General features: G+C 70.8%; 51 protein-coding genes, 1 tRNA gene and 1 pseudogene (2 of these 53 only partly in view). 26 read left to right on the plus strand and 27 right to left on the minus strand.

All coding sequences use genetic code 11. The features are described 5' to 3' along the window. Positions 1-2,021 carry the 5' portion of a YhgE/Pip domain-containing protein gene (locus tag H4W81_RS42655; protein ID WP_192779992.1) on the minus strand. It extends 370 nt beyond the left edge of the window, so only the first 2,021 of its 2,391 coding nucleotides appear in the window; the start codon lies at positions 2,019-2,021; the stop codon falls past the left edge of the window. A gap of 1 nt (position 2,022) precedes the next feature. After that, positions 2,023-2,580, minus strand: a complete 558-nt coding sequence (locus tag H4W81_RS42660) for an ATP-binding cassette domain-containing protein (protein ID WP_192779993.1) — start codon at positions 2,578-2,580, stop codon at positions 2,023-2,025. A gap of 144 nt (positions 2,581-2,724) precedes the next feature. Here H4W81_RS42660 and H4W81_RS42665 point away from each other — a divergent pair, with 144 nt between their 5' ends. Continuing rightward, on the plus strand, positions 2,725-3,201 hold the full coding sequence (locus H4W81_RS42665) for a PPOX class F420-dependent oxidoreductase (RefSeq protein ID WP_192779994.1): 477 nt from the start codon (positions 2,725-2,727) through the stop codon (positions 3,199-3,201). Here the strand turns inward: H4W81_RS42665 and H4W81_RS42670 are convergent. From H4W81_RS42670 to H4W81_RS42680, 3 genes are all read right to left on the minus strand, one after another. Further along, complete coding sequence (locus H4W81_RS42670; RefSeq protein WP_192779995.1) at positions 3,176-3,619, minus strand: GNAT family N-acetyltransferase; 444 nt, start codon at positions 3,617-3,619, stop codon at positions 3,176-3,178. The genes H4W81_RS42665 and H4W81_RS42670 overlap by 26 nt on opposite strands. Positions 3,620-3,817: 198 nt before the next feature. Continuing rightward, positions 3,818-4,726, minus strand: coding sequence for an aminoglycoside phosphotransferase family protein (locus H4W81_RS42675; protein ID WP_192779996.1), 909 nt, complete (start codon positions 4,724-4,726; stop codon positions 3,818-3,820). Positions 4,727-4,909: 183 nt separating this feature from the next. Continuing rightward, a complete protein-coding gene (locus H4W81_RS42680) occupies positions 4,910-6,304 on the minus strand; it encodes a dipeptidase (protein WP_225959057.1) in 1,395 nt (464 codons plus the stop codon). Positions 6,305-6,484: 180 nt separating this feature from the next. On the opposite strand from H4W81_RS42680, the gene H4W81_RS42685 reads away from it, so the two are divergent. Together H4W81_RS42685 and ald are read left to right on the plus strand one after the other, a co-directional pair. Next, on the plus strand, positions 6,485-7,867 hold the full coding sequence (locus H4W81_RS42685; protein WP_192779998.1) for an aspartate aminotransferase family protein: 1,383 nt from the start codon (positions 6,485-6,487) through the stop codon (positions 7,865-7,867). Positions 7,868-7,888: 21 nt separating this feature from the next. Continuing rightward, the gene (ald, locus tag H4W81_RS42690) at positions 7,889-9,004 is read left to right on the plus strand and encodes an alanine dehydrogenase (RefSeq protein WP_192779999.1); all 1,116 of its coding nucleotides are present in this window, start codon (positions 7,889-7,891) and stop codon (positions 9,002-9,004) included. A 205-nt stretch (positions 9,005-9,209) separates the two neighbouring features. On the opposite strand, the gene H4W81_RS42695 is transcribed toward ald, so the two are convergent. The 5 genes from H4W81_RS42695 to H4W81_RS42715 all read right to left on the minus strand — a co-directional run bounded on the left by H4W81_RS42695 (position 9,210) and on the right by H4W81_RS42715 (position 13,635). Then, positions 9,210-10,604: a tetratricopeptide repeat protein gene (locus H4W81_RS42695; RefSeq protein ID WP_192780000.1), complete on the minus strand. Its 1,395-nt coding sequence runs from the start codon at positions 10,602-10,604 to the stop codon at positions 9,210-9,212. A 67-nt stretch (positions 10,605-10,671) separates the two neighbouring features. Continuing rightward, a complete protein-coding gene (locus H4W81_RS42700) occupies positions 10,672-11,550 on the minus strand; it encodes a sulfite exporter TauE/SafE family protein (protein WP_192780001.1) in 879 nt (292 codons plus the stop codon). 2 nt (positions 11,551-11,552) lie between these two features. Continuing rightward, positions 11,553-11,753, minus strand: a complete 201-nt coding sequence (locus H4W81_RS42705) for a hypothetical protein (protein ID WP_192780002.1) — start codon at positions 11,751-11,753, stop codon at positions 11,553-11,555. A 137-nt stretch (positions 11,754-11,890) separates the two neighbouring features. Continuing rightward, positions 11,891-12,538 carry a response regulator transcription factor gene (locus H4W81_RS42710; protein ID WP_192780003.1) on the minus strand — a complete coding sequence of 216 codons (648 nt, stop codon included), beginning with the start codon at positions 12,536-12,538 and terminating at the stop codon, positions 11,891-11,893. Beyond that, positions 12,535-13,635: a sensor histidine kinase gene (locus H4W81_RS42715; protein ID WP_192780004.1), complete on the minus strand. Its 1,101-nt coding sequence runs from the start codon at positions 13,633-13,635 to the stop codon at positions 12,535-12,537. The genes H4W81_RS42710 and H4W81_RS42715 overlap by 4 nt, the downstream gene beginning before the upstream one ends. 95 nt (positions 13,636-13,730) lie before the next feature. On the opposite strand from H4W81_RS42715, the gene H4W81_RS42720 reads away from it, so the two are divergent. Then, entirely contained in the window at positions 13,731-15,476 is a 1,746-nt protein-coding gene (locus tag H4W81_RS42720; RefSeq protein WP_192780005.1) for a gamma-glutamyltransferase family protein, read from the plus strand. 15 nt (positions 15,477-15,491) lie between these two features. Here the strand turns inward: H4W81_RS42720 and H4W81_RS42725 are convergent, their stop codons facing one another. From H4W81_RS42725 to H4W81_RS42740, 4 genes are all read right to left on the minus strand, one after another. Further along, a complete protein-coding gene (locus tag H4W81_RS42725; protein WP_318782427.1) occupies positions 15,492-16,943 on the minus strand; it encodes a flavin-containing monooxygenase in 1,452 nt (483 codons plus the stop codon). Continuing rightward, positions 16,930-17,799, minus strand: coding sequence for a metal-dependent hydrolase (locus H4W81_RS42730; RefSeq protein ID WP_318782428.1), 870 nt, complete (start codon positions 17,797-17,799; stop codon positions 16,930-16,932). The genes H4W81_RS42725 and H4W81_RS42730 overlap by 14 nt, the downstream gene beginning before the upstream one ends. After that, positions 17,796-18,611 carry a M24 family metallopeptidase gene (locus H4W81_RS42735; protein WP_192780006.1) on the minus strand — a complete coding sequence of 272 codons (816 nt, stop codon included), beginning with the start codon at positions 18,609-18,611 and terminating at the stop codon, positions 17,796-17,798. Before H4W81_RS42735 ends, H4W81_RS42730 begins: the two co-directional genes overlap by 4 nt. A gap of 349 nt (positions 18,612-18,960) precedes the next feature. Beyond that, positions 18,961-19,134, minus strand: coding sequence for a flagellar basal body-associated FliL family protein (locus H4W81_RS42740; RefSeq protein ID WP_192780007.1), 174 nt, complete (start codon positions 19,132-19,134; stop codon positions 18,961-18,963). A 105-nt stretch (positions 19,135-19,239) separates the two neighbouring features. Between H4W81_RS42740 and H4W81_RS42745 the strand changes: the two genes are divergently transcribed. Together H4W81_RS42745 and H4W81_RS42750 are read left to right on the plus strand one after the other, a co-directional pair. Further along, positions 19,240-20,010, plus strand: a complete 771-nt coding sequence (locus H4W81_RS42745) for an SURF1 family protein (RefSeq protein ID WP_192780008.1) — start codon at positions 19,240-19,242, stop codon at positions 20,008-20,010. A 5-nt stretch (positions 20,011-20,015) separates the two neighbouring features. After that, positions 20,016-20,318 (plus strand): DUF3817 domain-containing protein, encoded by a 303-nt coding sequence (locus tag H4W81_RS42750; RefSeq protein WP_318782429.1) that lies wholly within the window; start codon positions 20,016-20,018, stop codon positions 20,316-20,318. A gap of 23 nt (positions 20,319-20,341) precedes the next feature. On the opposite strand, the gene H4W81_RS42755 is transcribed toward H4W81_RS42750, so the two are convergent. From H4W81_RS42755 to H4W81_RS42765, 3 genes are all read right to left on the minus strand, one after another. Next, a complete protein-coding gene (locus H4W81_RS42755; protein ID WP_192780010.1) occupies positions 20,342-20,533 on the minus strand; it encodes a hypothetical protein in 192 nt (63 codons plus the stop codon). Positions 20,534-20,765: 232 nt separating this feature from the next. Next, a complete protein-coding gene (locus H4W81_RS42760) occupies positions 20,766-21,434 on the minus strand; it encodes a response regulator (RefSeq protein WP_192780011.1) in 669 nt (222 codons plus the stop codon). Then, the gene (locus tag H4W81_RS42765; RefSeq protein WP_192780012.1) at positions 21,431-22,732 is read right to left on the minus strand and encodes a sensor histidine kinase; all 1,302 of its coding nucleotides are present in this window, start codon (positions 22,730-22,732) and stop codon (positions 21,431-21,433) included. The genes H4W81_RS42760 and H4W81_RS42765 overlap by 4 nt, the downstream gene beginning before the upstream one ends. A 145-nt stretch (positions 22,733-22,877) precedes the next feature. Here H4W81_RS42765 and H4W81_RS42770 point away from each other — a divergent pair, with 145 nt between their 5' ends. Genes H4W81_RS42770 through H4W81_RS42790 form a run of 5 tightly spaced genes read left to right on the plus strand, consistent with a single transcriptional unit; the run spans position 22,878 to position 28,054 of the window. Then, positions 22,878-24,467 carry an alpha/beta fold hydrolase gene (locus H4W81_RS42770; protein WP_192780013.1) on the plus strand — a complete coding sequence of 530 codons (1,590 nt, stop codon included), beginning with the start codon at positions 22,878-22,880 and terminating at the stop codon, positions 24,465-24,467. A gap of 41 nt (positions 24,468-24,508) precedes the next feature. Beyond that, entirely contained in the window at positions 24,509-25,087 is a 579-nt protein-coding gene (locus H4W81_RS42775; RefSeq protein ID WP_192780014.1) for a hypothetical protein, read from the plus strand. Then, positions 25,084-26,163 (plus strand): peptidoglycan-binding protein, encoded by a 1,080-nt coding sequence (locus tag H4W81_RS42780; protein ID WP_192780015.1) that lies wholly within the window; start codon positions 25,084-25,086, stop codon positions 26,161-26,163. The genes H4W81_RS42775 and H4W81_RS42780 overlap by 4 nt, the downstream gene beginning before the upstream one ends. Then, a complete protein-coding gene (locus H4W81_RS42785) occupies positions 26,160-26,861 on the plus strand; it encodes an ABC transporter ATP-binding protein (protein ID WP_192780016.1) in 702 nt (233 codons plus the stop codon). The genes H4W81_RS42780 and H4W81_RS42785 overlap by 4 nt, the downstream gene beginning before the upstream one ends. After that, positions 26,858-28,054, plus strand: a complete 1,197-nt coding sequence (locus tag H4W81_RS42790; protein ID WP_192780017.1) for an ABC transporter permease — start codon at positions 26,858-26,860, stop codon at positions 28,052-28,054. Before H4W81_RS42785 ends, H4W81_RS42790 begins: the two co-directional genes overlap by 4 nt. Before the next feature lie 172 nt (positions 28,055-28,226). Here the strand turns inward: H4W81_RS42790 and H4W81_RS48100 are convergent, their stop codons facing one another. Next, positions 28,227-28,880, minus strand: a complete 654-nt coding sequence (locus H4W81_RS48100; protein WP_225960925.1) for a protein kinase family protein — start codon at positions 28,878-28,880, stop codon at positions 28,227-28,229. A 2,137-nt stretch (positions 28,881-31,017) separates the two neighbouring features. Here H4W81_RS48100 and H4W81_RS48105 point away from each other — a divergent pair. Then, the gene (locus H4W81_RS48105) at positions 31,018-31,482 is read left to right on the plus strand and encodes a hypothetical protein (protein WP_225960926.1); all 465 of its coding nucleotides are present in this window, start codon (positions 31,018-31,020) and stop codon (positions 31,480-31,482) included. Positions 31,483-31,856: 374 nt separating this feature from the next. On the opposite strand, the pseudogene H4W81_RS50275 reads toward H4W81_RS48105, so the two are convergent. Both H4W81_RS50275 and H4W81_RS42800 read right to left on the minus strand, forming a co-directional pair. Further along, positions 31,857-32,276, minus strand: a pseudogene (locus tag H4W81_RS50275) (protein kinase domain-containing protein); the annotation flags it as partial. A gap of 67 nt (positions 32,277-32,343) precedes the next feature. Beyond that, positions 32,344-33,270, minus strand: coding sequence for a GlxA family transcriptional regulator (locus H4W81_RS42800; RefSeq protein ID WP_192780019.1), 927 nt, complete (start codon positions 33,268-33,270; stop codon positions 32,344-32,346). 70 nt (positions 33,271-33,340) lie between these two features. Here H4W81_RS42800 and H4W81_RS42805 point away from each other — a divergent pair, with 70 nt between their 5' ends. After that, on the plus strand, positions 33,341-34,243 hold the full coding sequence (locus H4W81_RS42805) for a Rossmann-fold NAD(P)-binding domain-containing protein (RefSeq protein ID WP_225959058.1): 903 nt from the start codon (positions 33,341-33,343) through the stop codon (positions 34,241-34,243). On the opposite strand, the gene H4W81_RS42810 is transcribed toward H4W81_RS42805, so the two are convergent. Next, positions 34,162-35,028 (minus strand): arylamine N-acetyltransferase family protein, encoded by an 867-nt coding sequence (locus H4W81_RS42810; protein WP_192780020.1) that lies wholly within the window; start codon positions 35,026-35,028, stop codon positions 34,162-34,164. The genes H4W81_RS42805 and H4W81_RS42810 overlap by 82 nt on opposite strands. Positions 35,029-35,091: 63 nt before the next feature. Between H4W81_RS42810 and H4W81_RS42815 the strand changes: the two genes are divergently transcribed. From H4W81_RS42815 to H4W81_RS42840, 6 genes are all read left to right on the plus strand, one after another. Then, positions 35,092-35,775 carry a response regulator transcription factor gene (locus H4W81_RS42815; RefSeq protein WP_192780021.1) on the plus strand — a complete coding sequence of 228 codons (684 nt, stop codon included), beginning with the start codon at positions 35,092-35,094 and terminating at the stop codon, positions 35,773-35,775. Beyond that, positions 35,772-38,840: a DUF4153 domain-containing protein gene (locus H4W81_RS42820; RefSeq protein ID WP_192780022.1), complete on the plus strand. Its 3,069-nt coding sequence runs from the start codon at positions 35,772-35,774 to the stop codon at positions 38,838-38,840. Before H4W81_RS42815 ends, H4W81_RS42820 begins: the two co-directional genes overlap by 4 nt. A gap of 178 nt (positions 38,841-39,018) precedes the next feature. After that, a complete protein-coding gene (locus H4W81_RS42825) occupies positions 39,019-40,557 on the plus strand; it encodes an N-acyl-D-amino-acid deacylase family protein (protein ID WP_192780023.1) in 1,539 nt (512 codons plus the stop codon). 97 nt (positions 40,558-40,654) lie between these two features. Beyond that, on the plus strand, positions 40,655-41,668 hold the full coding sequence (locus H4W81_RS42830; protein WP_192780024.1) for an alanine racemase: 1,014 nt from the start codon (positions 40,655-40,657) through the stop codon (positions 41,666-41,668). An 8-nt stretch (positions 41,669-41,676) separates the two neighbouring features. Next, positions 41,677-42,057, plus strand: a complete 381-nt coding sequence (locus tag H4W81_RS42835; RefSeq protein ID WP_192780025.1) for a RidA family protein — start codon at positions 41,677-41,679, stop codon at positions 42,055-42,057. A gap of 9 nt (positions 42,058-42,066) precedes the next feature. After that, the gene (locus tag H4W81_RS42840; RefSeq protein ID WP_192780026.1) at positions 42,067-43,254 is read left to right on the plus strand and encodes a hypothetical protein; all 1,188 of its coding nucleotides are present in this window, start codon (positions 42,067-42,069) and stop codon (positions 43,252-43,254) included. 93 nt (positions 43,255-43,347) lie between these two features. On the opposite strand, the gene H4W81_RS42845 is transcribed toward H4W81_RS42840, so the two are convergent. The 3 genes from H4W81_RS42845 to H4W81_RS42855 all read right to left on the minus strand — a co-directional run bounded on the left by H4W81_RS42845 (position 43,348) and on the right by H4W81_RS42855 (position 45,499). Next, positions 43,348-44,202, minus strand: coding sequence for an alpha/beta hydrolase (locus H4W81_RS42845; protein ID WP_192780027.1), 855 nt, complete (start codon positions 44,200-44,202; stop codon positions 43,348-43,350). Positions 44,203-44,214: 12 nt separating this feature from the next. Continuing rightward, positions 44,215-44,772 (minus strand): TetR/AcrR family transcriptional regulator, encoded by a 558-nt coding sequence (locus H4W81_RS42850; RefSeq protein WP_192780028.1) that lies wholly within the window; start codon positions 44,770-44,772, stop codon positions 44,215-44,217. A gap of 121 nt (positions 44,773-44,893) precedes the next feature. Beyond that, positions 44,894-45,499 carry a LysE family translocator gene (locus H4W81_RS42855; RefSeq protein WP_192781378.1) on the minus strand — a complete coding sequence of 202 codons (606 nt, stop codon included), beginning with the start codon at positions 45,497-45,499 and terminating at the stop codon, positions 44,894-44,896. 102 nt (positions 45,500-45,601) lie between these two features. Between H4W81_RS42855 and H4W81_RS49655 the strand changes: the two genes are divergently transcribed. After that, complete coding sequence (locus H4W81_RS49655; RefSeq protein WP_318782430.1) at positions 45,602-48,337, plus strand: helix-turn-helix transcriptional regulator; 2,736 nt, start codon at positions 45,602-45,604, stop codon at positions 48,335-48,337. Between the two features lie 46 nt (positions 48,338-48,383). Here H4W81_RS49655 and H4W81_RS42865 read toward each other — a convergent pair whose 3' ends face one another. Continuing rightward, the gene (locus H4W81_RS42865) at positions 48,384-48,770 is read right to left on the minus strand and encodes a response regulator transcription factor (RefSeq protein WP_318782431.1); all 387 of its coding nucleotides are present in this window, start codon (positions 48,768-48,770) and stop codon (positions 48,384-48,386) included. Between the two features lie 117 nt (positions 48,771-48,887). On the opposite strand from H4W81_RS42865, the gene H4W81_RS42870 reads away from it, so the two are divergent. Together H4W81_RS42870 and H4W81_RS42875 are read left to right on the plus strand one after the other, a co-directional pair. Further along, positions 48,888-48,959 (plus strand) — tRNA-Arg (locus tag H4W81_RS42870). Positions 48,960-49,401: 442 nt separating this feature from the next. After that, positions 49,402-50,202, plus strand: a complete 801-nt coding sequence (locus tag H4W81_RS42875; protein ID WP_192780030.1) for a hypothetical protein — start codon at positions 49,402-49,404, stop codon at positions 50,200-50,202. A 159-nt stretch (positions 50,203-50,361) separates the two neighbouring features. On the opposite strand, the gene H4W81_RS49660 is transcribed toward H4W81_RS42875, so the two are convergent. Next, positions 50,362-50,841 (minus strand): DUF6461 domain-containing protein, encoded by a 480-nt coding sequence (locus H4W81_RS49660; protein ID WP_318782432.1) that lies wholly within the window; start codon positions 50,839-50,841, stop codon positions 50,362-50,364. A gap of 427 nt (positions 50,842-51,268) precedes the next feature. Next, positions 51,269-51,928 (minus strand): GbsR/MarR family transcriptional regulator, encoded by a 660-nt coding sequence (locus H4W81_RS48125; protein WP_420538733.1) that lies wholly within the window; start codon positions 51,926-51,928, stop codon positions 51,269-51,271. A gap of 198 nt (positions 51,929-52,126) precedes the next feature. Between H4W81_RS48125 and H4W81_RS42890 the strand changes: the two genes are divergently transcribed. The 4 genes from H4W81_RS42890 to H4W81_RS42905 all read left to right on the plus strand — a co-directional run. Then, a complete protein-coding gene (locus H4W81_RS42890; RefSeq protein ID WP_192780032.1) occupies positions 52,127-53,377 on the plus strand; it encodes a serine hydrolase domain-containing protein in 1,251 nt (416 codons plus the stop codon). A gap of 317 nt (positions 53,378-53,694) precedes the next feature. After that, positions 53,695-55,587, plus strand: a complete 1,893-nt coding sequence (locus tag H4W81_RS42895; protein ID WP_192780033.1) for a CocE/NonD family hydrolase — start codon at positions 53,695-53,697, stop codon at positions 55,585-55,587. Positions 55,588-56,004: 417 nt separating this feature from the next. Next, positions 56,005-56,250 carry a hypothetical protein gene (locus H4W81_RS42900; protein WP_192780034.1) on the plus strand — a complete coding sequence of 82 codons (246 nt, stop codon included), beginning with the start codon at positions 56,005-56,007 and terminating at the stop codon, positions 56,248-56,250. A gap of 95 nt (positions 56,251-56,345) precedes the next feature. Further along, positions 56,346-56,631: the beginning of a helix-turn-helix transcriptional regulator gene (locus tag H4W81_RS42905; RefSeq protein ID WP_192780035.1), read on the plus strand. It continues 2,453 nt past the right edge of the window; the window shows 286 of its 2,739 coding nt (coding positions 1-286); it begins with the start codon at positions 56,346-56,348; the stop codon falls past the right edge of the window.

A 56,631-nucleotide genomic window follows, 5' to 3' on the forward strand; every position in this document is an offset into this window, starting at 1 on the left:
CCGGCCCAGTGCGCGGCCTCCAGCCCCAGAGCGAACCTGAGGACGGCGAGCAGCACGCCGACCTGCGCCGCGCCCAGCGCCATGGCGGGGATCCAGCCGGAGAACGCGATCCGCAGGGCGCCCGCCGTACCGGCGAGAAGGCGCGGGTTGAGCGGGCGCAGCACCATGTAGACGATCATCGCGCCGACCCAGAGCGCCAGCGGCACGAAGAACGGGGCGAAGCCGGTGCCGTAGTTGGGCACCTCGTTGTCCACGGATGTGGCCAGCCGGACCGGGTCGCTCATCATGTCCGTGCGCCCGTCGCGCTCGGACCGGCTGTAGTCGGGGATCTGCTCGGCGCCGTCGGACAGCCCGTCCGCCAGCTCCTTCGAGCCGTCGCTGATCTTGCCCGAACCGTCGTGCAGCTTGCCGACGCCGGTGTGCAGCTGGTCGGCGCCGTCGCTCAGCCTGCCGACGCCGGTGCGCAGCCGAGTCGCGCCGTCGGTGAGCTTCACCAGGCCGCCGCCCAGCTTGCCGAGCCCGTCGGTGACCTGCTGGGAGCCGTCGGCCAGCTTGCCGACGCCGTTCTCCAGCCTGCCCACGGCCGTCCCCGACTTGGTGACGCCCGCGTGGACCTGGGCCGCGCCGTCGGCCAGCTGGGCCAGACCCGCGTCCAGCGCGTTGTACTGGTCGCGCAGGGCCGCGACCTGCGGCCCGACCTTGGGCGCCGCCTCGGCCACCTTGCGCGCGTTCGCGGCCAGCTGCCTGGCCTCGCGCTGCAGCTCCGCGATGGACTGCCTGGTCTGCGGGCTGGTGCCGGAACCTCCCTCGCCCAGCGCGCCCGCCTCGTCGGCGGCCGACTGCGCGGACGAGGCCGCCGACTGCGCGGAGGAGACGGCGGCGCGCGCCATCCTGCGCAGCTCGGGGTCGGCGTCGGGGTTGCTCTCCAGATAGTCCTGGACGGCCTGCGCCCGGTCGGCCGCCTCGGTGGCCGCTCCGCTCACCCTGTCCAGCTTCGCGCCGATCCTCGCGGCGGCCCCCGAACCAGGCCCCTGGCCCGTCTCCGCGCCGAGCCCGTCGGCGATCGCGTCCAGGCCGTCGGCGAGGTGGTCGGCGGCCTCGCCCACCTTCGGTCCCCACTCCTCCAGCACGGGGACGTAGGTGTCGGCCGCGGCGTTGACCCTGCCCGTGTTGGCGTGCACCTGGTCGTAGACCTGCTTGTTGCCCGCCGCGACCTTCGCCGACCCCTCGCCCAGCTTGGCCAGGCCCGTGCTGAGCTGGACGAGGCCGTCCTGCGCGGTGATGAGCCCGTTGGTCACCTTGGCCGAGCCGGCGGCGAGCTTGCCCGTCGCGGTGTTCGCGCTGCCCAGGCCCACGGTGAGCTGCTGGGCGCCGTTCCTGGTCTGCCCGAGGCCCGCCGACAGCTGCTGGGTGGCGTCCTCGGTCCGGCCCAGGCCCTTGTCGATCTTGTTGGCGCCCTTGTGCAGCTCATCCGCGCCGTCGGCCGCCTCGGTGGTCTTGTCGTGCATGTCGCCGATCGAGACGAAGACCTGGTCGAGGTAGTCGCGCACGGCCGTCTGCGCGGCGGCCGCCCTGACCTCGTTGAAGACCGCGTCGGAGATCGAGCTCATGATGTAGGAACGGCCGGTGTCCACCTCCACGCCGAGCTCGGCGGGGGAGGGCGTGCCGTCCTTCGAGGGCGAGGCCAGCCGCGAGCTGAAGTCGGAGGGGATGGTCAGCGACAGGTAGTAGCTGCCGTCACGCACGCCGTCGGCGGCCTGCTCGGGGGTGGCCGCGTGCCAGTCGAAGACCTCGCGCTCCCTCAGCTCCTCGGCGAGGTCCTGGCCCGCGTGCAGTTTCTTGCCGTCGGCCGTGGCCGGGCGGTCCTCCATGACCAGGGCGACGGGCACCCTGTCGAGGTGCCCCTGCGGATCCCAGAACGACCAGAGGTACAGGCCCGCGTACAGCAGCGGCAACATCACCACGGCCGCGATCGCCGCTCTGGTCAGCCGCGACCGCGAGAACCGGCGCAACTCCTTCATCTCACAGCTCCACGAGGTGGTCGTAGCGGGCGGGAGGCGTCACGCAGGAGGCGACGACGGTCGTGTCCAGGCTCCTGAGCAGGTCCCAGAGCGCGAGGCGGTGCTCGGGCGGCAGCCCCGCGTCGATGTTGTCGGCGACGATCAGGGCGGGGGAGTCGAGCAGCGCCAGGGCGACGCCGAGCCGTACCTGCCGCTCCCTGTCGAGCTCCCGCACGAGCGTGCGCTGGTCCACGTCGAGGCCCGCCCCCTCGAGGGCCTCGGCGTGCCGCCCCCTGCGGCGCCGCTCGTGCAGGTGCTCCTTGACGGTCAGTGCTCTGTCGAGGTCGGTCACCCCGTCCACCAGCGCCAGGGCGGCGACCTTGCGGATCGCCCTCGGCTTGCTGTGGCCGGCGACCTGCAGCGTGCCCTTCGTCGGCTTCATCCGGCCGGAGAGGGTGAGCAGCAGGCTCGTCCGGCCGCTGCCGGTCGGGCCCGCGACCACGGTGAGCGTGTTCTGCGCGGCGTCGATCGTGACGTCGCCGAACACCCCCTCCACCGAGAGACCTTTCGCGACGATCACCACGACTCCTCTTTAGAACTGACCAGTCAGTACAAAAGCTAGCGCATGAGGAGTTCCGGCGTGTGACCGGACGGGGTGACCCTCACCACGGTCGGTACTGGAGGGGTTTTCTGGACGGCGGTGGGCTTCTGGAAGGCTGGGGGCATGTCGCCAACGATCGCCACCGCCCGTCGGGTGTCGCTGCCCGAACTGCTCGAGTTCCTGCGTACGAGGCACCGCGGCCTGCTGAGCACCACCCGCTCGACAGGGCGCCCGCAGCTCTCACCCGTCACGTGCGGTGTTGACGGCGAGGGCCGGATCGTCGTCTCCACCTACCCCTCGCGTGCCAAGTCCCGCAACGCCCGACGCGACGAGCGGGTGTCCATCTGCGTGCTGTCCGAGGAGTGGAACGGACCCTACGTCCAGGTCGACGGCAGGGCCGAGGTCCTGGACATGCCCGAGGCGCTGGAACCGCTGGTGGAGTACTACCGGTGCATCTCGGGCGAGCATCCCGACTGGGAGGAGTACCGCGAGGCGATGCGCCGCCAGGACAAGTCGCTGATCCGCATCCACATCGACACCTGGGGACCCATCGCCACGGGCGGCTTCCCTCCGTCTATGGCAGCTCGATCTGATACCTGATGAAGCCCTTGTTCTGGGCCACCCGGTCGTAGAGCCGGCGCGCGGTCGCGTTGGACTCGTGCGTGTTCCAGTACACGCGACCGCACCCGCGCCGCCCCGCCTCCTCGGTCACGGCCTCGATCAGCGCACGGGCGACGCCGCGGCCGCGCGCCTCCTCGGCGGTGAAGAGGTCCTGCAGGTAGCAGACGTCCCGGTCGGGGGCGGAGGTGCTGGGGTGGAAGAGGAAGTGGGTGATCCCGACCAGCTTGCCGTCCACCTTCGCGCCGAGCGCGTGCATCCTGTCGTCCTTCTCGAACTCCCGCCAGGCCGCCACGTACATCTCGTCGGGCTCGGTGCGCTGGTAGAAGTCGATGTAGGCGCGGAAGAGCTCCTCCCACGCGGGACGGTCGGAGGGGAGGAGCCTGTCGATGGAGATCATGCGCGCCAATCTAGAGAGAAGTGGCCCCCTCCACCACGGCCACTCTTCCGGAAAACCACCAGACCACTTGCTGTCCCTGTCGCGGTCGTGCCCACTGGCCCGCTTTCGACGCCCGTCCGCACGGGGAGAGGAAGCCCCGAGAGTGGCGCTCCGCCTTCGCGGTCACCCTGCCTTCGTCGTCCTCATGGGTCCGGTGGCTCAGTCCAGGTCGGCGATGAGGGCGTCGAGGTGGCGGAGGGCGGTGGTCACGCGGGCCGGGTCGGCGTAGAAGGGGTCGTCGGGGACGGGCAGGGACGCCGCCAGCCCCCACCCGCGCCCACGCGCCCACGTCGCGTCGTCGACGCCGAGCTCCGCACGGAAGACGTCCCGCGCCCCCGAGGGCAGGAACTTCCACGCCGGCAGCAGATCGCACGCGGGGTCGCCCACGGCCAGCGTCCCGAAGTCGATGACGGCGCTCAGCCGGCCGTCGACGGACAGGAGGTTCCCCGTCGCGAGGTCGCCGTGAACCCACACCGGCGGCCCCTCCCACGCGGGCGCCGCCAGCGCCGCCTCCCACACGGCCGTCACCGCGTCGGTGTCGACCAGCCCCTTCAACGCCGCGATCTTCGGACGGACACGCGCCTCGGAGGCCAGCGAGTCGCGCTCGTCTCCCATGGGCACGCCGCGGAAGGCGTTGCTCCACTCGGGACCAGGCCCGCCCGTGGGGTCGATCGCCTGCAGGGCGGCGACGAACCCGGCGAGCTCGATCGCCGTCCGGACCGGATCGGCGAGGCCCTCGGTCGTCGCGGTCTCGCCCTCGAGCCAGCGGTAGACCGACCACGGATAGGGATAGCCCTCGCCCGGCCGGCCCATGGCGAGCGGCTCGGAGACGGGCAGCGGCAGGTGCGGGGCCAGCTTGGGCAGCCACCGGTGCTCCCTCTCCACCTGCCCGACCCAGCGCGCGTAGCGGGGCAGCCGTACGGACATGTCCTCGCCGAGCCTGAACGTCGCGTTGTCCATCCCGGAGAGCGGGACCGGCGCGAGGGGGAGCTCCGCCCACTCGGGGAACTGAGCGGCGAGCAACCGGCGCACGAGGGCGTCATCGATGGTGGGATCGGGTGTGGACATGCGCGCTCCTCGCCTGGACGACGAGCCCTCATCCCACCGGCCCCAGCACCACCTGTCCACCGAATTTCCGCACTAACCATTCCGCCGGCGAGGGGGATGGGGGGAGCTCGGCTCCCCCATGAGGGGAGCCCGAGCCCCTACGCGCGAAGCGCGCCCCCGGTGCGGCCCATGCGGTCGAAGTGATTAGACGCCCAGGGCGGAGGGGGCGCCGTACTCGGCCAGGAAGAGGGCCTCGGTGGTGGCCACGCGGCGCAGCTCCTCCAGGTTCACCCGCTCGTTCGGAGCGTGGATCGCCGCGTCCTCGTCCTCCGCGCCGAACAGCAGGATCTCCGCCAGGGGGAACTGCTTCAGCAGCGTGTTCACCAGCGGGATCGAGCCGCCCGCGCCCACGTCGCGCGGTGCGCGGCCGAAGGCGCGCTCCATCGCCCTGTTGAGCGCCGAACGGCCGCGGCCGCCCGAGTCGGCCTGGAAGCCGGAGCCGACGACGAAGTCGCCGAAGGAGACCTGGACGCCCCAGGGCGCGACCTGGCGGAGGAAGTCGATGATGGCGTCGAGCGTCGTCTTGGGGTCGCCCGCCGGCGGGATCCTGACGGTCACCCTGGCCCTGGCCACCGCCTGGACGGCGTTGATCGCGCCCGACACCGTGGGCACGTCGAGGCCCGTCACGGTGATCGCGTAGGAGGACCAGAGGCGGTCGGCGAGGGAGCCGGAGCCGACGAGGGAGACGCCGTCGAGGACGCCCGCCGTATTCCTGAACTCCTCCTCGGAGGGACCGGTGCCGAGGAAGCTGCCGCGCGGCAGCCCCGGGACCCTGATGTCGCCGTTGTCGTCGTGCAGCGAGGTGAGCATGCGCATGAGCGCGGCCAGCGCGTCGGGGGCGGCGCCGCCGAAGGAGCCGCTGTGCACGGAGTCGCGCAGGGTGCGGATCTCGATGGTGAAGCCGGCCATGCCGCGCAGCGAGGTGGTGACGGCGGGGTCGCCCAGCTTCGGATTGCCCGTGTCGGCCACGATGATCGCGTCGGCGCGGAGCAGTTCGGGGTTGCGCTCGACGAAGGCCTCCAGGCGCTCGCCCGCGTACTCCTCCTGGCCCTCGATGAGCACCTTGATGCCCACGGGGAAGCGGCCCTGGAAGGCGCGCAGCGCGGCGATGTGGGAGATGATGCCCGACTTGTCGTCCGCGGTGCCCCTGCCGTACAGGTTGCCGTCGATCAGGGTGGGGTCGAAGGGCGGGGTGCGCCAGGCCGCGGGGTCACCCGCGGGCTGGACGTCGTAGTGCGCGTACAGGAGCACGGTGGGCGCGCCGGGCGGCGCGGGGGCGTCGCCGAAGACGGCGGGGAAGCTGCCCTCCACCGGGATCTGCTGCACGCGCGCCAGGCCTGCGCTGCGCAGGAGCTCCTCCGTCACGGCCGCGGCGGCCATGACGGGTTCCTCAGGGTGGCCGGGGAAGGCCACGGAGGGAATGGAGGCGAGCCGCTTCAGGTCCTCGATCGCCTGGGGCATCCCCGCTGCAACGGCGCTCTCTAGCTGGTCAGGAGTCACGGGTCTTCCCCCGGGTCGTTCTCGACAGTAACGCCTCATTGCATCACAGAAGGTTCCGCAGGGTGGAAACGAGGATGACAGGCGCTGCGGATTTCGTCGAGATTACATAGGGGTTCTGCGGATCCCGGATTTCTTGCATAGTGCTGCCACGCTTTCGCTTGGCAAGTTCCCATGTGAGCATGCACACTGTGAGGAGTTCAGACACGAGGGAAGATAGCGATGACGCAGCCCGAAAACGACGTGCTGAAGGCCGCTCAGGACAACCTGTGGTTGCACTTCACCAGACACAGCTCGTACAAGGACAACGAGATCCCCACCATCGTCAGAGGTGAGGGTGCCTACATCTACGACATCCACGGCAAGCGATACCTAGACGGCCTCGCTGGTCTGTTCGTCGTCCAGGTGGGCCACGGGCGTCAGGAGCTGGCCGAGGCGGCCGCCAAGCAGGCCCAGGAGCTGGCCTTCTTCCCACTGTGGTCCTACGCCCACCCCAAGGCGGCCGAGCTCGCGCACCGGCTCGCCCAGGAGGCCCCCGGCGACCTGAACCGCGTCTTCTTCACCACCGGTGGAGGCGAGGCGGTCGAGACCGCGTGGAAGCTGGCCAAGCAGTACTACAAGGTCACGGGCAAGCCGCTCAAGCACAAGGTCATCAGCCGCCAGATCGCCTACCACGGTACCCCGCAGGGCGCCCTGTCGATCACCGGTATCCCGGCGTTCAAGCAGATGTTCGAGCCGCTCGTGCCCGGCTCCATCCGCGTGCCGAACACCAACCACTACCGCGCCGACGAGATCTCCGGTGTGAAGGGCATGACGCCCGAGCAGTTCGGCCTGTGGGCCGCCGACCGCGTCGCCCAGGCCATCGAGATGGAGGGCCCCGACACCGTCGCGGCCGTCTTCGTCGAGCCGGTGCAGAACGCCGGTGGCTGTTTCCCGCCGCCGCCCGGATACTTCCAGCGGCTACGCGAGATCTGCGACGAGTACGACGTGCTCCTCGTCTCCGACGAGGTCATCTGCGCGTACGGCAGGCTCGGCACGATGTTCGGCGGACAGAAGTTCGACTACACGCCCGACATCATCACCTCGGCCAAGGGCCTCACCTCCGGTTACTCGCCGCTCGGCGCGATGATCGCGCACGACCGGCTGTTCGAGCCGTTCAAGGACGGCGCGGAGATGTTCGCCCACGGCTACACCTTCGGCGGGCACCCCGTCTCCGCCGCGGTCGCGCTGGCCAACCTCGACATCTTCGAGCGTGAGGACCTGCTCGGCCACGTCTCCCGCAACGAGGGCGCGTTCAAGAGCACACTGGAGAGGCTGAAGGACCTGCCGATCGTCGGCGACGTCCGCGGCTCCGGCTACTTCTGGGGCATCGAGCTGGTCAAGGACAAGGCGACGAAGGAGACCTTCAGCGCCGAGGAGTCCGAGCGGCTCATCCGCGGATACCTGTCCAACGCGCTCTACTCCAACGGTCTGTACTGCCGTGCAGACGACCGCGGCGACCCGGTCATCCAGCTCGCGCCGCCGCTCATCGCAGGACAGAAGGAGTTCGACGAGATCGAGTCGATCATCCGGAACGTCCTGGTCGAAGGCCTGAACCTCCTTTAACTCCACGAAAGGATCACCCCCATGAAGATCGGCGTTCCCGCCGAGGTGAAGAACCACGAGTACCGCGTCGCCGCCACCCCGGCCGGCGTTCACGAGCTGGTTCGAGGCGGCCACGACGTCCACGTGCAGCGGGGCGCCGGTCTCGGGTCGCACATCCCCGACGAGGAGTACCTGGCCGCCGGCGCCAAGATCCTCGACACCGCCGACGCGGTGTGGGGCGAGTCGGAGATGGTGCTCAAGGTCAAGGAGCCCATCGCCGAGGAGTACCACCGCATGCGCGAGGACCTGGTGCTCTTCACCTACCTGCACCTGGCCGCGGGCAAGGAGTGCGCGAACGCGCTGCTCTCCGCGGGCACCACCGGCATCGCCTACGAGACGGTCCAGGTCGGCAACACGCTGCCGCTGCTGGCTCCGATGTCGGAGGTCGCGGGCCGCCTGGCCCCGCAGGTCGGCGCCTACAACCTCATGCGCTTCAACGGCGGGCGCGGCGTGCTGCCCGGCGGCGTCCCCGGCGTCGCCCCCGCGAAGGTCGTCGTCATCGGCGGCGGCGTCTCGGGCCTGAACGCGGCGCAGATCGCGGTCGGCATGGGCGCGGACGTCACCGTCCTCGACACCAACATCGACCGCCTGCGCTTCATCGACGCGATCTACCAGGGCCGCCTCAAGACCCTCGTCTCGACGTCCTACGCCATCGAGCAGGAGGTCCTGAAGGCCGACCTGGTCATCGGCGCGGTGCTGATCCCCGGCGCCAAGGCCCCGACGCTGGTCTCCAACGACCTGGTCTCCCGCATGAAGCCGGGCTCCGTGCTCGTCGACATCGCCATCGACCAGGGCGGCTGCTTCGAGGACTCCCGTCCGACCACGCACGCCGAGCCCACCTACCAGGTGCACAACTCGATCTTCTACTGCGTGGCGAACATGCCGGGGTCGGTGGCCAACACCTCGACCTACGCGCTGACCAACGCGACGCTGCCGTACGCGGTCAAGCTCGCCAACCTCGGGTGGAAGGAGGCGCTGAAGGCGGACAACGCGCTCGCCCTCGGCCTCAACACCCACGCGGGCCAGCTCACCAACGAGCCGGTCGCGCAGGCGCTCGGCCTGCCGTACGTGCCGGTGGCCGACGTCCTGGCCGCCTGACGGTCCCCCTGAGAACGCCCGCCGGCGATCACCGGCGGGCGTTCTCACCTTTCGTACGGCACAGCGGAGAAACGCCCACCCAGGTCACCGGCGCGCCCCCGTCCAGGGAGACGCCCCTCCAGCTCACCGGCTGACCGTCGTGACGCGAAGGTGTGCCCGGCCTTCCAGCCCCCGCGCTGCGGGAATCCGTCTTCCGCCGGATCTGTCAGCGGGCGCCCAGCCGCTGACGGAGCTCCCGAGCCGTGGCCAGCACGTGCTCCACCTCCGACGGCGTCGGCCACGGTGACGTGCCGGGCCGCAGGATCGTCGTCCGCACCGCGGCCAGGTGCTCCACCGCCGACGCGTGCAGCCCGCTGCGCTCCACCAGCCACACCACCACGTCCGCGTGGTCGCGCAAGGGCCTGGTGAGCAGGTCCCACGTGCCGAGGATCTCCGTGAGATCCCGTACCCTCAGCGTCACCCCGCCCCTGCGTCCCGTGGCCGCGGCGGCCAGCTCGGCCCGCGCCGACAGCTCCGGCTCGGCCAGCCGATCCCAGGTGGGCGGCGGCGGATCGGCCAGCCACTTCTCCGCCTCGTGGGGCTGCCCCGTGGCCGACAGCAGCCCGCCCAGCTCCATCGCCGCCCGGTGATGCCCGGCCAGCGCCGCCTGCCTGAACCAGTGCTGCCCACCCTGCAGGTCGCCCAGCTCCGCGATGAGCAGCAGCCCGAAGTTGAAGGCCGACTCGGCGTCGCCGCTGGCCGCCGCCCTGCCGAACCAGTGGCTGGCCCCCTGCGAGTCGGACAGCTCGACGCAGACGAAGCCCGCCATCCGCTGGTCGTCGAGACGCCCGGCCACCGCCGCCCGCTCGAACCAGGCCCGTGCCGTTCGTAGATCTCGGCGGGAGAGCGCGATGCCGCCGAGCTGGGAGGCCGCGCCAGGATGCTCGCTCTTGGCGGCGAGCCGGTAGTAGGCCTCGGCGCCCTCGGGATCGCGACCGGCCTGCAGGAACAGGCCCAGATGGTAGGCGGCCTCGGCGTGGCCGCCGCGCGCGGCGTACTCCCAGCAGCGGACCGTCTCCTCCTCCTCGCCCATCTGGTAGGACAGGAATCCCAGATCGTGGGCGGAGGCGACGTCGCCGTCGGCGGCGGCCCTGCGGTGCCACTCGCGCGCGAAGGGCAGCTCGCCCGCGTCCTCGCAGATCAGCGCCAGGCGCCTGGCGGCCGACCTGGACCCCGCGTGGGCCGCGCTCTCGAACCACCGGCGGGCCGCCTCGATGTCGCCGCGCTGCTCCAGCAGCAGGGTCGCGAGGTTGACCGCGGCCTCGGCGTCACCGGTGCCCGCCGCCAGCTCGTACCAGCGGACGGCCTCCTCCAGCGTGCCGTGCTTCTCGTGCCAGACGCCCAGGTTGTAGGCGCTGTCGATGTTGCCGCCCGACGCGGCCCGCTCCCACCAGTGCCTGGCGGCCGAACGGTCGCCGCGCTGGGCGTAGAGCTTGCCCAGCCGGTGCGCGGCCTGGGCGTCGCCGTGCTGGGCGGCGACGAGAAGCTCCGGCTCGTCTCCTGAGCGGGGCGCCGGAACGGCTGGCGCCGCCACTTCCTGCTCGTTCTGCCACCACGTCATTGCGACAGGGTGACATGTGATCGGACGATTGCGGAACGTAATCGCGGCAGTAATGGGGGCGACCTGTTCAGCGGAATGTGATGAATCCGGTGAACATCCCCATAGCGCAGACATACCTCAGCTGACCGGGAGGCTGGGCGGGGAGGCGGACGGTGGCGGGGAGATCCACATCTCGGCCGTCGATCGTGAGGTGGGTGGCGCAGGTGGCGTCCCGCCCCGCGCGGAAGTCCACCTCGACCGGGATCCCGGCCTTGGCCTGCGAGATCCCGGGCCGGTAGCCGCGCTCGGTCGCCCAGATCGTCAGCAGCTGCACCCCTCCTGGGCCGGCCCTGGCCGTCGCGGCGGCGGGCGTCGTCACCTGCGGCCACCAGCCGCCCAGGGTCAGCCCTGCGGCGATCGTCCACAGACCCACCGCCACTGCCGCGACCCCGGCGAAAGCGGCCAGCCTGCTCTGGGAAACCCGCCGCAGGACGAACCCCAGCAGGGCGAACGCGGGGGCGGTGCCCACCACGAACCCGCCCATCACGGCGGCGCCGCCGGGCGCCGACGCCGAGGTGACTGCCAGCATCTCCATGCTCAGCGTCACCCCGCAGGGCAGCAGAATGGTCGCGGCGCCGAGGAGTGGGGCCTTCAGGCGGCGCGAGGGCGGTCGCGGCTCGCAGTGTCGGTGGCGGAACATCCGCCGGGCGAAGAAGATCACCATGATCCCCGCCGCGACCAGCATCCCGGCCCTGACGGGTGCGGGGAGCCTGACCATCGAGCCGAGCGTGCCGAGCACCGCTCCCGCCGTGATGTAGGAGGCCAGGCGGCCGGCCAGGAACTGCGCCACCACCCGTGGCGTTCCGGACAGGCCGAACAGCAGGCTGCCCTGCACCGCCGTACACGAAGCGGTTCCCGCCACCAGGCCGGCGGCGATCCCGCTGGCGAACAGGGCGACCGGCTCCACGCTCAGTGAACGAGCGCCAGATCGTCCAGTGAACCGTTCTTGGCCGCCTCGACGATCGAGCCGAACTGGTCGAGGCTCATCTCGACCCGCTGACCGAAGTCGTCGGTGATGACCACCTGGCGTTCTTCGGGCGCCGACCGGTCGACGAAGAGCTCAGGGCAGCCGCAGCTGCAGTTGCCGCAGAAACGGGCGATCGACTGCATTCGATTCCCCACTCTCGAAGTAGTCTTTACCTGCACGGTATTCTCACGCTCCGAAAGCGGCCAGTAACAGTTCTTTCACCGGTGGGCGGGTTTAGGACTTGAGCACCGACGACCTACACCCCGCCCGCCGGGTGGGTTCAGAGCCAGCCGGGCTTGACCAGGCCCGACTCGTAGGCGATGACCACGAGCTGGGCGCGGTCCCGTGCGTGCAGCTTCATCATCGCCCTGCTCACGTGCGTCTTGGCCGTGGCGGGTGACATGAAGAGCCTGGCCGCGATCTCGTCGTTGGTCATCCCGGTGCCGACCAGGGCCAGCACCTCGCGCTCGCGCTCGGTCAGCAGCTCGAGACCGTCGCTCGACATCGGCTCCTTGGCCCTGGTGGCGTACTCTGCGATCAGCCGCCTGGTCACCGAAGGGGACAGCAGCGCCTCGCCAGCGGCCACCACGCGCACCGCCTGGATCAGCTCGGCCGGCTCGGTGTCCTTCACCAGGAACCCGCTGGCGCCGCCGCGCAGCGCCTCGAAGACGTATTCGTCCAGCTCGAAGGTGGTCAGGATGATGATCCGCGGCCCCGCGGGCATCTGCCTGGTCGCGGTGAGACCGTCGGTGCCGGGCATGCGGATGTCCATCAGCACGACGTCGGGCGCGGTCGTGCCCGCCAGCCGTACGGCCTGCGCCCCGTCGGCGGCCTCGGCCACGACGGTCATGTCGGGCTGCGCGTCGAGCAGCGCCCTGAAGCCCGCCCGCACCAGCGCCTGGTCGTCCGCCAGCAGCACCTTGATCATTCCGTCTCCTCCGGTAGTGGCAGCCTGGCCTCGACCTTGAACCCGGCCCCAGACGGGCCTGCGACCAGCGTGCCGCCCAGCGCGGCGGCCCGCTCGCGCATGCCGGGGATCCCGTTGCCGCTGCCCTCCTCGGACAGGACGGCAGGCGTGGCGGGCCCGGTGTCGCCGACCGTGATGACCAGTTCGCCCGGCAGGTACTCCAGCCGCACGCTGACGCGGGATCCGGGCGCGTGCCGGGCGGCGTTGGTGAGCGACTCCTGCACGATGCGGTAGGCCGCCCGCTCGACCTGCGCAGGCAGCGGCCTCGAGCCGACCTGCTTGAGCGACACGTCCAGGCCGGACCGCTCGACCAGGTCGCCGAGGCGGTCGAGGCCCGCGGTGGGCGAGCGGGGCGCGCCCTCGCGCAGCACGTTCAGCACCGAGCGCAGCTCGCCGAGCACCTCCTTGGAGGCGGCCTTGATCGTGGTGAGCGCGCTGCGGGCCTGCGAGGGGTCGTCGTCGATGAGGTGCAGCGCCGTGGAGGCCTGCACGTGGATCAGTGAGATGTTGTGCGCCAGCACGTCGTGCAGCTCCTGCGCCATGGTCAGGCGCTCCTCGCTGGCCTGGCGGCGCGACTCCTCCTCGGCCACCCGTGCGTGCTCGGCCCGCCCTTCGCGCCGGTATCGCGCCATCTCCCCGGCGGCGAGGATCAGCAGCATGACGGCGACGATCGCCAGGATGTGCCAGGAGCCGGGCGACGGCGAGGCCACCAGCCAAGTGGAGTAGACGAGGAAGTACGCGGCGGTGAGCGCCGAGGCGATCCACGCCACCTTCCTGCGACCCTGGGAGACGGTCTGGAAGAGCAGGATGATCGGGCTCAGGAAGACAGGTCCGTACGGGTAGCCGACGGCCACGTAGGCGCAGGTCGCCATGAGTGTGGCGGCCAGCGAGGTGATCGGGAAGCGGCGCGTCGTCAGCATCGCCACCGGCCCGACGAGCAGCAGCACGACACCGAGGGCGTCGACCGGAAGGCGGTCCGGCTGGTTGTAGCCCGCCCCCTGTGAGGCGATCACCTGGAACACGGCGACCACCAGGGCGAGGTAAGGGGTCTTGCGCACGCGTCCACGCTAGACGACCCCACCAGACCCGCACATCCTTCCCGTGTCGCAGGGGGCCCTACCGCGACAGGCGTATCGGGTTCATTCTTGGGATCATGCGCCGACACATCCTCGCTCTCGTCGCCGTCACACCGCTGCTCGTCATGGCGCCCCTCGCGCCCGTGGCAGCCGAGCACAAGCCACCGCCCGCGCAGAAGCAGCCCGTCGCCGAGGGGTACGGCGGCGCGGTGGCGACCGTCGACCTCGACGCCAGCAAGGCCGCGCTGGCCGTACTCCAGAAGGGCGGCAACGCCATGGACGCCGCCGTGGCGGCGGGCGCGGTGCTGGGCGTCACCGAGCCGTACTCCGCGGGCCTGGCCGGAGGCGGCTTCATGGTCTACTACGACGCCAGACGCGGCAAGGTCCACTCCATCGACGGTCGTGAGACCGCGCCCTCCGCGATGACGCCGACCTCCCTCGAGGGGATCCCGTTCGCGGAGGCCGTCACCAGCGGCCTGTCGGCGGGGGTGCCGGGTGCGGTCGCCCAGTGGGAGCTCGCGCTGCGCACATTCGGCACGATCAGCCTGCGTGAGGCGCTGAAGCCCGCGATCGAGGTCGCGCGGAAGGGCTTCGTGGTCGACCAGACCTTCCACGACCAGACCGCGGCGAACGCCGCCAGGTTCAAGGACATCGCCTCCACCGCCAAGCTCTACCTGCCGAACGGCGCGCCGCCGCCGGTCGGCTCGGTGTTCAAGAATCCGGAGCTCGCCGACACCTACCACGAGCTGGGCAGGCGCGGCGGCGAGTGGCTCTACGGCGGGCGGCTCGGCCAGGAGATCGTCAGGACGGTCAAGAACCCGCCGATCACGCCGGGCGCGACGCGCAACGTGCGTCCCGGCCTGATGGAGCTCTCCGACCTGACCGCCTACCGGGCGTTGCTGCGCGAGCCGACCCGCGTCGACTACAAGGGCATGCAGGTGTACGGCATGCCGATCCCCTCCTCCGGCGGCTCCACGGTCGGCGAGGCGCTCAACATCCTCGAGGCGCTGCCGAACGTCGGCATGCACGAGTACCTGGAAGCCTCCCGCCTGGCCTTCGCCGACAGGGGCAAGTACGTCGGCGACATCCCCAACGTGCCGATGGCCGAGCTGCTCAGCGACGGCTTCGCCAAGGAGCGGGCCTGCCTGGTGGGAGAGCGGGCGATGGCGCACCCGGCGGCGCCGGGCGAGCCCGACGGCAGCTACTCCGACTGCGGGCAACCCTTGGGCGAGCCCGCCCCCTCGCCCGCCGAGGAGGGCCCGGAGACCACCCACCTGGTCGTCGCCGACCGCTGGGGCAACGTCCTCGCCTACAACCTGACGATCGAGTCGACGGGCGGCAACGGCATCGTGGTGCCCGGCAGGGGCGTCCTGCTCAACAACGAGCTGACCGACTTCACCTTCGGGCCGGCTCCCGGCGACCCGAACCTGCCGGCTCCCGGCAAGCGTCCCCGCTCGTCCATGGCCCCGACCATCGTGCTCGAGCACGGCAGGCCGGTGCTGGCCGTGGGGTCACCCGGCGGCTCCACGATCATCACGACCGTGCTGCAGATCATGGTCAACCGCTACGAGCTCGGCATGCCGCTGCCGGAGGCGCTGGCCGCCCCGAGGGCGACGCAGCGCAACACCGAGCAGACCCAGGCCGAGCCGGGCTTCATCCAGACCTACGGGGCCGAGCTGGGAGCCAGGGGTCACCTCTTCGCGCCGAACCCCGAGATCGGCGCAGCGACCGCTCTGGAGTTCGTCGGCAGAGGCCGGATCCAGGCCGTGGCCGAGCCGGTACGGCGCGGCGGCGGCAGCGCCTTGGTGGTGAGACCTCGCTAACTCGTCGCCCTGCCGCTAGTAGATCAGCTCGAACGCGTCGGGCTTCATCTTCCTGGTACGCGCCCAGTACTCGAAGGTGAAGCCCGGCCAGGTCGTCCTGTTGACGCCGTGCTCGTCCAGATACCAGGAACGGCAGCCGCCCTCCGTCCAGACCAGCCGGTTCAGCCGCTCCTGCAGCCGCTCGTTGAAGGCCCGCTGCCGCTCGGGCCTGACGTCGATCGCCCTCGCGCCCGTCCTCGAGAGCAGGCGCAGGCAGTCCATCACGTAGCGGACCTGCGACTCGATCATGAAGACGACCGAGTTGTGACCGAGCCCCGTGTTGGGGCCCAGCAGGAAGAACAGGTTCGGGAAGCCCGCGGTGGCGATGCCGTAGTAGGCCTCGATGCCGTCCTGCCAGGCGTCCTGGATCTTCAGCCCTTCCCTGCCGACGATCCGCTGCTCCTGCAGGGCATCGGTCACCTTGAAGCCGGTTCCGTAGATCACCACGTCGGCGGGGTGTTCCCGGGCCGTCGCGTCGACGACGGCGTGCTCGCGCAGCTCGGCGATCCCGTCGGTGACGAGCGAGACGTTCTCCCTGGTCAGGGCCGGATAGTAGTCGCTGGAGATGAGGATGCGCTTGCAGCCGATCGTGTAGTCGGGGGTGAGCTTTCGGCGCAGTTCCGGGTCGGGGACCTGGCGTTCGAGATGCCGCAGGGCCACGAGTTCGTGCACCTTCATCAGCCGCGGGTCGACCGCGAAGCCCAGCGCCCTGGTCTCCAAAGCCCAGTAGATGCCGTTGCGCAGCGTCCGGGAGGCTCCGGGCAGCCTGAGCGCCTGGCGCATGACCGGGGGGACGGCGAAGTCGGGCTTGGGGTGGATCCACGGCGGCGTGCGCTGGAAGAGCGTGAGGTGGGCGGCCTCGGTGGCGATCCGGGGGACGAACTGGATGGCCGAGGCGCCGGTGCCGATGACCGCGACACGCTTGCCCTTGAGGTCGACCGTGTGGTCCCACTCGGCGGAGTGGAACGAGGGCCCGGCAAACCGCCCCTCGATCTCCGGAAATTTCGGGATGTGGAGGGCGCCGATGGCGGAGATCACCGCGTTGGCCCGCATGGTCTCGCCGTCCGCCGTGGTGATCTCCCATTCGCGGCCGAGGTATTCGAGGCTCACGACGTGCCTGCCGTATCGAATATGGGAGTCGATGCCGTACTTCCACCCGCACGCTCGCAGGTACTCCCAGATCTCCTCCTGAGGGGAGAACATCCGTGACCAGCCGGGGTTGAGCTCGAAGGAGTAGGAGTACATGTGCGAGGGGACGTCGCAGGCGCACCCGGGGTAGGTGTTGTCGCGCCAGGTGCCGCCCAGGTCCTCGGCCTTCTCCAGGATGACGAAGTCGTGGTAGCCGGCCTCCTTCAGCTTGATCGCCATGCCGATCCCGGCGAAGCCAGAACCGATGATGACAATTCCCGGCTTGTCACTGGTTTCCACGGGCCCTCCTGTAGGACTCGAACTCGGCGTGCGCGGGGGAGATCGCGATGTAGTCGAGGGCGGCCTCGAGGTCGCCCTCGTGGCTGGGGTGGAAACCGGGGCGCAGGTAGCGGGGCACGGCCATGGCCAGGCTGCGCATGGTCGGCACCCTGCCCTGGCGCGACCGGCGGAAGAAGTGGGTCCACTTGGCCGTGAGGCGACCCGCCACGACCGGGTCGTTGGCCAGCAGGAACCCCGCCCCCCGCTTGAGCAGGAAGATCATGGCGGGGCCGGCCATCAGCATCGTGCGCGCCCTGCGCGCGTAGGAGCCGTCGAGGTGGTCGTACAGGTCGAAGGCGACGCTGCGGTGCTCGACCTCCTCGGCGCCGTGCCAGCGCAGCAGGTCCATCATCACCGGGTCGGCGCCCGCCTCGTCCAGCGGCTTCGCGTGCAGGATCCAGTCGCCGAGGACCGCGGTGTAGTGCTCGATCGCCGCGATGATCGCCAGCCGCTCGTTGAGCCAGTACCGCCTGGCCATCGGCGGCATCGTGTGGTCGCCGAGCATGCGCTCGAAGAGCCACTCGACGTTCTCGACGTAGGGCGTGGGGTCGAGGCCCTGCTCCTTCATGTGCTCGAGGACGCGCTGGTGGGCCACGGCGTGCGTGCCCTCCTGCCCCATGAACCCCTTGACCTCGGCCTTCAGTTTCTCGTCCGTGACGTACGGCAGCGCCTGCTTGAAGACGTGCACGAACCAGCGCTCGCCCGCGGGTAACAGCAGGTGCAGCACGTTGATCAGGTGGGTGGTGAAGGGGTCGCCCGGCACCCAGTGGAGCGGCGTCTCCTCCCACGAGAAGCGCACCCTGCGCGGCTGGATCACGCCGACCTCCAGCGGTGGACATGGGGCAGGTCGTCGTCGAGCCAGAACGCGTCGTTCTCGGTGACGACCAGGATCTCCTCGAACTTGGCTCCCACGCGGTCGCCGTCCGTGCCGAGGTGGGGCTCGACCGCCCACAGCCCGGGAGTGGGCGGATGGGCCGAGGCCGCGCCGCCCGCCCAGAGCGGCGAGCGGCCCTCGAGCCGCTCCTTGATCAGCTCCCTGCCGACGGTCCTGAGCGTCCGGACGCCGAAGGAGTCGAAGACGACGAAGCGAGGGCCGCCCAGGCGGATCCGCGCCACCTGGTGGCCGATCACCCTGCCGGGGTAGACCTGGTGCCTGTTGGTGTGACCCTGACGCCTGATCAGGTCGTCGACCTCGCGGTAGATGTCGCTGAACGTGCGCCGCTGCCGTACCAGGTCGAGGATCGTCGCGCGGTGGACGGACAGATCCCTGTCCAGCCGGTCCCAGGTGGGGTTCGGGCCCAGGCGGCCCGCGTAACCGATGTCGGCGACGTAGCCGTCCATCACGGGCGCGGCGTCCAGCACGTACGGCATGCCGTCCGCGAGGCGGGTGTTGGTCGGCAGGAACTGCGTGGGGAAGCGGAAACGGCGGAAGGCGGTGCGGTTGCCGAACCAGGCGAACGGGACGTGGAACCAGTCGTCGACGCCGTGGCGCTCCAGCCACCTGCGCAGCGCGGCGGCCGCCATGCGCTCGGTCACGCCGGGTTCGAGCCGGGAGGCGACGTGCTCGGCGCCGCGGTAGGCGAGTCGCTGCAACTCGCGGAACCTGTCCAGGTCGACTTTATTGGACACAAAGTCCAATGTAGCTAGCACTCCCTGGTGAGGTCCAGGGGTCAGCCGCCGCGGCTCTCGAAGTCAGGCATGGCGAGGCAGCCCCACGGCGCTCTTTGGGGGCATGCCGTACTCGATGTGGTGGCTCGCGCTCGCGCGTCTGGCTCGCGAGGGGGGCGAGGGCCCGTGCCGCGTAGCGGGGGATAGCGGGGCGGCGGAGATCGGCGCGGGGCGCGTTTTCAGGTACGACGAACACCCAGCGCGGGGCGCGTCTCCGGGTACGACGGACACCCGGCGCGGGGCGCGTCTTCGGGTACGACGAACACCCGCCGCGACCTCGTCGAGCGGCGGGTGGGGGAGCTCCTGGGCGCTAGACCAGGAGCAGGTAGGCGACCACGCCGACGATCGCGATCGCGAGGACCACGGCGATGATCGGTAGGGCGGCCGAGCGCTTCGGCGGGGCCGCGGACTCCTGCTCGGACCGCTCGGCGAACGCGCGGAACTGCTGAGTGTTCCCCGCGGGATCGATGTGCTGGTCAGACATGCGTTGCACTCTAGCCGGATCAGCTGGTGGATTTGCACCATTTGGCATGACTCGGCGAGGCCACTCGATTATCGGACCGGCGGGGTGGCCGGATACCGTGAATCCATGCTCAGAACCCTGCTCGCCCCTCGCATGTTGGGGATGCACCTGCTCGCGATCGGGGTTCTGGTGTCCTTCATCCTGCTCGGCCGCTGGCAGCTCGGCGTGTTCGAGGAGTCGGGCAAGCCGCAGAGCGCCGTCGATCCCGCGCCGGTCGCCGTGGAGACGCTCAGCAGGGTCGGCGCCCAGATCGAGGGTCCCTCGGTCGGACGGCAGGTCACCGCGACAGGCACCTACGACTCGGCCAGGCAGCTGCTCGTCGCCGACCGCAGGCCCGACGTGGCCGCTCCCGGGGGCAACGTCTCCAGAGGCCAGGGCTACTGGGTGCTCACTCCGCTCGTGCTGCCCGACGACACGGTGATGCCGGTCGTGCGGGGCTGGGTGGCCGAGGCCGACGACCCCGGCACCGCCGTACCACCTGGGCAGGTGACGGTGAGCGGACGGCTGCGGGCGCCCGAGGGCACCGACAGCGTCCAGCGCAGGGCGGGGGGCGTGCCCGCCGGGCAGGTGCAGACGGTCTCCACCGCCGAGCTGATCAACCTGTGGCGAGGGGAGAAGGTGCGCAACGGGTTCGTGGTCGCGCGGACCCCCGGCCTGACCCCCGTCAAGGTGGCGCCACCCGTCACGGGCGGCACGCTCACCTGGCGCAACCTGGCCTACGCGGCCAACTGGTGGATCTTCGCGGGGTTCGCCGTGTTCATGTGGTTCCACTTCGTCCGCGACGCCGTACGTTCCTCGTCCGCCAGCAAGTCCCCCGAAGTCCTTCTAGAAGGTTGATGATCGTGGAGTCCGCTCTCAAGCCCTTCCGGGTCCTCGCGTACATCGTCGGCACCATGCTGCTCATCCTGTGCGCGGCCATCGTGCTCAGGTACGGTTTCGACATCCCGGAGCCCTCCAAGATCGTCTCGCCGATCCACGGGTTCCTCTACATGCTTTACCTGATCGCGGTGCTGAACCTCGGCATGAAGGCGCGCTGGACCTGGGGCTACATGCTCGGCGTCATGCTGGCCGGCACGGTGCCGCTGCTGTCGTTCGTCATCGAGCGCAAGGTGACGGCCAGGGTGCAGGAGACCATCGCGGCCTGACGGCCTCCCGCGCCCCCTGACGTCTAGCTGCCGATCCCGCGGCGGCGGGCCCTCTTGAGGCGCTCACGCTGCGAGGGGTCGAGCATCATGTAGCCGACCACCGGGGCGGCGACCACGCCGAGCACCACCAGCAGGGTGAGCCAGCCGGGCAGGAAGATCCACGACAGCAGCACGGCCACGCCGGCGCCTATGGCGTACTTCTGGACGGGCGACATCCTCAACATCCCTCCGAACGCGGAGCCCGTGCCCCGCCTCTCCACATTCTGCGTCGTCCGTTCAACGATCGGCAGCCCCCGCGCGGTTCCATCCGCGATATATCTCATTTCGCCTGCCGTACGGCTGTCGCGGGGTAGGGCGCCTCCGTGGTCACCGGTCACCGCCCGCCCAGGGGACGCTCCTCGTGCGCCCACCGTCCCGCCGTCACGGCGCCCCTTCGAGACAGGCGCCTCACTCGACGGTTCCCGGTCGGACCAGGCCGCACTCGTAGGCCTGTACGACGGCCTGCACCCGATCGCGTACGCCGAGTTTGGACAGCACCCGGCTGACGTGGGTCTTGACGGTGCCTTCCGACAGGTGGAGGCGGGCGGCGATCTCGGTGTTGGACAGGCCGCGCGCGATGAGCGCCAGCACTTCGCGTTCGCGTTCGGTCAAGACGTCCAGGTCCGCGGTGGGGGTGGGTTGAGCGGACGCGGTGCCGACGTGGCGTTCAAGGAGTCGGCGGGTCACGCTGGGCGCCACGACGGCGTCGCCGCGGGCCACCACGCGGATGGCCGAGAGCAGGTCGGCGGCGAGGGTGTCCTTGAGCAGGAACCCGCCGGCCCCGGCCTGCAGGGCGGCGTAGACGTACTCGTCGAGGTCGAAGGTGGTCAGGATGAGGACCCTGGTGCGGCCGGCAGTGTCGCCGGCGCAGATGCGGCGGGTGGCCTCGACGCCGTCGACGTCGGGCATGCGGACGTCCATCAGCACGACGTCGGGTCGCAGTTGGAGGGCCATCGCCGCGGCCTGGGCGCCGTCGTTCGCCTCGCCGATCACCTGCATGTCCGGCGCGTTCTCCAGGATCATCCGGAAGCCGGTGCGGACCAGGGCCTGGTCGTCGGCGAGGAGGATGCGAATCATGTGTCGTGTCGGATGGGCAGCGCCGCCCGCACGGTGAATCCGCCGTGGGGTCTGGGGCCGGCGGTGAGGCTGCCGCCGAGGAGCTTGGCGCGTTCGCGCATGCCGCGCAGGCCGTTGCCGCCGTCGGGGGTGGTGGTCGTGCTGTGCCCGTTGTCGCTGACCTCGATCCTGACCTCTGTCGGGTGGTAGGAGAGGGTGACTTCGGCTTTCGCGCCGGTGCCGGCGTGTTTGATGGTGTTGGTGAGCGCTTCTTGCACGATGCGGTAGGCCGACAGGTCAGCGGTGGACGGCAGCGCCATGGGGGCGCCTTCGATTTGTAGCCGCACTGCCGTACCTGCCTTTCTGACCTCGGTGAGCAGGGCGGACAGTTGCCCGAGCCCGGGCTGCGGGTGCCAGGCGTCGTCGACTTCGCCGACCGCGGTGAGCACACTGCGCATGTCGGCCAGAGAGCTGCGTCCGGTTTTGATGATCGTCTCCAGGGCGGCCCGGGTGTCGGCGGGGCGATGATCCAGCGCGGCGTCGCCGCCCTGTGCCTGGATCACCATAATGGAGAGGCCGTGTGCCACGACGTCGTGGAGTTCCCGGCTGATGCGGCCGCGTTCGGCGGCCACCGCCAATGCCGCCTGTTGATCGCGTTCGCGTTCAAGGTCTTGGGCGCGGGCGTGCAGCTGGTCGAGATAGGCGCGCCGGTTGCGGGTGCTGGAGCCGATCGCCCAGGCGGCGGCCAGGATGGAGCCGAGCACGGGCAGGCCGCTCCATGCGTTGGCCCAGGCGCTTTGGCGGACCATGGCGTTCCCGCCAGGTTGGGATGAGCCCGGCACGGTGGGGACGGTGGTGACCGCGTGGAGGGTGTGCGGCACCTCCGGTGGCAGGCGTGCGTGGAGCGCGTACTGCAGGCTCCAGCCGGTGGCCAGCAGCAGCAGCGCGGCCAGCGCGGCCAGTGAGACGGCCCAGCGGTGGCGGGCGGCGATGGTGTACAGCAGGATCGGCACGGCCAGGTCGATGATCATGAGAGGTACGGCCTGCGCCACGTGGGCCGCGCTGGCCAGCGCGCACACGACGAGCATCGGCAACGGCCGGCGGCGACGCAGCGCGACCGCCCCCACAGCGCACACCGTGGCGACCCACCACAGTGCGATCTGCCCGTCGTCGGCCGAGTTGCCGACCAACTGGCGCACGATGGTGTTCGGGTCGTTGACCAGCACGCAGACGGCGAGCAGCGCGGAGGCCAGCGTCGCGTCCCGCGATGCCGGCCGGCGTGACCAGGCGTGGAGGGCGCGTGCCGACTGCTGTGTCATAACGGGGTGAGCCTACGGCCCGGCCAGGTGCGGCCGCATCTGTCGGAAGACAGATCCTGAGGGGCCGGGATACATCTCGCGACAGACCCGACTGTGGGTCTGGAGACGGACGCGGGTGCAGATCGGCCGCCAGCACAGTGATCACATGACTCAACGTGGACTCCAGGCGAGCCGATCGGCCGCCGTGGTCACCATCGCATTGGCGTCGCTGGTCGCCGGCCTGCCCACCGCCACCGCGGCGGACTCCGCGGTCGCGTGGCACGCCTGTCCCGCCTACTCCGACGAGGTGCTGGAGGCCCGCGGTCTCACCGGGCAGCAGATGTCGCGGTTCCGCGCCCTGATGAAGCGGGCCGAATGCGGGACGGCCAAGGTGCCGCTGGACTATCGCCAGCCGAACGGCCGGCAGATCACTGTCGCGCTCCTCCGGCTCGAGGCCGTGGACCGGGCGCGCCGGCTGGGCAGCATCTTCCTCAATCCGGGCGGTCCTGGCGTCAGCGGATATCTCATGCCCCTTGACCTCATCCTGCGCGGCGAGCAGGGCCGGCGGCTCAACGACCGTTACGACCTGATCGGGTTCGATCCCCGCGGCGTCGGCTACAGCACCAAGGTCAGTTGTCCGGCCCCCGGGCAGCAGAAGCCGACCGGCGCGGAAGGGAAAGCGACCACCCGCGACCCGGGTGGAGAGAAGGCGGGACCGCTGACCAGGGAGGCGGCGAAGCGCATGTACGACGGCGAGGTGGCCGCCAACATCGCCTGCGGGCGCTCCGATCGGGACTTCCTCGGCCGGCTCACCACCGCGAACGTGGCCCGCGACGTCGACCGGGTGCGCATCGGGCTGGGCGAGCGCACGCTGAACTTCATCGGCGTGTCATGGGGCACCCGGCTCGGCGTCGTCTACCGCAGCCTCTTCCCCGGCAATGTCGGGCGCATGTTCCTGGACAGCGTGATGGGCCCGCGCTACCGCCAGGACGAGTACACGGTCGCCAGCGCGGCGGCGGCCGAGCGGAACTTCTCGCGCATGGCGGCGTGGCTGGCCGAGCGCCACGACACCTACGGCTTCGGCAGCACGCAGAAGCAGGTGCGAGCGGCGATTCTGGCGCTGCTGCGCGCCTACGACGCCGAGCCCAAGACCTTCACTGACCTGCCCATGCCCATCGACGGCGGCGTGGTGTCCATGCTGGCCAGCCAGAACTCGCCCGACTGGGGCAGGGCCGGCAAGGCGCTCGCGCAGCTGCGCGACGTCACCGGCACCACCGCGCCGCCCGCCATCAAGGAGATCTTCAACAACACCGGAACGCGCATGCCACCTGGCGCACCGGAAATCCAGAACACCACGATGAGACAGGGCGTCGCCTGCAACGAGGACCCCAGCAGGCTCGGCTTCTCCGCCGCCTGGGCCGCCTACCAGCGCAACCTCGAGGAGCACCCGGTGACCGGCCGCGGCGCCAGGTTCTCCGTCCAGTGCGCCGGGTGGCCACTGCCGGTGCAGGAAACGCCGCTCCGCCGTACCGGAGGATCGCTGGTGCTGGTCGGGCACCGCCACGAAGTCATCACCCCCTATGAGTGGACGAAGCAGATGCGTACCGCCGTCGGCGGCACGCTCTTCACCGTCGACGACGACCTGCACGGTTCGGTCACCAAGGTTCCGCAGTCCGACTGCACCGCCGAGCTGCTGCGGTACTTCACCACTGGCCGAATCGGCCGAGGTTGCGACGGGGTGCCCGTGGCGTCGTAGGAAACGACCTCACAGCCGAATTCGACATGATGGAGACCGAAATGCATGGCATCACCAACCGTGGCCAGGGGCGCCGGACTCTTGCGATGGCCGTCCTGCTGACGACTGTCGCATTGGCCGCCACGGCCTGCGGGAGCAGCGAAGGACCGGGCAGGACCGTGGCGTCCGTGGCGCCCCAGGCCGGCTCGGCGCCCACCGCCACGCAGGCCGCCACAGGGAATGGCGACCTGCTGGCCTACGCCAAGTGCATGCGCCAGAACGGCCTGCCGGACTTCCCCGACCCGAAACCTGGAGGTGTCCTCGCGTTCGGGCAGGGCGACTCCATCAACCCCACCTCTCCGGAGTTCAAGGAGGCGGAGAGTCACTGCAAGCAGTTCATGCCTGGCACACCCGAGGTGAAGTCGCCTGAGGATCAGTGGTCCTCGGCGGACAAGCTCAAGTACGCCAAGTGCATGCGTGACAACGGCGTGTCGCAGTTCCCCGATCCCGCGGGGAACGGCGGCTTCAAGCTCCCCCAGGGCATCGACCCCATGTCGCCGCAGTTCAAGAAGGCGGAGGCCGCCTGCGCGAAGTACCAGCCGCAGAACATCGCGAAGACGGGACCGGGAGGCGACTCGTGAGTGCCGGCCGGCGCGGACTGATGGCGGCCGTCGTCGTGGGGATCGTGGTCTCGGCGGGCGTGGGATTCGTCGTGGCCGATCCGTTCGGAGCTGAGGCGAAGGGCACGCCCGCCCAGAGTGCCGCGCCCACCGGGTTGGCGCAGGTGACCAAGGGTGCCCTGTCCGCCCGGACCCTGGAGAACGGGACACTCGGTTACGCCGGCGACTACCAGGTGGTCAACAAGGCCAGTGGCACGGTCACGAAACTGCCCGCCGTGGGCCAGGTGGTCGTCCAGGGCAGGACGCTCTATCGGGTGGACGGCAAGCCGGTGGTCCTGCTGTACGGTGCGGTTCCGATCTACCGGGACCTGTCCTGGGGGATGGAGGGCGCCGACGTCCGTCAGCTCAACGCTGCGCTGGTCGCTCTCGGCCATGCCGCCAAGGATGAGATCGACCCGGATTCCACCTACTTCGGCAGGCAGACCTACTACGCGGTCAAAGAGCTGCAGGAGGCCGCTGGGCTCTCCGAGACCGGGACCCTGACTCTCGGCCACGTTGTGTTCGTCCCGGCCAAGAAGATCAGGGTCACCAAGGTCATCGCGGTCCACGGGGGTATGACGACGGCCGGATCGGTCGTGGTGCGGACCTCCTCGACCCGCCGGGAAGTGAGCGTCATGTTGAACGCCGGCCAGCAGTCGCAGGTGGCGGTCGGCGACAGGGTCACCATTTCGCTGCCGACCGGCAAGTCCACTCCGGGAGTGGTCTCGTCGGTGGGCAAGGTGGCCACCAAGGCGGACAACAGCACCACCATCGACGTACGGATCAGACCGTTGCGGCCGAAGGCGACGGGTCGGCTGGATCAGGCGCCGGTGCAGGTGTCCATCGTGTCCGACACGGTGAAGGATGTGTTGGCGGTGCCGGTGAACGCGCTCCTGGCGCTGGCCGGTGGCGGGTACGCGGTCGAGGTCGTCGAGCCTGGCGGCGAACACCGGCTGATTCCGATCAAGACCGGGCTCTTCGACGACAGCGCGGGCAAGGTCGAGGTCAGCGGCAACGGCCTGGCAGCCGGCCAGAACATCGTGGTGCCGGCCACATGAGCGGTGAGCCGGTACTGCAACTGGACGCGGTCACCAAGATCTACCCCGGCGCCTCCCCGGTGATCGCGCTGGAAGAGGCCAGCTTTTCGGTACGGCGGGGCGAACTGGTGGCGATCGTGGGCCCGTCGGGTTCGGGCAAGTCGACCCTGCTGCAGGTGATGGGCACCCTGGACCGGCCTACCTCGGGAACGGTCCGCATCGTCGGCGACGACGTGGCGCGCATGTCCGACCGGGCACTGGCCGGGCTGCGGGCCAACCGGATCGGGTTCGTCTTCCAGCAGTTCTACCTGGCCCAGCACGCCACCGCGCTGGAGAACGTGGCCGACGGCCTGCTGTATTCGGGCACTCGCCACCGGGCCCGGATGCGAGCGGCGGCCGACGCGCTGGAACGAGTGGGGCTCGGCCACCGCCTCGACCATCGCCCGCCGGAGCTGTCCGGCGGCGAACGCCAACGCGTGGCGATCGCCCGCGCGCTGGTCGGCACCCCGGCGATCGTGCTGGCCGACGAGCCCACCGGCAACCTCGACAGCGTCTCCGGCGCCGCCATCTTCAAGCTGCTCAACGAGCTCAACGCCGAGGGCGCCACCATCATCATGATCACCCACGATCGAGAACTGGCCGCCCAACTGCCCCGCCGCATCGAGGTGCTCGACGGTCACATCATCGCCGACGTCTCGCTGGAAAGGCGGCTGCCATGACCATCAAGGTCCCCGGCCGGCTGCACCCGGCCGACCTGGCCCGCACCGCCGGCGTCGGCTTGCGCACCCGCCGTACCCGCTCCGCCCTGTCCGCGTTGGGTATCGCCATCGGCGTCGCCGCCATGGTCGCCGTGCTCGGCCTGTCCGCCTCCTCCCAGGCCGGACTGCTGGCCGAAATCGACAAACTCGGCACCAACCTCCTCAAGGTCGCCCCTGGCCAGACCTTGGGCGGCGGGGATGCCAAGCTCCCCATGCAGGCGCCGGGAATGATCGCCCGGATAGGCCCGGTGGAGATGGTGGAGCACACCGGCAAAACAGCTGTGAACGCGTACCGCAGTCCGTATATCCCCAGCTTCAACACCAACGCTCTGACGGTCAACGCCGTCAGCCTGAACCTGCCCGCGGCCGTGCGCACCACCGTCGCCCAGGGCCGGTACCTCAACGCGGCGACCGCCGAGCAGCCGGTCGCGGTGCTCGGGTCGGCCGCCGCCGCCCGGCTGGGCATCGCGAAGATCCATGCCGGCGCGCGCATCTGGGTCGGCGGGCAGTGGTTCTACGTCGCGGGCGTACTGAACCCGGCCACGCTGACGCCCGAGATCGACTCCTCGGTGCTGGTCGGGTACCCGGCCGCGCAGAAGTACCTGCACTTCGACGGCCATCCGTCCATGGTCTACGTGCGGGCCCAGACCGACCAGGTGCAGCACGTGCAGAAGGTGTTGGCCGCGACCGCCAACCCGCAGGCGGCGAGCGAGGTCAGCGTGAGTCGGCCCTCGGCCGCCCTGGTGGCCCGCGCCGCCGCCCAATCCGCGCTCAACGGCCTGTTCCTCGGCCTCGGCGCGGTCGCCCTGCTCGTCGGCGGCATCGGCGTGGCCAACACCATGGTCATCTCCGTCCTGGAACGCCGCTCCGAGATCGGCCTGCGCCGCGCCCTCGGCGCCACCAAGGGCACTATCCGCCTGCAGTTCTTCGCGGAGGCGATCCTGCTGGCCGCGCTCGGCGGCGCACTCGGCGTGGCCCTCGGCGTCCTGGCCACCACCATCTACGCCCACCTCAAAGGGTGGGCCACCGTGGTGCCACTACTGGCCTGGGGAGGCGGACTCGGCGCCGCCATCGCCATCGGCGCCGTCGCCGGACTCCTCCCCGCCCTCCGCGCCGCCCGCATGCAACCCACCGAAGCACTCAGAACAATCTGAACCTGCAGGTACGGGCGGTCGGAAAGGTCGAGTCAGCTCATGGCGGCATAGCCTGATGGCGGTGCCGGCTGCTGTTCCGGCACCGTTTGGGGGGATCGTGGTGGGCTTCGGTGCGCTCGTCAAGCCCGCTCAGGACGAGACCTTGGGTCTTCGTGGCGGCGAGTCGTGGCGGTCATCGGCCCCCAGGGGAGGGGTGGCTGGGCTCGTTGGCGATCGTCCGCAGGTCCAGGCGCAGTTCATCGCCCGTGAGCCGCTGGGCCGGAACCCCTGACAGCAGGCGGAACAGCACGGGAGCCAGCACCCCCGCCCTCGTCAGCGGCGCACCCGGCGCGGGAGGACGCCCTTCGACGGCCGTGAACAGCGTGGCGCCCAACGACCACAGATCCGCCGCGGGCCCGACGCCACCCTCGGGCGCGGTGTAGGGCGAGAGCTCCGGCGCAGCTGACGGATCGGCCAGCGTCACCTGTCCGTCCCCTCCGACCAGAATGCTGCCCGGACGCAGGTCCCCGTGCTGCCCGCCCACGCCGTGCACGGACTCCAGTCGATCCAGCACGGCCAGCCCCAGACGGGCGGCGCCCTCCGGCGTCAGCAAGCCGTCCTCGGCCAGCATCTGGTCCAGGGTCCGCACCGGCTTGTCGGGGACTCTGGCGGCGGTCTCCCGCTCTTCGGCGGGAGGGGTGAGCACCAGGGGACCGCTGTACGCCGGACGCCTGAACGGTGCCGTCGTCTCCACGATGGGGGCCGGCTCGGGTTCTCCGTGCTCCGCGGCCAGCACGGGCGGGGCAGCGTCGACCCCGATCTCCCACGACTGAGCCACCGGCACCACCGGCGCTCCCCACCCATCGGCGGCGGGAGCCCATGGCTGCGCCGCCTGCCCTGGCGGCGGCCCCCAACCGTGGGGGTCGAGCGGACCCGGCTGCGACACGTGCCCTGGCACCGGTCTCCAACCGTGCGGGTCAGGTGAACCCGGCTGCGGCGCTTGCCCTGACGGCGGCCCCCAACCATGTGCTTCGGATGGACCCGAGTGTGGCGGCGGACCCGCAGGGGCTCCCCATCCATTCGGGTCGGTTGGACCGGGCTGCGGTGGCTGGTCCGCAGGGGCTCCCCATCCATTCGGGTCGGTTGGACCGGGCTGCGGTGGCTGGTCCGCAGGGGCTCCCCATCCGTTCGAGTCGGTTGGACCCGGTTGTGGCGGCTGGCCCGCAGGGGCTCCCCACCCTTCAGGGCCGGGCACCCAAGGCTGTGCTACCTGATCCGGGGGCGCTCCCCACCCTTCGGGACTGGGCGTCCACGGTTGCGACACTGCGGGAGGTTCGGAGCCGGGCGCGCTGGCGGGCGGCGCCCATCCACCAGCGGAGTCCTGGGCAGGCGGCGGTCCCCATGGGTGCGGGCCGTCGTTCCCAAGGGGCGGCGACGATGGCCGCTGAGGGCCACTTCCAGGAGGCGGTGCCCAGTCCTGCTGAGGGTCACTCCCTGGAGGTGGTCCCCACGGCTGTTGCGGGCCGCTCCCTGGGGGCGGGCCCCACGGTTGCTGAGGGCCGCTTCCTGGCGGCGGTCCCCAGGCGTCGGGGGATGTTCCCTGGGGCGCAGGCTCAGCCCACGGACCGGACGCGGCACCCGCCTCCGGCTCCCCGGCCCTGTGGTGCGGCGCGTCAGAGTACGTCGCCGATCCATCGGACGGCGGCGCTCCGAGGACCGCTGGCGCGCCGAGCGGTAGCTGGATCCCCGGTGCCGGCGGCATTCCAGCAGGCGGCGCCAGATCGGGCGCCGGGTGCATCGCGTTGGACGGTCCCATTTCGGGAGCCGCGTGCATGGCGTTGGGTTGCGGCATGTCAGGAGCCCAGGGCAGCCCGTTGGCCGGTGGTGCCCCAGGGGGTGGCGGCGGCATCCCGTGGAGCGGGGGCATCCCAGGCGGCGGGGTTGTGCCGGGAAGCGGGGGCGTGCCGGGAGGTGGTGGCGCGCCATGTGGCCAAGGTGTTCCCGCCATGGGGGGTACGGCTGGGTGCGGTCCCCACGAGGGGGGCGGTGCGGCAGGGTGCGGTGGAGTCGGCGGAACGGCCTGGGCACCCTGTTTGCCACCCCGCCGTAGGACCCGACGCAAGAGCGAAGGCCGCTCCCCCTGACCGGCAGCGGAAGCACCCCCACCAGCCGGATACGACACCCCCGGCCCCAATGGCCCGCCCACGGGCCCGGGGCCACCCACGGGACCGGGGCCACCCGCCGGAACGGGGCCGCCCATGGGAGCCGGCCCGCCCGGAGGTCCGGGTACGCCTGCAGGTCCCGGCGCACCGGCGGGCCCGGGCACACCGGCATGGCCCGGCATACCCGTGGGGATGGGCCCGCTGCCCACGGGTTCCCAAGGCTGCCCCCCCTGCTCGGGCATCACCGACCCGGAGGCTGGCATGGGGGCATCCGGCCACGGCATCGCGCCTTCCGGCCCCTGCATCCACATGCCTGGCTCCGGAATGGCGCCCCCTGGCGCGGGCATCCCTGTGCCCGGCTCCGGGGCCGCGCCCGTTGGCCATGGCATTTCGGAGTCCGGCGGGTGCGTCCCGGCGTCCGGGGCTGGTGTCGCGGTCGCCTGCGGTGGCGTGCTTGCGTCCCAGGTTGGGGTGGCGTCTTCCTGTCCTGCCTTGGGGGCGGGTGTTGCGGGTTCCTGGCCTGGAGTGGGGTCCCAGGGCGGGGTGATTTCCGGGTCGGTTGCGGGGCCCTCGGCGTCCAGCGGCGCTGCTCCGGGGCCTGAGGCATCAGGATCGAGGTCGGATGCCGCGTCGAAGGTCAGGCTCTGGTTGGTGGGGAGGGGGCTGGTGTCCTCCCGGGCCGCGACCTCCTGAGCGAGGTCCCTCTCTTCGGAGAGGGGCGCTGGGAGGGGGGTTCGCTGGGTGGCCTCGGCGTCCGGTTCGTCCGGTGGTGGCGACGCGGCTGACGGGGACGCGTCGTCCCAGGCATAGGGGGCCGCTTCCGTGAGCCGGTCGTCCGTCGGTGAGTGGTCGGTGGCGGGGGGCACGACCGGGCGGGCGGGGGTGAACGTCGGGGCATCGGGAACCGGCAGGGGCTCCCAGGACAGCGGCACGCCGTACGACTCCGACGGAGGTGTCGCGGAGATGGGCGTGGGCTCCCACGAGGGCGGCGGCGGGGCCGAGGCGGGGGCGCCGGTATCAGGGGAGGGCTCCCACGAGGGCTGCCCGGCCACCGGCCCCGCGGCGGCGGACGGACCGCCAGGCTTCGCGAAAGGGCCATCGGAGGAAGGCCCGGAGAGAAGCGGCTCGGTGAAAGGTCCGTTGGAGGGACCCGCGAAGGGCGGCTCGTCGGGAGACGCCCCGCCACGGGACGGCTCGCTCAGCGGGGACCAGGACGAGGGAGGCTCGGTGGAGGAGCCGCTCTGGGGAGCCCCGGACGAGGGTGACTCGGGGGAGGTGCCGCTCTGAGGGGTCCAGGAGGAAGGCGGCTCGGGGGAGGGGCCGCTCTGGGCGGTCCAGGGGGAAGGCGGCTCGGGGGAGGGGCTCGGGAGGGGCGGTTCGGTGGATGAGGAGGGCAGGGCGGCGGGTTGGGCGAGGTCGGCGAAGGCGGTGGCGACTGCTTCGACCGTTGGGCGGGCCGCCGGGTCGGGGTGGAGCATGTCGGTCAGAAGGGGGCCGAGCGGTCCGCCGATCGGCTGGCCCGGCTGCGGAGGGCGGCCCTCGAGGCCGAAGTGCAGCGTCGCGGCCAGCGACCACAGGTCGGCCGCAGGGCCCACGCCCGGCGGCCGGAACGGGGTGGAGACGCCGAACCCCGTCAGCACGGCCCGTCCCGTGGGCGTGAGGATGACGGTGGACGGCTGGATGTCGCCGTGGACGACCCCCACCCTGTGCGCCGCGCGCAGCGCCGCGAGCAGGTGCACCGCGATGCGGGCGACCTGCACAGGGGGAAGGGGATGGCGTTCGAGGACGGTCTGCTCGAGGGAGGGACCCTGGGGAAGGTCGACGACCAGCCAGGGACGGCCGTCCTCGACGATCACCTCGTGGACGGCCTCGATCGAGGCGTGGCCGAGTCCGGTGACCAGGCCGACCTCGCGCCCGACCGCGCCGCACAGGTCTCTGCGGGATGCGGGGTCCGGCGGGAGTCGTACCTCTCTGATCCCGACGTCGCGGCGCATGAGGTCGTCGGCGGCGAGCCAGAGCGACCCGGTGCCCAGGGTGTTCAGCAGCCGATAGCGTCCGGCCAGCCGGCGTTGGCCGTTCATGGTGATTTCTCCGTCCAACCGCGTGCAGCGAGACAGCACGATAGCGGTTTGTGATGAATTGCCACCATCATCGCTGGCGGGTGAAGGTGGCGCGGTAGGCGGTCGGGGTCAGGCCCGCCCTGGTGGTGAGGTGTTTGCGCAGGGAGTCGGCGCTGCCGAGGCCGCTGCGCCCGGCGACCTGGTCCATGGGCAGGTCCGTGGTCTCCAGGAGCTCGCGGGCGCGGTCGACGCGCTGGTGGAGCAGCCACTGCAGTGGGCTGAGCCCGGTCTCGGCGTGGAAGCGCCTGGTCAGGGTGCGGACGCTGGTGCTGGCGTGGGCGGCCAGGTCCTTGAGCGTCAGCGGCCTGTCGAGCTGGGAGAGCGCCCACGCACGGGTGGCGGCCAGCGAGGTGCCGCGTTCCGGAGGGAGCGGCGTCTCGATGAACTGGGCCTGGCCGCCGGGCCGTACGGGGGAGACGACGGCGAGTCTGGCGGCGGCGTTGGCGGCGGCGGCGCCGAAGTCGCGCCGCACCAGGTGGAGGCACAGGTCGATGGCGGCGGCGGCGCCCGCGGAGGTGAAGACACCGTCGTCCTCGACGTAGAGGACGTCGGGGCGGACGTCGACGGACGGGTGGCGGCGGGCTAGGTCGCCGGTCAGCCCCCAGTGGGTCGTGGCGGCGCGGCCGTCGAGGAGTCCGGCCTGGGCGAGCACGAAGGCGCCGGTGCACAGGGAGGCGACGCGCGCCCCTGCGGCGTGGGCGGCGCGGAGGGCGTCGAGGGTGTCGGGGTGGGCGTCCTCGCCTCCGCTGCCGACGGCCATCACCGTGTCGGCGCCCTTCACCAGGTCGAGCCCGTCAGGGACGTGGATCTGCGGGCCGCCGATGGTGTCGAGCCGCCCCGGTACGGCGGTGCAGACCCCGATCTCGTAACCGGGCACGTTCTGGAAGACCATGTGCGGGATCGACACGTCGAAGCTCATGACGGGCGGGGTGATGACGACCGCGATCCGATGCATGGCCAGATCCTCCGGATGGTTGGCATTCAGGCCACTATCGCATGCTCTGACGGAAAGCCAGGGTGGCGATATGCAGAAATTTCATGTGATCACGGGTGCTGGGGCGACCGCCAGCCGTACGGCCATGCTGCTCGCCGCGGACGGCGAGCGGGTGCGCCTGATCAGCCGCAAGGGAGCGGGACCCGAGCACCCGCTGATCGAGAGGGTCGCGGCGGACGCGACCGACACCCCCGAGCTGACCAGGCTCCTCGAGGGCGCCGACACACTGATCAACTGTGCCGCCCCCGCCTACCACCTGTGGCCCAAGGAGTTCCCGCCGCTGGCCGGTTCGCTGCTGGCGGCGGTGAAGCGGACGGGCACGCGGTACGTGATGCTCGGCAACCTGTACGGCTACGGCCTCGTGGACGGCCCCATCACCCCCGACCTGCCGCTGCTGGCCAAGGGTCCCAAGGGCAGGGTCAGGGCGGCGATGTGGGAGGAGGCGCTGGCGTCGGGCGCGCGGGTGACCGAGGTGCGCGCGGCCCAGTTCTACGGCAGGGACGTGGTGTCGGAGTTCAGCCTCCTGGTCCAGCCGCAGGTGCTCTCGGGTGCGCTCGCCCTCGTCCCCCAGGAGCTGGACGTGTCGCACAGCTACGCGGCCATCGGCGACGTCGCCCGCACGCTGGTCGCCGCCACCAGGGATGACCGGGTGTGGGGCCGAGCGTGGCACGTGCCTGTGACGACGCTCTCGGTGCGCGCGCTGGCGACCAGGCTGGCCGACGTCGCGGGCGCGCCCGCGCCGAGGCTCGAACCGATGACGGAGAGGGATCTCGCGCTGCTCGCGTTCACCGACCCGTTCTGGGCCGAGCTGGGAGAGGTCCTGCACACGCCGGGGCTGCCCTACGTGGTGGACTACTCCGAGACCGAGGAGGTGCTCGGGGTCAAGGCGTCGCCCGTGGACGAGGTGCTCGCCGAGGCCGTCCAGGCCGCGTGAGCCCTGGACACCTTGTCCCAGAGCAGCGCCCGCTCGCCGGCGTCGAACCTCAGGCCGAAGACGTCGTCGAGCGCCTGGAAGTAGTCGGCTGAGGTCTCCATGGTCGTGGCGCCGGTCTCGGCCTCGACCCGGGTGAGGACGAGCCCGCGCATGATGTCGACACCCGTGGCGTCGCGGCGTGCCACGGTGGCGACCCTGACGAATCCGGACTCGGGAGAGGTCGTCAGGTGCCCGTGCATCTGCTCGAAGGCCGACATGTGGGCCGGCTCCATGCCGAAGTCCATGCCGGCGAAGGAGCCGCGCGGGTCGTGGTCGAAGTGCCAGCCGCCGGGGGCGACGGTCGAGGGGCGCAGGCCGTACTCGAAGGGTCCCTGGCGGTAGCGGCCCTCGGCCAGGGGGAGCGGCTCGTGGAGGGCGTCGCCGAGCCCCAGGTCCACCAGCCAGTCGCCCTCGGGGAGGCGCACGGTGAGAGCCAGGTGGTTGGCGGTGATCGCGGGCTCGGCCCCGTGGCTGTGCACCCCGCCGACGTGCCTGGTCACCTGGTAGCCGAGCGACTCCAGCAGCAGGGAGAAGGCGCCGTTGAGGTGGAAGCAGTAGCCGCCGCGTCCGCGCGCGATCCGCGCGGCCGACTCGGCCGGATCGACGGTGGTCGGCCGGCCGAGCCAGATCTCCAGCGCCTCGTACGGCACGCGCTCGATGTGCGCGACGTGCAGCGCCTTCAGCAGGTCGAGTGAAGGAGGGGCGGCCTCGAGTCCGAGCCTGCGCAGATACGCCGAGATGTCCATGTGCACCAAATATGCACGACTACGGCAGTGTCCTCTGCACACGCCCCTTCTAGGCTTCGGTCCGTGGCAGATCAGCGACGGATCCTCGTGGTCGAGGATGACGAGACGATCGCGCTGGCCGTACGGAACAGGCTGGCAGCGGAGGGCTTCGACGTGCGCGTCGCGAGCGACGGCGAGGCGGCGCTCGTCGCCTACGGCAGGGCCGAGCCCGACCTGGTGATCCTCGACCGGCTGCTGCCCGGGCTCGACGGCCTGGAGGTGTGCCGCAGGATGCAGGCGGCCAGGCCGGTGCCCGTGCTGATGCTGACCGCGCTCGGCGAGGAGACCGACGTGCTCGTCGGCCTCGGCGTGGGCGCGGACGACTACCTCGCCAAGCCGTTCAGCATGCGCGAGCTGGTCGCCAGGATCCACGCGCTGCTGCGGAGGGTGGAGCGGGCGGCGCAGCTGGCCGTCGAGGACACCGTGGTCAGGGTGGGCGAGGTCGAGATCGACACCGCCGCCCGCAGGGTCTTCGTGCGCGGCACGGAGGCGCAGCTCACCCGCACCGAGTTCGACCTGCTGCGCCGGCTCGCCGAGCGGCCTGGACAGGTCTTCGAGCGCGAGAGGCTGCTGTCGGACGTCTGGGGCTTCTCCGAGGCGGCGGCGACCAGGACCGTGGACAGCCACGTACGGGCGCTGCGCCGCAAGCTCGGCCCCGACGTGGTCCGCACCGTGCACGGCGTAGGCTACGCGCTGGTGCGCCGATGAGGCCGCTCGACTTCCTCGGCCGCATCAAGGTCAAGCTGGGCATCGTCATCGTCCTGGCGGTGGGCACCGCCTTCGTGGTCAACGAGGTCGGGCTCAACGCGGGCGCCTCGCGAGAGGTCAGGATCGCGGTCGCGAGCATCCTCGCGCTGATCATGGTGCAGGTGCTCGCGCACGGCATGACCAAGCCGCTGCGCCAGCTCGCCTCGGCCGCCCAGGTCATCGCCAAGGGCCACTACACGCTGCGGGTGCGCGCCTCGTCGCGGGACGAGGTGGGGGAGCTGGCCAGGGCGTTCAACGCGATGGCCGCCGACCTCGGCGAGGTCGACAGGCAGCGCCGCGAGCTGGTCGCCAACGTCTCCCACGAGCTGCGCACCCCGATCACGGGGCTGCGCGCGGTGCTGGAGAACGTGGTCGACGGCGTCTCGGCCGCCGATCCCGTCACCATGGGGACGGCGCTGGCCCAGACCGAGCGCCTCGGCCGCCTGGTCGCCCAGCTCCTCGACCTGTCGCGCCTCGACTCGGGGGTCCGCCATCTGGAGGCCGAGCCGGTCACGCTGGAGCCGCTGCTCCAGCAGGCCGCCCGCGAGGCGGCCCTGGCCAGGGACGACGTGACGATCACCTACACCTGCGCGCAGGGGCTGGTGGCGAGCGCCGATCCTGACCTGCTCGCGCAGGTGCTGGCCAACCTGCTCGACAACGCCGTACGGCACAGCCCGCGCGCGGGCGTGGTGACGCTCTCCGCCGCGGCCGCGGGCCAGGGGGTGCGGCTTATGGTGGCCGACAGCGGCCCTGGAATCCCCCCGGCCGCCAGGACACGGGTCTTCGAGCGGTTCTCCCGGCTGGACTCGGCGCGTGCGGCCGACGCCGGCGGATCGGGGCTCGGCCTGGCGATCGTGAAAGAGATCGTCGAACTGCACGGTGGATCCATTCGCATCGACGACGGCGCGGGGTGCCGCATGATCGTCGACCTTCCAGAGAGGATCACGATGGAACCGGACATGGCGCGGCTAGGGGTGACGGGTCCCCCTCGGGCCGCCGAGATCACCGATGCCGCCGAGGGCGGGGAGGCCGCCGAGGTCGCGGAGGTCTCGGAGGCGGCGGTCGCCGAACCGGGGGAGCGGGAAACGGCCGCGCCGCCGCCCGAGGAACTCGCGCGCGAGGACGTCCAGGCGCCTCAGCGGCACCCCGGCCACCTGGCGCCGCCGCCGCAGCCCGCGGGCGTGGCGAGGGGCGCGGTGATGCTGTGGACCCTGGTCGGGCTCGCGGTCGGCTTCCTCATCGGGCTCTTCCTGGCCTTCTTCATCGGGCTGTTCTTCGGCGCCGCGGCCGGCGTCATCATCATGCTGACCTTCAGCGCGGGCGGGGCCGCCATCGGCTCGGCCATCGGGGCGGGCCGGCCGCAGGCCGTCCCTTACCAGCCGGCTCCTTATCAGCAGGCGCCTTACCCGCCGGCGTCCCCCCAGCAGGCGCCCTATCCGCCGACTCCCGTTCTGAGGGCGGGCACCGCTGAGGCCGCCTCCCGGACCCGCGAGACGGCCGGTCCCGGCGGCACGCATCTCCAGCCGCCGCAGGGGCCGCGGCCGCCCGCGCCGCCTTACGTGCCGCCGCCGCTCTTCCCCCGTCCCGAGGTGCCAGACTCGCCGCGCTGGCTGCTGCCGGCCGTTCTCGGGGTGGGCGTGTTCGCCGCCGTCGCGCTGCCGTACGCCAGCGCGGGCCTGGGCATCGCGCTGGTCGCCCTGGTGCTGGGCGCGGCCACGCTGCCCGCGGCGCTGCCCAGGGCCACCCGGTGGACCGCCGCCTACGCGCTGATCGCCTACGGACTGGTGGCGATGGTCGCGGTCAGGGACGCGGACTGGCTGGTCGTCCCGCTGCTGGCCGGCGCCTTCTGTCTGGGCGCGCTGGCCGTCTCGGGCGCGGGGCGCGGCTGGCTGGCGCTGATCAGGGGCGGCATCTCGGTCGTGCTCGCGCTGCTTCCCGTCCCGTGGTTCCTCGCCGGCCCGGTGAAGACGTATGCGGGACGGCGGCGCCTCCTGCCGCTGCTGGCGGGGCTCGGCATCACCGCCGTCCTGCTGATGTTCTTCGGGATCCTGTTCGCCTCGGCGGACAAGGTCTTCGCCACCTTCCTCAGCCGCGTGTTCTCCGCCGCCGACTGGGCCGGCGCGCTGCCGTTGCGGATCTTCGTCTTCGTGCTGTTCGTGGCGCTGGCGGCCGCGGCGGTGCTGGTGGCGCTGCGCCCGGTCTCCGACCCCGTCAGCCCCTCGTTCAGGACGCGCCTGAACCGCAGCCTCTGGGCGGTGCCGCTGACCGGCCTGAACCTGCTGTTCGCCGCCTTCGTCGCGGTCCAGGTCACCGCGCTGTTCGGGAGCAGCGCCTGGGTGATGCGCACCACGGGGCTCACCTACGCCGACTACGCCAGGCAGGGCTTCTTCCAGCTCATGGTGGTCAGCGTGTTCGTGCTCGGCATCGTCGCCGTGGCCACCAGCGTGGTGAAGGCCGAGCGCGGCGACCGCTGGGCGCTGGCGATCCTGCTGGGCGTGCTGTGCGCCTTCACCCTGGTCATCCTGGCCTCGGCGATGCACCGCCTCGACCTCTACACCGACGCCTACGGCCTGTCGCGCCTGCGCGCCTCCGTCGCCGCGACCATCTGGTGGCTCGGCGCGGTGTTCGCGACGGTCCTGGTGGCGGGCGCCGTACGGCTGGCAGGGCGCGGCGCGGCATGGCTGCCCAGGACGGTCGTCCTGCTGACCGGCGCCGGCCTGCTGTCGTTCGCCGTCTGGAACCCCGACCTCCAGGTCGCCAGAACGCAGGTCGACATCAGGGGCGTGGAGCGGATCGACCAGGACTACGTCGGCGACCTCGGCGCCGAGGCGGTCCCCGAGCTGGACAGGCTGCCCGAGCCGCTGCGCAGCTGCGTCCTGGCCGACGTGGTGAAGGCCAACGGTCTGGACCGGCCCGACTCGTGGAACGGCTGGAACCTGGCCCGGTCGCAGGCCCGCGATCTGCTCGCCGTGCACCCGGTCGTGCCGCAGCCGAGCTGCGAGCGGAGCTTCTCCCGGTCGGAGTGAGCGGTCACGGCACCCAGTGGTCGCCGGTCACGGTGATCACGGACTGCAGCGTGACGGTCGCGGCGGCGTAGGGCCCCTTCTCCAGTGGCCTGCCGTCCAGACGGTAGCTGGCGGCGATCTTCGCGGGGTCGCCGCCGGTGGCGGCGACGCCGGAGCGCGCCAGTGGTTGAATCTCCGTGTGACGTTCGACGTGGTCATCAGTGGCGGGCGGGTGCTCGACGGCACCGGGGCTCCGGCGTTCAGGGCGGACATCGGGATCACCGGGGAGCGGATCAAAGCGGTCGGACGGCTCGAAGGGGCCGAGACGGCGCAGGTGATCGACGCGTCGGGGCGCTTCGTCACGCCGGGGTTCATCGACTGCCACGCCCACGGCGACGCCCTGGTGTTCGACCCCGAGGTGCAGCTGGCGGCGCTGCGGCAGGGGGTGACCACGTTCGTCCTCGGCCAGGACGGCCTGTCCTTCGCGCCGGGCTCGGCGGCGACCGTCGGCTACGCGACCCGCTACTTCGCCGCGGTCAACGGCGTGCACCCCTTTCTCGAGGGCGCGACCGGCGTCGCCGACCTGCTGGCCGGATACGACAGGGCGACCGCGCTCAACACCGCCTACCTGCTCCCGCACGGCACCATCCGCTACGACGTGATGGGCGCCTCTCCCGCCGACGCCTCGCGGGGCGAGCTGGCCTCGATGCTCGCCCACGTCGAGAAGGGCCTGGCCGAGGGCGCGGTCGGGCTGTCGAGCGGCCTCGAGTACCTACCGGGGCGCAACGCCTCCGCCGCGGAGCTCGCGGCGCTGTGCAGGCCGCTGGGCGCACTGCCGTACGTCACCCACATGCGCGCCTACGGCACCGGCGCGGGGGTCGGGATGGCCGAGGTGGTGGAGATCGCCAAGGCGTCCGGCGCCGCCATGCACGTCTCCCACCTGCACGGGCCCGCCGACGTGCTGCTGCCGCTGGTGGAGTCGGCGCTGGCCGACGACGTGGACCTGAGCTTCGACACCTATCCCTACCTGCGCGGCAGCACCATCCTCGCGATGATCGTGCTGCCGCCCCAGGTGCCCGCCGCCGAGGTCGACAGGGCGCTCGACGTGCTCGAATCACCCTCGCTCGCCGACTGGTGGCCCACGCTGCACGACCTGTGGCCCCGGCTGACCGTCTCGCACGCGCCGGGCGAGGAGTGGGCCGAGGGGCTGACCATCGTCGAGGCCGCGGCCCGCAAGGGCGTCTCGCCCTCGGAGTTCTGCCGCAGGCTGCTGGTCGACACCAGGCTGGAGGCGGGCTGCGTGGTGGGCCGTCCCGACGAGGGGCCGGAGGGCGAGGAGTCGGTGCGGCGCGTGCTGCGCCACCCCGCGCACACCGGTGGCTCCGACGGTATCTACGTGGGCGGGCACCCGCATCCGCGCGGCTGGGGCGCGTTCGCCAGGTTCCTCGGCACACACGTGCGCGAGCTGGGCGACTGGACGTGGGAGCAGGCGGTCGTGCACCTGGCCTCGCATCCCGCGAGGCGCTTCGGGCTGGGCGACCGCGGCCTGCTGCGTCCGGGGTTCGCGGCGGACGTGGTCGTGGTGGACCCCGCGACGGTGGCCGACCTGGCCACCTACGCCGCGCCGCGCACCCCGGCGACGGGGATCTCCGAGGTGCTGGTGTCGGGGGTGCGCGTGCTGTCCGGCGGCGCGCTGACCGGCCGCACTCCCGGCCGTGCCCTCCGCCCCACCGCGTGAGCGCGTGCCGGATAGGGTCGGTGTGGTGAAAGGGATTCGGTCAGGCGCGGACATTCTTGGACAGTCAGTGTTCGGTGCGGCGTTCACCTTCCCGCTGATGGTCGTGAAGCGCGACGCGCTCGAGCACAACATCGCCACCATGGCCGCCTTCACCCGCGACCACGGCATGCTCTTCGCGCCCCACGCCAAGACCCACATGTCTCCCGAGATCTCCAGGAGGCAGCTCGAGGCGGGCGCGTGGGGGCTGACGGTCGCGACGCCGAGCCAGGCGATGACCGTGCGCGGCTTCGGCGTCTCCCGCATCATGGTCGCCAACCAGGTCGTGGACCCCACCGGGCTCGACTGGGCCGCGGCGGAGCTGGCCGCCGACCCGTCCTTCGAGTTCCTGAGCTTCGTCGACTCGCGCGCGGGGGTGGACCTGCTCGCGGAGCGCGCGGGCGCGCGGCCGTTCCCGGTGCTGGTGGAGATGGGGCACGAGGGCGGCCGAGCCGGCTGCCGGAAGTTCTCGGACCTGCTGGACCTGGCGGAGTACGTGCGCCGTGCCGACGGCGTCGAACTGGCGGGCGTGGCCGGGTACGAGGGGGCGCTGCCGAGCGCCAACGAGGTCAGGAAGTACCTGATCACGCTGCAGAACGCCGTCGATCACCTGCGCGCGCAGATCCTCACCGTCGGCGGCAGCCAGTGGTTCGACGTCGTCGGGCGCGAGCTGGTCGCCACCCAGGCCACGATCATCCTGCGCAGCGGCGCGTACGTCTCCCACGACGACGGCTACTACCGCGAGCGCACCCCCTTCAACCGCATCGAGGGCTCGCTCGAGCCCGCCTTCGAGATCTGGGCGCACGTGCTGTCGACGCCCGAGCCCGACCTGGCGATCATCGGCATGGGCAAGCGCGACGTCCCGTTCGACGAGGGCCTGCCGATCCCCAGGCGGGCGGGCCTGACCGTGCTGAAGACGCAGGACCAGCACACGATCGTGCGGGGCGCGCTCGAGGTGGGCGAGCTGGTCGCCTTCGGCATCTCCCACCCGTGCACCGCCTTCGACAAGTGGCGGGTGCTGCCGCTGGTCGACGCTGACTACACCGTTGTCGGAACCATCAACACCCACTTCTAGGAGATCCGGTGAAGAAGGAACTCAGGACCACCGAAGGCGCCGCCCCCGTCGGCGCCTACTCGCAGGGCCTCGTGGTCGGCGACTTCGTCTACACCTCCGGCATGGGCCCGCTCGACCCGCGGACCGGCCAGATCGTCGGCGACGACATCGAGACCCAGACCCACCAGGTCATGAAGAACCTCGGCGCGATCCTTGCCGCCCACGGCCTCACCTTCGACGACGTGGTGAAGTCGACCGTCCACCTCCAGCACCTCACGCGCGACTTCCCCGGCTACAACGAGGTCTACAAGTCCTACTTCACCGAGCCGTACCCCGTCAGGACCACGGTCGGCTCGGAGCTGATGGGCATCCTCGTGGAGATCGACTTCGTGGCGCACAAGAGCGCGTAGGGTTCGCCTGTGGACAGTTCCGTGTACGTCTTCGCCGAGGACCTGCGCAGCGAAGGCATGGAGAAGGTGCTCGACAGGATCCGCGGGTACGGCGTGGGCGGCGTGACCGTCGGCGTCGTCCACCACGGCACCCGCGACGTCACTCCCCACGGGCTGTCCAAGCTCACCCTGCGGCACGACGGAGCGCACTTCCCCCTGCCCGGCGACCTGTTCGGCGAGCTGCGCCTGCTGCCCGCCCCCGGCCATCTCGACGTGCTCGACGGGTTTCGCGAGGCCTGCTCGGCGCGGCGCATGAAGTTCCACGGCTGGACGGTGTTCCTGCGCAACGAGGCCATCGGCGTCGCGCATCCCGACGTGACCGTCCGCAACTGCTTCGGCGACAGGGGCTACCCCACCGACCTGTGCCCCGCCCACCCCGACGTACGGCTCTACGCCGTCGCGCTGGCCAGGGCGGTGGCCAGGCTGGGCGCCGACAGCGTCGTGGCCGAGTCGCTGCACTACCGCCCGCTCAAGGCCGAGCGCTCGTTCGTCCCGCTCGGCCCTATGGACGCCTATCTCATGGCGCTGTGCTTCTGCGACTTCTGCATGCGCAGGGCCGCTGACCTGGGTGTCAACGCCGAGATCGCGCGCGACGAGTGCTCGCGCATCGTCGGGGCGGTGCTCGACGGCGAGCAGCCCGCCCAGGGCGAGGTGACCAGGGCGGCGCTGACCGCCTACGCGGGCCCCGACGTCGTCAACTACGCCCGCGCCCGCTCCGAGACCGTCACCTCGCTGGTCTCGGAGGTGTCCGCCGCGGTCTCGGCCGAGGGCTCGCAGCTCACCTTCATCGACGCCACCGGCGCGGTCAAGGGCTACAAGCACGGCCTGCCCTCCCCGGGGCTGGCCGCGCACGACGCCTGGCAGCTGGGCGTCGACCTGGTCGCACTCGGCGATCTCGTGCCCTCGTTCGGCGTCCTCGCCTACGCCCGCGACGCGGCGAGGGTGGCCGACGACGTGGCCGCCTACCTGCGCTCGGTCGGCAAGGACCGCGAGGTGCGGGCCGTCGTGCGCCCCGGCCACCCCGACAGCGACACCACCGACAGGCTCGTCGCGAAGGTGCGGGGGGCCAGGGCGGCGGGCGCCGCGGCCGTCGACTTCTACGCCTACGGCCTGGTGCCGTACCCGACCCTGGACCGCATCGCCGCCGCGCTCAGCTGAGGCTCTCGAGCAGCATCGGCAGCGCGCGCTCCAACTCCCTCGTCCAGTACGGCCAGCGGTGCGTGCCGGGGCCGTAGAGGCGCGCGGTGACCTTCACCCCCGCCGCCCTGGCCGCCTTGACGAAGGCGCGGTTCTCGGCCTCGATGAAGGCCTCGCCGCCGTCCCTGGGGTGTTCCGGGCATCGAGCGGTCCAGGCTCGCCGTTGCCGCACGAGACGTAGACAGGAATGTCCCTGAGCCTGTCCACCAGCGCGGTGGGGTTGTGCGCGGCGAGGTCGTCGCCCCAGAGCTTGCCGGGGTCGTCGCCCGACTGGCCGGTGAGGTACTCGACGTCCTCGCGGCTGACGTCGACCAGGCCGGAGAAGGAGGCGGCGGCCCTGAACAGGCCGGGGTGGCGGGCGGCGTAGGAGAGCGCGCCGAAGCCGCCCATGGACAGTCCCGCGATGGCCCGCCTGCCGGTGGCGCCGTAGCGCTCCTCGACCAGCCGGCGCAGCTCGGTCAGGTGGAAGGTCTTCCACTGCGGGCCGTCCCGCCAGTCACTGTAGAAGCCCGCGTAGCCGGCCTCCGGCATGACGACGATGACCGGGGCGTCCTCGGTGACCTCGTCGGCGCGGCCGTCGCTCACCCAGGCGGGGCCGGCGCGCCGGCAGCAGCCGTCCAGGAGGTAGAGGACGGGCCAGCGGGTGCCCGGCCGCCACGCGGCCGGCAGCAGGAGCTCGACCGTGGCGGTGGCCCTGAGCGCGGGGGAGTCGACGGTGAGCCTGACCAGCCGCCCGGTCCGCTTCTCGTCGAGGACGGCGAGCCCGCCCGGCCGCGTGCTCGGGACGCTCGCCGTTCGCCCGGCCGAGCCGGTGGCCACGACCGGTGGCGGGGTGGTCGCGCAGGCGGTGGCGGTGAGCGCGGCCAGGAGCAGGGCCGGGAGCAGGGCCACGAGCAGACGTCGGGTCACCGCGCCAGCGTGTCACCCCGTCGCGCCGCTGCCCACCCCGTCGAGCACCGCCGAGACGGCCCGCCTGGCAAACCCGGGCTCCACCGGCAGCCCCCTGAAGACCGCCCGCACCCACACCGCCCCGGCCAGCAGGTCGACGATCGTCATGGGATCGGCTGTCGCGGCCAGCTCGCCACTGGCCCGCGCCCGATCGAAGATCTCCTGCTCGCGCGCGAACCTGTCGGCGAAGAAGCCGCCGATGTTCAGTTCGGCGTGGTGGACGGCGGCGCCCAGCGCGGCCACCACGATCTCACTGGACGGCGGGCGGGTCAGCAGCGCGATCATCCCGTCCACCAGCGCCTCCAGGTCGCCGCGCAGCGAGCCGGTGTCGGGCGGGTCCAGGGCCAGCGCGTCGGCCTCCACCAGCGCGGCGGCGAGCAGCGCGGGCTTTGAGGGCCACCAGCGGTAGATGGTGGTCTTGTTGACACCCGAGAGCTCGGCGACGCCCTCGATGGTGAGGCTCTCGTAGCCGCGTCGCGCGAGCAGAGTGAGGGTGGCGTCGAAGATCTCCCGCTGCTTGCGTGGTGCCATACGGGCGATGCTAGCAACGCACCGTTGCGTGGCGGGTTTTCGCGCAGAGGGCGGCGTTTGCTGAGGAGTGCGGCTTTTGAGCAGGAGGCGCGGCCTTTGTTCAGGCGGCGCGGCCTTTTGTTCAGGCGGCGCGGCGGCCGGTGAAGGCGGTGGCGATGCCGAGCCCCAGGTAGACGATGCCGCTGAAGTAGCGCACCTGCTTCGCCCGCTTGGCCAGCCGTCCGCTCAGCGCCCCCGCCATGAACGCGTACACGATGTCCGACAGCAGCCCCAGCACCAGCAGCGTCGCGCCGAACAGCGCGATCTGCGTCGCGGGGGAGCCCGCCTTCGGATCGACGAACTGCGGGAGCAGCGCGAGGAAGAACAGGATGACCTTCGGGTTCAGCACGTTCACCAGCACGCCTTCGAGGAACACCTTCCGCAGCGGCTGCGGCTGCGCCGTACGGGTGGTGAGCTCGTCCTTGCTGGTCAGCGTGCGCACCCCGAGATACACCAGGTACGCCACCCCCGCCCACTTCACCACCCCGAACAGCGTGGCCGACTGCGCGATCAGGTACGACAGCCCGCCCGCCGCCGCGACGATGTGCACGAGCGTCCCGGCCTCCACCCCGAACGCGCTCGCCAAGCCCGCCGCCCTGCCCTGGGCGAGTCCGCGCGCGGCGATGTAGAGGTGGTTGGGTCCAGGGATGAGGACCAGCGTGAGCGAGGCGGCGAGGAAGAGGAGCATGCGCACCACGCTAGGAAGGATTTGGTCCTGGTATGGGGTCCAATGTGCGGTGGCTTTCCCGGTCCAATCGGAATGTCGCCGGACCATGGCATAGTGGCCGACGTGAACGGGCTACTGATCGGGAGATCCGCTGAGCTGGGCGGCCTCGTTCGCGTGCTCGAAAGCGCCGCCGAGGGAAGGGCGGGCGTGGCGCTCGTAGGCGGCGACGCCGGCATCGGCAAGACCCGCCTGGCGACCGAGCTCCTCGCGGAGGCGAGGAAGCGCGGGTTCCAGGTCATGGTGGGGCAGTGCGCCGAGCTCGGCGACGCTCTGCCGTACCTTCCACTGGCCGACGCGCTGCGCGATCCCGAGCTCGCCGACGCCGTCGCGGCGCGGCCGATCCTCGGCAGCCTGCTCGGCGACGGCAGCACCGCGGCGCCGTCCTCCGGGCTGACCCAGCAGCGCCTGTTCGGCTCGCTGCTCGGCCTGCTGGCCGACATCCAGCCGGTGGTCTTCGTGATCGAGGACCTCCACTGGGCCGACCGCTCCACCCGCGACCTGCTGGTCTTCCTCAGCCGCATGCTGCAGTCCGAGCAGGTCTGCGTCGTCGGCACCTACCGCACCGACGACCTGCACCGCCGCCATCCGCTCCGGCCCGTGCTGGCCGAGCTCAAGCGCCTGCCCTCGGTCTCCTCGGTGGAGCTGCGCCCGCTCAGCCCGCACGAGATGTCCGACTACGTGGCCTCGCTCGGCGACACCGACGCCCGCGAGCTCGGCGAGATCGTCAGCCGCGCCGACGGCAACCCCTTCTACGCCGAGGAGCTCTTCGCCGCCGTGGCCGAGGGCGACACCCTGCCCGACGGCCTGGCCAGCCTGCTGATGTCCCGCGTCGAGGTGCTGTCCGAGCCGGGCCAGCGCGTGCTGCGCGCCGCCGCCGTGGCCGGGCGCCGGGTCGAGGACTCCCTGCTGCGCGAGGTCTCGGGCCTGCCCGTGGGCGAGTTCGAGGAGGCCGTGCGCGAGATCGTCTCGCGCGGCCTGCTCCTCGTCGACGGCTACGGCTACGCCTTCCGCCACGCGCTCCTGCAGGAGGCCGTCTACACCGATCTGCTGCCGGGCGAGCGCACCCGCCTGCACGCCGCCTTCGCCGCGCGGCTCACCTCGCCGGCCGAGCTCGCCCACCACCACCTCGCCGGGCACGACCTCGCCGGAGCCCTCGCCGCCTCGGCCGAGGCGGGCAGGCTCGCCGAGCGCCTCGGCGCGCCCGCCGAGGCGCACCGCCACTACGACCAGGTCCTCGAGCTGTGGGAACGCGTCGACGACGCCGAACGCCTCGTGGGCGAGACCCGCGTCGCCATCGCCATGCGCAGCGCCCTCACCGCCGCCGACAGCGGCGACAACCACGGCGCCATCGTCCGCCTGCGCGCCGTCCCGCCCTCCGCCGAGGCCTACGAGCGCCTGGCCAACTACCTGTGGGAGATGTACCAGCCCGACGAGGCGATCACCACCGCCGAGTCGGCCGTCTCCATGGCCGCCGAGCCCGTCGTCCTGGCCCGCGCCCTTGCCACCCTCGCCCGCTGCCTGGCCTGGACCCACCGCCACGCCGAGGTCGAGCCCATGGGCCTGCGCGCCCTGGAGGCCGCCCGCTCCGCCGGGGCGGTCGACGCCGAGGCCAGCGCCCTGGTCACCCTCGCCTCCGCCGCCGAGCTGCGCGGCGACTGGTCGCGCGCCGAAGAGCTGTTCGCCACGGCCGCCGCCCGCCCCTCGGGCCATCTCGCGATCGACCTGCGCGCCCTGTTCAACCTCACGCGCGTCCACTACGACCTCGGCCGCCTCGAAGAAGCCGCCGAGGTCGCCGACCGCGGCGTCGCCCTGGCCGCCGAGACCGGCCTCAGCTGGAGCACCTACGGCACCGACCTGCGCTTCATGCGCTTCCTCATCCACTACGTCTCAGGCGAATGGGACGCCGCCGAGGCAATGGCGGCCCGCTTCCCCATCCGCGTCGGCACCATCCCCGAGTCCGTCCTCTCGTCCTTCGCCCTTTTCATCGAGGTCGCCCGCGGACGGCCCGGCGTCGGCGAGCGGCTGACCTGGCTCCAGCCGTTCTGGAGCGACGCCCTCGTCACCTACATGTCACGCGGCCTGGCCGCCGAGCACGCCCTGTGGAACGGCGACCCCGCCACCGCCCTCGAACACGTCGAGGCCGTCCTCGACATGCTCGAGCCCAACGACGCCGCCACCCTGCGCATCGCCGGCACGGGGCTGTGGGCCATGGCCGAACTCGGCATCACCGAGGGCGCCGACGACCTGATCGCCAGGGCCCGCTACGCCGCCTCCCACGGGCCCGACGGCGAGCGGGGCGAGATGGGCCTCGAAGGCAGGGCCTGGCGGCTGCGCGCCGAGGCCGAATGGGGGCGCGTCCACGGGCGCTCCGACCCCGACCAGTGGCGGGAGGTCGTCTCGGCCTTCTCCTACGGGTTCGTCTACGAGGTGGCCAGGTCACGGTGGCGGCTGTCGGAGGCGCTGCTGGCCGCCGGTGACCGTACGGCGGCGCAGAAGGAGTGGACGCTCGCCAGGGAGAGCGCGGAGCAGCTGGGCGCCACGCCGCTCGCCACGGCACTGGCGGAGTTCGGCCGCAGGGCGCGCTTCGTCGGCGCCGGATCCACCGGAGGGCTGACGGCTCGCGAGGTCGAGGTGCTGGCGCTGGTGGCGGAGGGGCTGGGGAACCGCGAGATCGGGGAGCGGCTGTTCATCGCGCAGAAGACGGTGAGCGTGCACGTCTCCAACATCCTGGGCAAACTCGACGCCTCAACCCGCACACAGGCCGCCGCCATCGCCCGCCGCAAGGGCCTACTCCCCTGACGCCGGTAAGTGTTCCATCCTTTGGCGGTGGCGGTTTGTGACCGTTTCACGCCCTGGCCATGGCGGCGAGCTCCCGTACGACCTGGATCAGCTCGGCGGGATCGAACGGTTTGGTGAGGTAGGCGTCCACCCCGATGCCGAACCCGCGCCGCTTGTCGTCCTCCTGCGCCCTGGCGGTGATGAGGACCACTTTGATGTGCGTGGTGCCCTCCTCGGTGCGCAACCTCGACGCGGTCTCCCAGCCGTCGAGCCTCGGCATCATCACGTCGAGGGTGATGACGTCGGGCATCACGTCCAGAACCCGGTCGAGACAGTCCTGCCCATCGGTCGCCGTCGCCACCTCGAACCCCTCGAGGGTGAGGTTGACCGCGATGAGCTGCCGAATGACCTCGTCGTCGTCTACTACCAGTACCCTGCCCAGATCCTCGCCCACGGCCGCAAAGCTAACCCTTGGAAGGGGGATCACGTGCGGTTTTCGATGGATGTGTGCCCGGAGGTTTATCGTGGTGACGAGTGGTGGCCGAATACTGGTAACGTTGTCACTCGTTGAGCCCCCTTAGCTCAGGGGATAGAGCACCGGCCTCCGGAGCCGGGTGCGTAGGTTCGAATCCTACAGGGGGCACCCTCGACCAGCCAGGCCAGACATCGTCTGACCTGGCTTTTTGCTTTTCTTGGCGACTATGCGATCTTGCCGCCTTATGACAGCTCAAGACTACCGATGTCATTCGTTGCGGGCAGGACGCGGGCAGAGATCATCAATGAACCCTTTCATCCTGGCGCGACCGGTCCAGCTGCGCGCTCATTTAGTTCAGGCAATAGGCAGACCCTGCCGTCGTAGGGACTCAGCGTGTCGAACGTGGGCCGTACGGCTGGTGTTGACGCCCACGTTCTGGTCAACCGTCTAGATCGACATCGGTGATGCTTGCGGCGTAAACGCTGAGCGGGAGGCGTACAGAATGTGGGCGATCGCCGCAACGGTCTGCTCTTGTGGGGCAAAGCAACCGCGCGGTGATGGGTTTGAGATCACTCGCAGAGATCATGGGCGTATGCGTCGCCTCGGTGTCATGCTCGCCCTCCTGCCCGCGCTCACGATGGCACTCACAACGCCGGCGAGATCCGAGGCCTCCGCGGATGCTTTGGCGCCGACTGCGGAAGCGCTCCGTGAACAGTACGCGGCCAAGAGCGGCGTGCGGTTCACGTCCACCATGCGTGTGCTGGAGGGTGGGGCGCCGACCCGCGGGACGGTGTCGCGCGGAACGTACAGGTTCAACGCCAGCGGCGTATCCGCCTCGCACATATCTGAGACAGAAGAGAAGCGAGACGGATGGGGGGACTACTTTCGCATGATCAACATTGGGAAGCGCAGCTACACCAAAAGCGACATGTATGCACTGCCCCGCGGCAAAACGTGGCTGTACTGGCCCAATGGCGCTAGCTTCCGGTGGGCTGACGACCTGATCGACCCGCTGAGCCCAAGGTTCCTGCGCCTCATGTCGTCCGACGAAGTCTCGACTATCGAAACGTCTGAGTCGGATGGCCGGGCAGTCACGCAGCTCGCTGGCAAGGTTCACATCGGATGCATTGGCACCAAGGCTGCCGGCATCTCTTGGGGGCCTGACGACGGCTTTTGCGTGGGCGGGTGGGTCCAGTGGAAGCTGTGGCTCGGGTCTGACGATCTCCCGAGACACTTCAACGCCACGATCTCCTACGACCAGATAACGGACCCGGGGGGTCAGCTGGTGGCGAGCGAGACGTTCCGCGTGAACACCCTGTACACGAAGTGGGGAGACCGGAGCCGTATCGTGCCTCCTCCCAGCAGGCTCGTTGCCACTCAGAAGGAGTATCTGACTGCCATATCCCAGTGAGGCTCCGATGATCCGCCGCTTGACAGAGGCTTTTTCATCCTGACGGCCTGGTACGGCAGGCCCGCGGAGAACGGTGCCCCCGTGGAGCCTGCAGGAGCGTGCAGGAAGTGATCCACCGTCCGCGGCCAACCCGCGGGGGCCTTGGACGGTGGGTTCTGCTCACCTCGATCTGGGAACGCCTCCGCACAGGTAGGTGGACTCCTCCAGCAGCTGCGGCGTCATCGTGATCCCGGTGAGGCGCTCGGCCAAGAGGAACGCCGGCCCTTCGTGGGGGTCGGCGTTCGGGTAGACGGGGGAGTCGATCCGCTCCAGGGTCTCTGCGAGTTCGTCCGGCATCTCCTCTGAGTAGCTTTCATGGTGCGGGAACTCGAGCTGGATCTTCCCGTCTTTGATCCAGTGGGAATAGCCTTCCTGGTGCAGGAACTCGAACCGGATCTTTCCGTCGTCGATCCAGTGGAAGTAGTCCATGCCGTCGACGTCGAGGTAAAAGTGGGAGACGAGACGGGCGAACAGGGCCAGAGTTGACACGTACATCCCACCTATGAAGATGAGAACGGACACAGGGCGACGGAGCCGCCGATCAAGCACGGCAAGACAGGACGCCTCGACCGCCAGGGCGAGGGTGACGCCGACCGTCACCTTCTGCGCAGTGGCAATATGGCCGTCCAGTTGGTCAAGCTGTGGTTCTAGGGAACCTCATGGCCAGGATGAAGCCCCGTTGGGTGAGCGGCCCGCTGAAGCGAGACCAGATTCACCGCGGCATACAACAGAGGGGCTGCCAACGCGCACAGCCATGCGGCCAAGTGGGAAGCGCCGCAGGTACGGTGCATCCGGCGCCTCATGATCACTGAGGCAGGACACCGATGGTCGCCAGATCCGTTGGTCGTAGGGGGCAGGTCAAGGTGGAGCGCTCGCGGACGAACGACCTTGACCTGTGACGAGAGAGCGGCCGCCATCACGGCGTCGGGAAGAGCGCGCTTGTGGCCATAGGCGGCCCCGTGACGCGGGTCGGTGACGACCGCAGGAACTGGTGGGCCGGCTCGCCGGGTGGTTCGGCTGAGACCCGTCACGTCAGGAGGGTACGCCAGCGGTCGGCCGACTTGATCATGTCCAGGCAGACGTGTTCCAGGAACGCCGACGCCTTGGCCAGCCGCTGTCCCACGGGGCTGTCGAGCCCGTATGTCTCGGCCGCCGCCATGGTGGCCCGGATTGTCTCCATTGTCTGCCGCCTGCCGGTCACGATGGAGTGGTACCAGGCGTCGTCGTCGATCACGTAGATGTCGCGACGGCGCTGCGGATCGCGCTCGCGACGGACGAACCCCTGCTGCACCAGGTAGTTCACCGCGACGGAGACGGAGGCTGGGCTGACCTTCAGCCTGCGGGTCAGCTCCGCCGCGGTACGCCTGCCTTCCTCGGACAGCAGCAGGTCGAGGTGCACGAGCGCGGCCATCCTCGGCACCCCCGCCCCGACCACCATCTCGAGAAGCTCCTCTTCCTTCATGCCACCCGGCGGTACGGCCCCGCGCGGGGGCGCCGGTGTACCGCGCCGCGCCCGCTGGACCGTCGCCTGGTGCGCCTGCTGGGGCCGGTAGCCGTCGGGGCCGCCGTTGCGCGCGATCTCCCGGGTGATCGTCGAGGTCGGCCGCTCCAGCCGCCTGGCGATCTCACCGTAGGACAGCTTGTCGGCGAGTCCGGCCGCGATGCGCTCGCGGTCCTGCTGGGTCAATCGTCCTCCTGGCATGCCGCCAGTATTGTCTTCGCCGCCATCCATTGCAACACAGTCTTGCATTTTCTCTCATCGTCATTGCTCCAATTTACAGTTATTGACCTGGGAAGATGTACTTCTGAAGATTGACACAATTCCGAATGCAACATAGCTTTCGAGCTGCACAAGATACGTACTATCGCGAAGTGAGGACCAAGCATGAGCGCATCCCCCCACACCCCCCAGAACACCAGGGCCCGCACGCCGCGGGTCTCCCGGCGCGTGGCGGTCACGGCGCTGGCGGCCGCGCTGCTGGCCGGGGTGGCCACGACGGGGGCGGCCGCCGCAGACAGCGGGGCGGTGGCAAAGGCCGCTTCCGGGCAGGATCGTCCGGAGCTGCAGAAGGCGATCCAGGCGTTCGTCGATTCCGGTCTGGCCGCAGGGATACAGATGCGCGTCAACGATGAGCGGGGCGAGTGGGTCGGCAGCGCCGGGGTGCGCAAGCTGGGCGCGAGCGCGAAGCCGCCGACGAACGGGCTGTTCCGGGCGGGCAGCGTCACCAAGAACGTCATCGCGACCCTGGTGCTACAACTGGTGGCCGAAGGCAAGATCGGACTGGACAAGCCGGTGGCCGACTACCTGCCCGAGTTCAAGCTGGACCGGGAGATCACGGTGCGGATGCTGCTGCAGCACACCAGCGGGCTGTACGCCTACACCGGCGAGTTCCGCCCAGACGGGTCGGTCGAGCCGGGCATCCCCGCATCGGGCCAAGACTGGGTGGACAACCGCTTCAAGACCTACCAGCCGGAGGAGCTGGTGCGGTTCGCGCTGTCCAAGGAGCCGCGGTTCAAGCCGGGCAAGGGCTGGAGCTACTCCAACACCAACTACACGCTGGCCCAGCTGCTGATCGAGAAGGTCACCGGCCGCTCGATCGGCGAGGAGATGAAGCGGCGGATCCTGCGGCCGCTCAAGATGCGGCACACGGTGATGCCGGGCACCACGAACATCCCCGGCCCGCACGCCCACGGCTACTACCGCTACCAAGACGCCGACAAGCAGTGGAAGGTGATCGACGTCAGCCGCCAGAACCCCTCCATGACGGCCGGCGCCGGCGACATCATCTCGACCACGAAGGATCTCCACACGTTCTTCTCCGCGCTCAACCGCGGCAAGCTCATCTCGGCCAAGCTGCTGGCCGAGATGCGCAAGCCGCACCCCGACAGCGCCGGCATCTTCGGCAGCTACGGCCTCGGGCTGTACGTGCAGAACCCGGGCTGCGGCACCATCTACAACCACAACGGCAGCGCCACGGCGGGCTACTCGGCGCTGATGTACAGCACGCCCGACGGCAAGACGACCCTGACCGCCTCGGTCACCACCGGGGACCGCGTACCCGACCTGGCGGCGTTCCCGAAGCTGCTGGACAACCTCCTCAAGGAAGTGTTCTGCGGCGCGAAGACCGCGCGCTGAAGGGGCCGAGCCGACTCAGTAGACGGGGCCGAGCGTCCTGGACCCCGTCCACGTTGAGGGCGGACCCCCTTCGGTCGCGCGTCAGGTAGAGGGCGAAGCGATCATGCCTTCACCATCGACACCACTGACAGCACGGTGACCTGCCCGCCGCGTTCATGCTGCACCAAGGGCGCCGCCTCCGCACGCTTCGCCGGCCATCGCTGATCCCGCTCATCTGGCCGGCACACCCGCACTGACAGACGCAAACACTTCATGGCGCCTCCTCGGCGCGCCATGACGATGCCGCCAATCGAAGTAACCAGCCCAAAGGAGGGCACATGTCCAACTCTCAACGGCGCGGGCTGCTCGCCTCGGTCGCACTCGTGATCCCGCTCGTGGTCGCCGCCACTCCCGCCGCCTCCGCGACGGAGAAGCCGGAGATCAAAGTCTCCGGCGGGCTGACGCAGCCCGTCTTCTCCTACCAGGACGCCATCCGTGAGCACGTTCGGGTGCAGTCGCCGGCGGACAGCGACGGCGATGGCAAGAAGGATCTGATCCGGGTGGACATCATCCGGCCGAAGGAGTCCGAATCCGGGCTCAAGGTCCCGGTGATCATGCAGGAAACCCCCTACTACGACGACCCGGGCGTCGGCTTCGAGGTGGAAAAGAAGAAGTACGACGCGAACGGGAACGTGACGAAGTTCCCGATGTACTACGACAACTACTTCGTGCCGCGCGGGTACGCGTTCGTTTCCGTCGACATGATCGGCACCAGGCTCTCGGAGGGCTGCCCGACCTCCTACGGCACCTCCGACGTGCTGAGCGGCAAGGCGGTCATCGACTGGCTGAACGGCCGGGCGAGCGCCTACGACGACAAGGGCGATCCGGTCAAGGCCACCTGGACCACCGGCCGTACCGGGATGATCGGCCACTCCTACGAAGGAGGGCTCGCCATTGGCGTCGCGGGCACAGGTGTGCCGGGGCTGGAGACGATCGTGCCGCTCGCGGGTTACACCAGCGGGTATGAGACGTCGCGCAACAACGGCACCCTCACCTGGTTCAAGGGCGGGCAGGAATGGCTGGCCAAGCGGGTCGACCTTGACCCGGACGAGAAATGCGCGGCCGTGCACCAGCGCCTGCGCGAGGGCTCGGACGACGCCACCGGCAACTACAACGCCTACTGGCACGAGCGCAACTACCGGAACGGGCCGATCTCGAAGGCGCGCAACGTCCGCGCCAGTGTCTTCTCGGTGATGGGAATGCAGGACCGGCAGGTGGTGGGCAGCCAGTTCTCCGAGTGGTGGGCCATGCTGCCCCGCACCGTGCAGCGCAAGGCGTGGGTGACGCAGTACGGGCACCTCGACCCGTTCTGGGCCCGCCGCGAGGTGTGGCTCACCACCCTGAACAAGTGGTTCGACCACGAACTGATGGGCGTGGCCAACGACATCATGCGCCAGCCGCACGTCGACGTGCAGCTCGGCCCTGGCCGCTGGGTCACCCAGGCCGACTGGCCGGCGCGCACGCGGACAACCATCCTGCGGCCGCAGCAGGACGGCCTGCTGGGCCGCAAGCCCTCCAGCGGCACCGGCAGCTACCTCGACACCGCCCAGACCGAGATCGCGATGGCCGCCGACCCCGCCACCACCAACCCGAACCGGCTGGCCTTCCTGACCCTGCCGCTGAAGAACGCGATAAGGGTGTCCGGAACGCCGTCGGTGAGCCTGCGCCTGAAGCTGGACAAGCCGACCGCCAACCTGGGCGTCCTGCTCGTCGACTACGGCACCGACACCCGCATCAACTACCGCGAACGCGGCGCGGCGTCCGCGGAAGGCCTCAAGTTCAGCGGTGGCGAAGACTGCGTCGGCCAGAGCACGGCCGATGACGACGGCTGCTACCTCAAAGCCGGGGACAACACGGCAACCTCCGGCTACAACGTGGTCACCCGCGGCATCCTGGACGCCCAGAACCACAAGTCGCTCAGCCGCTCCACACCGCTGACGCCGGGCAAGCCGTACCAGATCACCTGGAAGATGTTCCCGCAGGACTACGAGTTCAAGGCCGGACACCGCCTCGGCCTGGTGCTGACCGGAGCCAACGACGACTTCAACCTCGACGCGAGCGGCACCGGCGGTGGGGACGACGTCGAACCCGGCACCGGAGCCAAGGTCACCATCGACCTGGCCGGCACCTCGATTTCGCTGCCCCTGGTCAACGGCACATCCATCAAGTAGCAGCAAGATCGACGTTCGCGGACGGCCGCAGCCGCCGTTGGCCGCGACCGTACGCATGACGTCTCAAGCACGGCACCGTTCCTCCGCCCTCGCTGACGCCTCCACTCCGCTCGACGGGCAAGCCGGAACTGCTGAATCAGGCGGGTCTCCAGGCCTTGAAGAGCGACAACGCCCGGAGAGCGTTGCCGCAACCATGGTTACGTCAACGTCGAGGCCGGTATCCACCCGTTCAGATGATTGAGGTAGCGGTGCAATGGTCTCGTGCTTGCCGACGCGAGTCGCCAACCTCCGGACGAGCAGACTCCGCATCGCCGAGATCCGTGGCACGCAGGCACCCGCAGTGCCGAGCGATGAAAGCCCCATCCCACAGTGAGATCATCGCGAGTTTCCGTACTTGACCCTCCGCGGGTCCGTGCGATGAGCCCCAAAGTGGTGCTCGAGCACGCCTGGAGCTCCGCCAGGCAGGACCTGGCCAGGGCGGTGGCGGCCTGGGAGGAGGAGCTGCCGCCGGTCCAGGCGTGGCGCAACCGCTGGACGCTCGGGTCGCGGCAACTACGCTACGGGCGTGACGGCCGCTGGTGCCCGTTCGCCGAGCGGGCGGGCGAATGGTGGCCCTCAGGCGCGCAAGAGCGCGAGCCGGCCGCCCTGGTGGACCAGGGCTGACGTGGGCATCCTTCCGACCTGGCGGCGATCCAGCACATAACCAGGTGCTGACCGGCCCGTACGGGACAATCCCGGACGAATGCCAAGATGGGGTCATGGGCGCGGGGGAACTGCACGGGCGAAAGGCCGAAGAGGACACGATCGCCGAACTGCTGGCAGGAGCCCGGGCGGGCACCAGCTCGTCTCTGGTGCTGCGCGGCGAGCCGGGCATCGGCAAGACGGCGTTGCTCGACCACGCCGCCGCGGCGGCCGGTGGTATGCGGCTGGTGCGCGGTACAGGGGTCGAGTTCGAGGCGGAGTTGCCGTTCTCAGGGCTGCAGTTGTTGCTGCGCCCGGCCCTCGGATCCCTCGCCGCGCTGCCCGGCCCGCAGCGTGAGGCTC

Origin of the sequence: Nonomuraea africana, assembly GCF_014873535.1 — a bacterium.
Lineage (GTDB): Bacteria > Actinomycetota > Actinomycetes > Streptosporangiales > Streptosporangiaceae > Nonomuraea > Nonomuraea africana.

Excerpts from the sequence above, each read along its gene's own strand:
- H4W81_RS42745 (WP_192780008.1), top strand. The coding sequence starts at position 19,240 with ATGCTCAGAACCCTGCTCGCCCCTCGCATGTTGGGGATGCACCTGCTC.
- H4W81_RS42855 (WP_192781378.1), bottom strand. The coding sequence starts at position 45,499 with ATGCTCCTCTTCCTCGCCGCCTCGCTCACGCTGGTCCTCATCCCTGGA.
- H4W81_RS42810 (WP_192780020.1), bottom strand. The coding sequence starts at position 35,028 with ATGGACATCTCGGCGTATCTGCGCAGGCTCGGACTCGAGGCCGCCCCT.
- H4W81_RS42710 (WP_192780003.1), bottom strand. The coding sequence starts at position 12,538 with ATGATCAAGGTGCTGCTGGCGGACGACCAGGCGCTGGTGCGGGCGGGC.
- H4W81_RS42705 (WP_192780002.1), bottom strand. The coding sequence starts at position 11,753 with ATGCAGTCGATCGCCCGTTTCTGCGGCAACTGCAGCTGCGGCTGCCCT.
- H4W81_RS42740 (WP_192780007.1), bottom strand. The coding sequence starts at position 19,134 with ATGTCTGACCAGCACATCGATCCCGCGGGGAACACTCAGCAGTTCCGC.
- H4W81_RS42720 (WP_192780005.1), top strand. The coding sequence starts at position 13,731 with ATGCGCCGACACATCCTCGCTCTCGTCGCCGTCACACCGCTGCTCGTC.
- H4W81_RS42675 (WP_192779996.1), bottom strand. The coding sequence starts at position 4,726 with ATGTCCACACCCGATCCCACCATCGATGACGCCCTCGTGCGCCGGTTG.
- H4W81_RS42765 (WP_192780012.1), bottom strand. The coding sequence starts at position 22,732 with ATGACACAGCAGTCGGCACGCGCCCTCCACGCCTGGTCACGCCGGCCG.
- H4W81_RS42770 (WP_192780013.1), top strand. The coding sequence starts at position 22,878 with ATGACTCAACGTGGACTCCAGGCGAGCCGATCGGCCGCCGTGGTCACC.
- H4W81_RS42785 (WP_192780016.1), top strand. The coding sequence starts at position 26,160 with ATGAGCGGTGAGCCGGTACTGCAACTGGACGCGGTCACCAAGATCTAC.
- H4W81_RS42755 (WP_192780010.1), bottom strand. The coding sequence starts at position 20,533 with ATGTCGCCCGTCCAGAAGTACGCCATAGGCGCCGGCGTGGCCGTGCTG.
- H4W81_RS42695 (WP_192780000.1), bottom strand. The coding sequence starts at position 10,604 with ATGACGTGGTGGCAGAACGAGCAGGAAGTGGCGGCGCCAGCCGTTCCG.
- H4W81_RS42830 (WP_192780024.1), top strand. The coding sequence starts at position 40,655 with ATGGTCGTGAAGCGCGACGCGCTCGAGCACAACATCGCCACCATGGCC.
- H4W81_RS42895 (WP_192780033.1), top strand. The coding sequence starts at position 53,695 with ATGTCCAACTCTCAACGGCGCGGGCTGCTCGCCTCGGTCGCACTCGTG.
- H4W81_RS42670 (WP_192779995.1), bottom strand. The coding sequence starts at position 3,619 with ATGATCTCCATCGACAGGCTCCTCCCCTCCGACCGTCCCGCGTGGGAG.
- H4W81_RS42820 (WP_192780022.1), top strand. The coding sequence starts at position 35,772 with ATGAGGCCGCTCGACTTCCTCGGCCGCATCAAGGTCAAGCTGGGCATC.
- H4W81_RS42680 (WP_225959057.1), bottom strand. The coding sequence starts at position 6,304 with ATGAGGCGTTACTGTCGAGAACGACCCGGGGGAAGACCCGTGACTCCT.
- H4W81_RS42775 (WP_192780014.1), top strand. The coding sequence starts at position 24,509 with ATGCATGGCATCACCAACCGTGGCCAGGGGCGCCGGACTCTTGCGATG.
- H4W81_RS42890 (WP_192780032.1), top strand. The coding sequence starts at position 52,127 with ATGAGCGCATCCCCCCACACCCCCCAGAACACCAGGGCCCGCACGCCG.
- H4W81_RS42850 (WP_192780028.1), bottom strand. The coding sequence starts at position 44,772 with ATGGCACCACGCAAGCAGCGGGAGATCTTCGACGCCACCCTCACTCTG.
- H4W81_RS42900 (WP_192780034.1), top strand. The coding sequence starts at position 56,005 with ATGAGCCCCAAAGTGGTGCTCGAGCACGCCTGGAGCTCCGCCAGGCAG.
- H4W81_RS42875 (WP_192780030.1), top strand. The coding sequence starts at position 49,402 with ATGCTCGCCCTCCTGCCCGCGCTCACGATGGCACTCACAACGCCGGCG.
- H4W81_RS42665 (WP_192779994.1), top strand. The coding sequence starts at position 2,725 with ATGTCGCCAACGATCGCCACCGCCCGTCGGGTGTCGCTGCCCGAACTG.
- H4W81_RS42760 (WP_192780011.1), bottom strand. The coding sequence starts at position 21,434 with ATGATTCGCATCCTCCTCGCCGACGACCAGGCCCTGGTCCGCACCGGC.
- ald (WP_192779999.1), top strand. The coding sequence starts at position 7,889 with ATGAAGATCGGCGTTCCCGCCGAGGTGAAGAACCACGAGTACCGCGTC.
- H4W81_RS42685 (WP_192779998.1), top strand. The coding sequence starts at position 6,485 with ATGACGCAGCCCGAAAACGACGTGCTGAAGGCCGCTCAGGACAACCTG.
- H4W81_RS42805 (WP_225959058.1), top strand. The coding sequence starts at position 33,341 with ATGCAGAAATTTCATGTGATCACGGGTGCTGGGGCGACCGCCAGCCGT.
- H4W81_RS42790 (WP_192780017.1), top strand. The coding sequence starts at position 26,858 with ATGACCATCAAGGTCCCCGGCCGGCTGCACCCGGCCGACCTGGCCCGC.
- H4W81_RS42800 (WP_192780019.1), bottom strand. The coding sequence starts at position 33,270 with ATGCATCGGATCGCGGTCGTCATCACCCCGCCCGTCATGAGCTTCGAC.